Origin of the sequence: Streptomyces sp. NPDC051315 (assembly GCF_044455165.1) — a bacterium.
GTDB lineage: Bacteria > Actinomycetota > Actinomycetes > Streptomycetales > Streptomycetaceae > Streptomyces.
Genome location: NZ_JBITEN010000006.1, coordinates 283,619 through 341,289, shown reverse-complemented (window position 1 = coordinate 341,289; position 57,671 = coordinate 283,619). Strand labels below are relative to the sequence as shown.

The window sequence follows — 57,671 nt, the reverse complement described above, 5'->3', positions numbered from 1 at the left end:
GCCTCGATCTGCACCTTCAGGAACGCGGCCGTGATCTCCGCGAGCCGGTCCAGCAGGTCGGCCCACAGCTGCGGGTCGCCGTGCATCATCGCCTTGGCGTTCTCGTACGTGCGCGACGGTCCGCCCTCGACGAGGTAGCTCGCGAGGGTGAAAGGAGCGCCGGCGAAGCCGATGAGGGGGGTGGAGCCGAGCTCGCGGGTCAGCAGGCCGATCGCCTCGGTGACGTAGGAGACGTCCTCGGGGGTGAGGTCACGCAGCCGGGCCAGGTCGGCGCGGGTGCGGACGGGCTGCTCCACGACCGGGCCGACGCCGGGCTTGATGTCGAGGTCGATGCCGATGGCCTTGAGCGGGACGACGATGTCGCTGAAGAAGATCGCCGCGTCCACGCCGTGCCGGCGCACCGGCTGGAGGGTGATCTCGGTGACCAGTTCGGGCCGCATGCAGGACTCGAGCATCGGGATGCCCTCGCGGACCTTGCGGTACTCCGGCAGGGAACGCCCGGCCTGCCGCATGAACCACACGGGTGTGTGCGGCACGGGCTCGCGCCTGCACGCCTTCAGGAAGGCGCTGTCGTACGTCGCTGTCGGCTGCCGGCCCGCGGGGCTCTCGTTCGCGCTCACGACGGCAAGTCTCGCACGCCGCCCCCACCGGTGGAGCCGCCCCCTGCCGGGCCCCCGCCGGGCTCGCGACCCGTGCGCGTGTTCGCCCAGCGCGCAGCCGCCCGGCGTCCGCGCACGGGTGTCTTGCCCTGCGCGAAGCCCCCGTTCCCCTTAATCTTCCCCGCATGGCTGCGGCTCAGGGACGACTGTCGGACGGCACGGACGGAATGGACGACGCGAACGAGGAGGACCGGGATGGGAGCAGGTCGGCTCCGCTGCCCTTCCGGGCCGCCGTCGACGCGCTGAGGGCCGCCCGGCTGCGGCCACAGATCGAGGTGGAGCCCACGCCCGCCCCGAAGCGGCTCGCCCCGTTCGCGTACGCCCTGGAGGCGACGGTCGTGGACGGCGACCAGGACCTGGCCGACGGCCGGCTGGTGCTGCTGCACGACCCGGCCGGGCACGACGCCTGGCGCGGCACCTTCCGGCTGGTGACCCTGATCCGGGCCGATCTGGAGTCCGAGATGGCCGTCGACCCGCTGTTGCCGGAGGTGTGCTGGTCCTGGCTGACCGGTGCGCTCCAGGCGCGCGGCCTGACGTACGGCGAGCCGAGCGGGACCGTGACGCGCGCGAGCTCGCACTACTTCGGCGGGCTGTCGGAGCGGCCGGCGGCCTCGCAGATCGAGATCCGGGCCTCCTGGACGCCCCGGGAGGGCCTGGGCGGGGCGCCGGACACGGCGGCGCATCTGGCGGCCTGGTGCGATCTGCTGGCCCAGGTCGCCGGGCTGCCGCCGGCCGGCCCGGGGGACGCGTCGGTGGTGTCGCTGCCACAGCGGCGGGGGCCGCAGTCACGCTGACCCCGGGCGCACCGGAAGCGGGCGCGCTGTTCGCAGAAGCCCCGTCCGCAGCCGCGCTGACCGCCGTACCGACCGCCGACGACCGAACTCAGTCGCACCGAACACCGTCACACCGGCCGCAGTCGCACTGACCGCAGGCGCACCAGCCGCAGGTGCACCAGCCGCGGCAGCGCCGCTGCCGCCGCCCCTTGCGCGCGGCCGTCGCCCTGCTGGTGGCCCGTGCGCGTCGCCGCGGCCGGTCCCCCGCTCGCCGACTCCTCCCGGCCGACTCCTGCCCGTGGCGCCGCCGCGTGCCTCTGCCCGTCACCCGCGCGCCACCGCCCTGCCGGGTACCTGCCCGCACCCGTGCGTTCCTGCCCTGCGGCTGCCCCTACCGTCGCCCGAGCCCGTCGCCGGGGCCGGTCGCCAGGGCCGGCTCCCTGCCCGCTCACCCTGCCCGCCCCGCGCGCCCGCCGCCCAGCCCGCGCCCTCGTCACGCCCCTTCGTGACGCCCCTCGTCAGGCCCCGCCGGGTCTCCTTGTCCGTGGCTGATCCCGTCCGCTCACCCATTCGGCCGCCTTCATGACCGTCTCTTTGTCGATACGGCCACTTTCGGTCTCATAAGACACCCACTCAAACCGACTCGATCTTCGGATGATCGATCGCGTGTCCGAATTGCACAGATTGTTACTCACTAGATCGTGATCATTCTCTAAAGGACCCCGGGGTCGCTGCCGAAGACGTCTGTGACCTTGAAAGCACGGTTCGTCCCGGCTTCATCCCCACCAGCCCCGCGAACCGGCCCCCCCGTCCCACACCCCAGGAGGCCTGGTGTCCGTTCTCCTCGAGCAGCCCGCAAGCCTGGTCGCCTACCGCCCGAACAAGCCCACCGCCATGGTGGTCGTGGCCGATCCCCGCGTCCGCTCCACCGTCACCCGCCATCTGTGGGCGCTCGGTGTGCGCGATGTCATCGAGGCCTCGTCCATCGCGGAGGCTCGTCCCCGCATCGGCAACCCCCGAGATATCTGCGTCGCCGACGTCCACCTGCCCGACGGCTCCGGTCTCACCCTGCTGTCGGAGACCCGTGCCGCCGGCTGGCCCAACGGTCTCGCCCTCTCCGCCGCCGACGACATCGGCGCCGTGCGCAACGCCCTCGCGGGCGGCGTCAAGGGCTATGTCGTCACCGGCACCCGCACCAACGTCGGGCTCCCCACCCGGCCCGGTGCCGCCCCCATCGGCGCGGCCGCCGCCCGCCTCCACCGCCGCCCCCCGGGTGCCCCGAGCCACCCGGGCGGCTACCGCGAGCTGTCCGGCCGCGAGGTGGAGGTGCTGCGGCTGGTCGCCGAAGGCCAGTCGAACAAGGCCATCGGTGTCTCGATGGGCCTGTCCGCGCTGACCGTCAAGAGCCACCTCGCCCGCATCGCCCGCAAGCTGGGCACGGGAGACCGCGCCGGCATGGTCGCGGTCGCCCTGCGCACGGGCATCATCCACTGACCCCCCGTTCGAGCCGCCTCGCCCCTTCCCCACGAGCCGTCTCGCCGATCCCCACCCGTACCCCCACGCCCATATCCCGCACACCCCCGTCCGAGCCCCCGCACGTGCCCACGGAGCGCCCGCCGGGACCGTCCGTCCCGGCCCTCCACCGGCCTGACTGGTTTACGACCCTGCCGCGCCCGCCGACGGAACGTTCCGTCGGCGGGCGCCGTCCACACACGGATACCCTTGACAGGTGACCGACGCCCAAGAAACCGCAGCAGCCAGCTCACTGCGAACCACCGGAGGCGCCCCTCCGGACGACGGCGGATCTACTGCTTCCGGGGCGCCGACACCTCTGCTCGAACCGCGCGAGGGCATTCCCGACGTGATCGCCGACGAGGAATCGCTCGCCGAGGTGATCGCGGCCTTCGCCGCCGGTTCCGGCCCCGTCGCCGTCGACGCCGAGCGCGCCTCCGGCTACCGCTACGGCCAGCGCGCCTACCTGGTGCAGATGCGCCGCCAGGGCGCCGGCACCGCGCTGATCGACCCGGTGGCCTGCCCCGACCTCTCCGCCCTGGGCGACGCCCTGTCCGGCGTCGAGTGGGTGCTGCACGCCGCCACCCAGGACCTGCCCTGTCTGCGCGAGATAGGCATGACGCCGACGCGGTTGTTCGACACCGAGCTGGCCGGACGGCTCGCCGGATTCCCGCGGGTCGGTCTCGGCGCGATGGTCGAGGGCGTCCTCGGCTTCGTCCTCGAGAAGGGGCACTCCGCCGTCGACTGGTCGACCCGGCCGCTGCCCGAGCCATGGCTGCGTTACGCCGCTCTCGACGTCGAGCTGCTCGTCGACCTGCGGGACGCGCTGGAGAAGGAGCTGGACCGCCAGGGCAAGCTGGAGTGGGCCTGGCAGGAGTTCGACGCGATCGCCTCGGCGCCGCCGCCGGAGCCCCGCAAGGACCCCTGGCGTCGCACGTCCGGCATGCACAAGGTGCGCCGGCGGCGGCAGCTCGGCGTCGTGCGGGAGCTGTGGCAGACGCGGGACCGGATCGCGCAGCGACGGGACGTGTCACCGGGCAAGGTGCTGTCGGACGCGGCCATCGTGGAGGCCGCGCTCTCGCTTCCGGCCAACGTGCACGCGCTCGCCGCGCTGAACGGCTTCGGACACCGCATGGGTCGGCGCCAGCTGGAGCAGTGGCAGGCGGCGGTCGACCGGGCGAAGGCGCTGAGCGAGTCGCAGCTGCCGCAGCCGGGCCAGCCGGTGGCCGGACCTCCGCCGCCGCGGGCCTGGGCGGACAAGGATCCGGTGGCGGCCGCCCGGCTGAGCGCGGCGAGGTCGGCCGTCTCGGCACTGGCCGAGGAGCTGAACATGCCGCAGGAGAACCTCATCGCGCCGGACAGTGTGCGGCGGGTCTGCTGGGAACCACCCAACCCCCTCGACGAGGAGTCCGTCGCGGGCCTCCTCGCGGGGTACGGCGCCCGCCCCTGGCAGGTCGAGCACGTGACGCCCGTGCTGGTCGCGGCGCTGTCCGCGAAGGAGGCCTAGCCGCCGGAGAACGGCGCTGTCCGCGAAGGGGGCCGGGCCGCCGTAGACGCTCGTGTCGTACGGCGGCCGCGGGGTGCGTGGCTGCTGGCACGCCTAGGCGCCTCTCACCTGGTCGCCCCTCTCATGAACCCGTTGTAGATGTACCTCTGCAGCGCCAGGAAGACGATCAAGGTCGGCAGGATGACCAGGACGGCTCCTGCCGAGATCGTCTCCCAGTGGGCGGCGTAGGGGCCCTTGAAGCGGAACAGGGACGTCGAGATCACGCCAAGATCCTGGGAGGGCATGTAGAGGAAGGGGATGTAGAAGTCGTTGTAGACGGCGATCCCCTTCACGATCACGACCGTCGCGATCGCCGGTTTCAGCAGCGGGAAGATGATCTTGCGGTAGATGGTGAAGGCGTTGGCGCCGTCCAGGCGGGCCGCCTCGTCCAGGGAGATCGGGATCGAGCGGACGAACTGCAGGAAGACGTAGATCGACACGATGTCCGTGCCCATGTAGAGGGCGATCGGGGCCCAGCGGGTGTCGAACAGGCCGAAGCTGTGGACGATCTGGAAGGTGGCCACCTGAGTGGTCACCCCGGGGACCAGGGCGGCGACCAGGAACAGGGCGACCACCAGTTTCCGGAGACGGAAGGTGAAGCGGTCGATCGCGTACGCGGTCATCGAGCCGATCAGGACCGTTCCGCCGACGGAGACCAGCAGGATGAAGGCGGTGTTGCCGAACGCCGTGAGCATTCCGCCGTCCTGGAACGCCGTCACGTAGTTGTCGAAGTGGAGCGGGTCGCGCGGGAGGGTGAGGGCGCCGCCGTCGTTCGCCGTCTCGTTCTCGGTCTTGAGGGACGTCAGGAAGACGACGCCGAGCGGGAGCAGGACGACCACCGCCGCGAGGACCAGCGACAGGTACACGAGGGTGCGGGCAACGGCTCGGCGTGTCATACGAGGTCCACCCTGTCGTCGGGGACGAGGCGTCGCTGCACCCAGGTCACCAGCAGGATGATCAGCAGCAGCACGACGGCCGCCGCCGAGGCGAGCCCCGTCTTGTTGAACTGGAAGGCCAGCTTCACGGTCTGGATCACGAAGGTCTCGGTGCCGGTCGCCCCGCCGGTCATGATGTACGGGATCTCGAAGGCGGAGAGGGAGCCGGAGATCGACAGGATCACCGTCAGCGTCAGCACCGGCTTGATGCCGGGCAGGATGATGTACCGGAACTGGTGCCAGCGGTTCGCGCCGTCCAGCTCGGACGCCTCGTACAGGTCCCCCGGGATGGACTGGATCGCGCCGAGGAACAGGACGAAGTTCATCCCCAGGTAGCGCCAGATCGAGACGCCGGCGAGCGAGGTGTTCGCGGAGAACGGTGTGCCCAGCCAGGCGTGGTCGGTGTGGTACCCGAACAGGCCGAGCACCGTGTCGAGGGTGCCGCCGTCCTGGAAGAAGTAGAGGAAGACGAAGCCGATCGCGACGCCGTTGACCAGGGACGGGAAGAACAGGACGCCCTTGAAGAAGTTCCGGAACCGGAGGTTGAAGCTCAGGACCGTCGCGAAGTACAGCGCGGCGACGATCTGGATCACCGAGGCGGCCAGGTAGTAGCCGCTGACGAAGAACACCTGGAAGAGGTCCTCCCGGGTGAAGATCTCCGAGTAGTTCTCGGCGCCCGTGTAGTGCAGCTCGGGGCTCACCCCGTCCCAGTCGGTGACGCTGTACGCGGCCATGTTGGCGATCGGCACGTAGGTGAACGTGATCAGCAGGGCGAGCGGGGCGAGCAGGAACAGCCACGGGGTGACGGTCCGCCAGGCGCGGGCCCGGCGCGGGGCCGGCCGGGGGGCGGCGGACTCCGGGGCCGGCGCCACGGCCCGGAGGTCCGCCTTCTCGGTGGTGTCCGTCATCAGGAGCCCACGTTCTTCTGGGTGTCGGTCCACTTCTTGCCCAGGCCGGCCAGGAAGTCGTCCAGGCTGCCCTTCTTGGCACCGCGCGCGAGGTCGACGAGGTCCTGGCGGTACTCGGGCTTGTTGATGCCGACCTCGGACTCGTTGTCGATCTGCTTGACCTCGGCGCCCGCCGAGTCGTCCAGTTCGATCAGCTTCACACCCGCGTCCTCATAGGGCTTCAGCACCTCGGGCAGGGGCGCGTTTTTGAGCGGGGAGATGGCCAGGTTGTCCCGGTCGTAGCCGGACTTGTCGGTGAACCAGTCGATCCAGGCGCGGGCGGCCTCCTTGTGCTTCGAGTGGATGTTGACGGCCTGGTTGTAGTCGGGGCCGACGGTCGCGCAGAACGTCCCGTCCACCTGGGCCGGGAAGGGCATGAAACCGATGTCGTCGGGGTTGACCCCGGCCTTCTTCGCGGCGTCCTGGAACTGGACGATCGCCCAGGTGCCGAGCCACTGGGTGGCGATCTCGCCCTTCGCCAACTGGGGCTTGGACAACTCCCAGTTGGTGGTCGTCGGGTCCTTCTCGGCCAGGCCCTGCCGGACGATGTCGTAGAGCAGCGTGTCACCGACGCTCAGGTCGGAGCCCTTCGCCCACGGGTCGCCCTCGGCGAGCTTCGTGGTCGCCTGGGGGTCGCAGTGGACGGAGCCGTTGACGAAGGTCCAGGAGGTGAGCGGCCACTGTGCGGCGAAGTTGGTGTAGTAGGGGACGGCGTCCGTCCGGTCCTTGATGGCCTTCAGGCCGGCGAGGAACTCGGCCGAGGTCGTGGGCCATTCGGTGACGCCGGCCTCGCGCCAGACCCTCTTGTTGTAGACGAAGCCGGGCATCACACCGACCGGGCTCTGGCCGTAGACCTTGCCGTCGACGGTGGTGAAGTCGGTGAAGCGGTACTTCTCGCTGCGTTCGGCCTCGGTGCCGAGGGAGGCGAAGAACTTCGGGTAGTCGTCCTTCTCGATCACTCCCGGGATGAGGAGGACGTCGCCGTAGTCCTCCGTGTTCATCCGGATCTTTATCTCCGCCTCGTAGTTGGTGAGTGCCTGGAACTCGACCTTCACCTTGGGGTAGGTCTTGTTGAACTCGGCGGCGTACTTCTTCATCGTGCCGTTCTGCACGAGGTCGGTGCGCACGGTCAGGACCGTGATGTCTCCGCTCACCCGGGACGGGTCGTCGGGCGCCTCGGCCTCCGCGCCCTTGGAGGTGCCTGCCGTGCCGGTGCAGCCCGGGAGCAGCAGGGCGGCTCCCGCGACCAGGGCGAGGACTGTACGGCGGTTCATGTGCATCAGCTCCGTTCACGGGACGGACGAGCACTGCGGGATGGTGGGGCACGTACGGGTTGGCTGGTTCGGCACTCTGACAGCGCTTTCTCAACCGGTAAAGTCCCGTTTCCGCCAAGGATGAAGGATGGCGCTCAGTACTGGCGTTGACCGGTTTAGGGAGTGCGCATGCTGGAGGCGACACCGCTCACCGACGGATGGATCCTGCGGCACGAGCAGGAGGCGCTCCCGGCCGTGGTGCCGGGCTGCGTGCACACCGACCTGCTCGCGGCGGGGGTGATCCCGGACCCGTTCCTCGGCCGCGACGAGACCGAGGTCGCGTGGGTGGGGCGGCGGGAGTGGACGTACGAGACCCGGCTGCCGGACGTGGCCTCGGGGCACGAGCAGACGGACCTGGTCTTCGACGGGCTCGACACGGCCGCCGAGATCCTCGTGGGCGGCCGGCTCCTCGGCCGGGTACGGAACATGCACCGCTCCTACCGCTTCGACGTGACCGGGATGAGCGGGCCCCTGGCCGTCCGGTTCCGCTCCGCCTACGCCGAGGCGGAGGCCGTGCGCGGACGCCTCGGCGAGCGGCCGGCCGCTTACGCCGAGCCGTACCAGTACCTGCGCAAGATGGCCTGCTCCTTCGGCTGGGACTGGGGGCCCACCCTGGTGACGGCCGGCATCTGGCGTCCGGTGCGGCTGGAGCGCTGGTCGACCGCGCGCATCGCCCGGGTGCGCCCGCTCGTCACCGTCGAACAGGGCCTCGGCGTCGTGGAGCTGCACGTCGAGGTGGAGCGGACCCGGGTGGAGGCCGAGCTCACCCTGGAGGCCCGGGTGGACGGCCGGCGGGTGCGGGCGGAGGTCACGGGGACGAGCGGGGTCGTCCGGGTGGAGGTGCCGACGGCGCGGCTGTGGTGGCCCCGGGGCTACGGCGACCAGCCGCTGTACGACGTCGAGCTGACGCTGCACCACGGCAACGCCCCGCTGGACGTCTGGCGGCGGCGCGTCGGCTTCCGCACCGTCGAGCTGGACACCTCCCCCGACGCGCACGGCACCGGGTTCACCCTCGTCGTCAACGGCGAGCGGCTCTTCGCGCGGGGCGTGAACTGGATTCCCGACGACGTGTTCCCCTCCCGCGTGACCCGGGAGCGCTACCGGAAGCGGCTGCGGCAGGCGGCCGACGCCGGCGTGGACCTCGTGCGGGTGTGGGGCGGCGGGATCTACGAGAGCGAGGACTTCTACGACGCCTGCGACGAGCTGGGCCTGCTGGTCTGGCAGGACTTCCCGTTCGCGTGCGCGGCCTACCCCGAGGAACAGCCCCTGCGCGGCGAGGTGGAGGCGGAGGCCCGGGAGAACGTCGTACGGCTGATGCCGCACCCGTCGCTGGTGCTGTGGAACGGCAACAACGAGAACCTGTGGGGGTTCGCGGACTGGGGGTGGGAGGAGCGGCTCGGCGGGGACTCCTGGGGGGAGGGGTACTACCTGGGGCTGCTGCCCAGGGTGGTGGCCCAGCTGGATCCCACGCGGCCGTACACGGCGGGCAGCCCCTGGTCGGGGTCGTGGCGGCACCATCCCAACGATCCGGCGCACGGGACGCACCACTCGTGGGAGGTGTGGAACCGGCGGGACTACGCCGACTACCGGCTGGACGTGCCGCGGTTCGTGGCCGAGTTCGGCTGGCAGGCACCGCCCGCGTACGCCACGCTGCGGCGGGCGCTGCCCGGGGAGGAGCTCGCGGCCGACTCCCCCGGCGTACTGCACCACCAGAAGGCCGAGGACGGCAACGGCAAGCTCCGGCGGGGGCTCGAGCGGCATTTCGCCCTCCCCGAGGGGGACTTCGACCGCTGGCACTACCTCACGCAGGTCAACCAGGCCCGTGCGGTGGCCGCCGGGATCGAGCACTGGCGGTCACTGTGGCCGGTGTGCGCGGGGACGGTCGTCTGGCAGCTCAACGACTGCTGGCCGGTAACGTCCTGGGCGGCGATCGACGGCGACGGACGGGAGAAGCCGCTGTACCACGAGCTGCGGCGGCTGTACGCCGACCGGCTGCTCACGCTGCGCCGACGGGGCGGGGAGCTGGTGCTGGCGGCCGTGAACCAGTCCGGTGAGCGGTGGACGGGCACCCTGTCGCTGCGGCGGATGTCCGTCGAGGGCGAGGTGATCGGCACGGCCGACGTCGCCCTCGCGGTTCAGGCGCGGGCGGTGGCCGAGGTGCGGGTGCCGGCGGAGGCGGAGCCGGCCGGGGCGAAGGAGTTCCTGGTGGCCGACGCGGGAGGGTCCCCCCGCCCGGGGGAAGCGGGGAGCGGGGAGGGGCTGCGGGCCCTGTACTTCCCGGTGCCCGACCGTGACATCCCGTACCCCCGGCCGGAGTTCGACGTGACCGTCGTCCCGGGGGGCGTCGAGGTGAGCGCCCGCACGCTCGTACGGGACCTGCTCCTGCAGGCCGACCGGCTGGATCCGGGGGCGCGGGCCGACCGGGGGCTCGTCACGCTGCTTCCCGGCGAACGGGTCACCATCGGGGTCGAGGGCTGGGAGACTCCGGACGCCGGCGCCGCCCGCGCCGCGCTCTACTGCCAGGAGCCCGCTCGATGACAGCCTCCCCGTCGCCCCGCGTCACCATCAAGGACGTCGCCGCGCGCGCCGGCGTGTCCAAGGGTGCCGTCTCGCTCGCCTTCAACCGCAAGCCGGGGCTGTCGGAGGCGACCCGGGACCGTATCTTCGCGGCGGCGCGGGAGCTGGGCTGGGAGCCGAACCTGACCGCGCGGTCGCTGTCGAGCTCGCGCGTGGACGTGGTGGGGCTCGCGATCTGCCGGCCGGCCCGGATGCTGGGCCTGGAGCCGTTCTACATGGAGTTCGTCTCCGGGGTGGAGAGCGTGCTGACCGAGCACTCCTGCTCGCTGCTGCTGCGCCTGGTGCGCACCCTCGACGAGGAGGTCGGGCTCCAGGAGTCGTGGTGGCGGGGGCGGCAGATCGGCGGGTCGATCCTGGTGGACTTCCGGGCCGACGATCCCCGGGTGGCGGCGGCCGAGCGGCTCGCGATGCCGGTGGTGGCCGTGGGGCACCCCTCGCTGACCGGGAGCCTGACGTCCGTGTGGACGGACGACGCCACCGCCGTGACGGAGGCCGTGCGGTATCTCGCCGCGCTGGGGCACCGCCGTGTCGCCCGGGTCGGCGGCGCCGCCGCGCTCGGGCACACGGCGATCCGGACGGCCGCGTTCGACCAGGCGGCACGGAGTCTGGGGCTGGCCGGGGCGTGGCAGGTCGCCACGGACTACTCCGGGGAGGCGGGGGCGCGGGCGACCCGGTCGATGCTGACCGCCGCCCCGCCGGACCGGCCGACGGCGATCGTGTACGACAACGACATCATGGCCGTGGCCGGGCTGTCGGTGGCGGCCGAGATGGGACTGCAGGTGCCGCGGGACGTGTCGCTGCTGGCCTGGGACGACTCCCAGCTGTGCCGGCTGACCCATCCCACGCTGTCCGCGATGAGCCACGACGTGCACGGGTTCGGCGCGGAGGCGGCGCGGACGCTGTTCGGGGTGATCATGGGAGAGGGGCCGGGGTCGCATCCGGTGCCGACGCCGGTCCTCACTCCGCGGGGTTCGACCGCTCCCCCGAAGGTGTGACCTTCACCGCTTGGCCCTCCGGGACTGGGCAGCTACGTTACCCACAAGTAGCATGGGTTCTGAGCGCGCGCTCAGCGCATCGCAGCAGTGCCATCCCGCACCCTGGAGGAGAGCCATCGTGCCTCGTACCGTCAGGGACGTCGTCTTCGTAGACGGCGTCCGTACCCCGTTCGGCAAGGCGGGCCCGAAGGGCATCTACCACGAGACCCGCGCCGACGACCTCGTCGTGAAGGCGATCCGGGAGCTGCTGCGCCGCAACCCCGGCCTCGACCCGAAGAAGATCGACGAGGTCGCCATCGCCGCGACCACGCAGATCGGTGACCAGGGCCTGACCATCGGCCGCACCGCCGGCATCCTGGCCGGCCTGCCCCAGTCGGTCCCGGGTTACTCCATCGACCGGATGTGCGCCGGTGCCTTGACCGCCGTCACCACGGTCGCCGGTTCCGTCGCCTTCGGCGCCTACGACATCGCCATCGCGGGCGGTGTCGAGCACATGGGCCGCCACCCGATGGGCGAGGGCGTCGACCCGAATCCTCGGTTCGTCAGCGAGAAGCTGGTCGACGAGTCCGCCCTGTTCATGGGCATGACCGCGGAGAACCTGCACGACCGCTACCCGCAGATCACCAAGCTGCGCGCCGACGAGTACGCGGTGCGCTCGCAGGAGAAGGCCGCCAAGGCGTACGCCAACGGCAAGATCCAGGCCGACCTGGTGCCGATCTCGGTGCGCCGGACGAACCCTGAGGCCGGCGAGACGGGCTGGGGCCTGGTCACCGCCGACGAGCCGATGCGCCCGGGCACCACGCTGGAGAACCTCTCCGGTCTCAAGACCCCGTTCCGCGTCCACGGCCGGGTCACCGCCGGTAACGCGGCCGGTCTGAACGACGGCGCCACCGCCTCCCTCATCGCGTCGGAGGACTTCGCCCGCGAGCACGACCTGCCGGTGAAGATGCGCCTGGTCTCCTACGCCTTCGCGGGCGTGGAGCCGGAGGTCATGGGCTACGGCCCGATCCCGGCCACGGAGAAGGCGCTCGCGCAGGCGGGTCTGTCCATCTCCGACATCGGCCTGTTCGAGATCAACGAGGCCTTCGCCGTCCAGGTCCTGGCCTTCCTCGACCACTACGGCATCGCGGACGACGACGAGCGCGTCAACCAGTACGGCGGCGCCATCGCCTTCGGTCACCCGCTGGCCTCCTCCGGCGTCCGTCTGATGACGCAGCTGGCCCGCCAGTTCGAGGAGCAGCCGCACGTCCGCTACGGCCTGACCACCATGTGCGTCGGCTTCGGCATGGGCGCGACGGTCATCTGGGAGAACCCGCACTTCGAGGGGGACAAGTGAGCACCACCGCTGAGCTGCTGAAGGGTGCGGCCGAGCTGTTCCCGGACGAGGTCGTCACCCAGGCGCACGTACGCCACCTGGACCTGCCCTCGGGCGCCGGGCGCTTCGCCCTGATCACGCTGGACAACGGCTTCGACCACACCAAGCCGACCACCTTCGGGCCGCAGTCCCTCGCGAACCTCAACACCGCGATCGACCAGGTCGAGAAGGAGGCCGCGGACGGCGACATCGTCGGCGTCGGCATCACCGGCAAGCCGTTCATCTTCGCCGTCGGCGCCGACCTCAAGGGCGTCGAACTGCTCAAGGAGCACGAGCACGCGCTCGCCATCGGCAAGGGCGGCCACGAGGTCTTCAAGCGCCTCGCGGGCCTCGGTGTGCCCACCTTCGCGTACTACAACGGCGCGGCCATGGGCGGTGGCGTCGAGGTCGGCCTGCACTGCACCTACCGCACGGTGTCCGCGGCCCTCCCGGCGTTCTCCCTCCCCGAGGTCTTCCTCGGCCTGGTCCCCGGCTGGGGCGGCTGCACGCTGCTGCCGAACCTGATCGGCGCGGAGAAGGCCGTCTCGGTGATCATCGAGAACAGCCTCAACCAGAACAAGCAGCTCAAGGGCGCGCAGGTCTACGAGCTCGGGATCGCCGACGCCCTGTTCGAGGGCGCGGACTTCCTGGAGCAGTCGCTGATCTGGACGGCGTCCGTCCTCAAGGGCGAGATCGTCGTCGACCGCCCGGCGATCGACCGCGGCGAGGCCTGGGACCAGGCCGTCGCCAAGGGCCGCTTCGTCGCGGACAGCAAGGTGCACGGCGCGGCCCCGGCCGCCTACCGCGCCCTCGACATCATCGCCGCCGCCAAGAACGGCGACCTCCAGCAGGGCTACGACGCCGAGGACCAGGCGCTCGCCGACCTGATCATGGGCGGTGAACTGCGCGCCGGCATCTACGCCTTCAACCTGGTGCAGAAGCGCGGCAAGCGCCCGGCGGGCGCCCCGGACAAGAACCTGGCGCGTCCGGTCACCAAGGTCGGTGTCGTCGGCGCCGGTCTGATGGCCTCCCAGCTCGCGCTGCTGTTCCTGCGCCGCCTCGAGGTGCCGGTCGTGCTGACCGACATCGACCAGGAGCGCGTCGACAAGGGTGTGGGCTACGTCCACGCCGAGATCGACAAGCTGCTCGGCAAGGGCCGGATCAACCAGGACAAGGCCAACCGCCTCAAGGCCCTGGTCTCCGGTGTCCTGGACAAGGCCGAGGGCTTCGCGGACGCGGACTTCATCATCGAGGCCGTGTTCGAGGAGATCGGTGTCAAGCAGAAGGTGTTCGCGGAGGTCGAGGCGGTCGCCCCGGCGCACGCGGTCCTCGCCACCAACACCTCGTCCCTCTCGGTCACCGAGATGGCGTCGAAGCTGAAGCACCCCGAGCGGGTCGTCGGCTTCCACTTCTTCAACCCGGTCGCCGTCCTGCCGCTCCTCGAGATCGTGCGCGGCGAGAAGACCGACGACGCCTCCCTCGCCACGGCGTTCGCCGTCGCCAAGAAGCTGAAGAAGACCGCGGTCCTGGTGAAGGACGCCCCGGCGTTCGTCGTGAACCGCATCCTCACCCGCTTCATGGGCGAGGTCCAGAACGTCATCGACGAGGGCACGCCGGTCGAGGTCGCGGAGAAGGCGGTGGAGCCCCTGGGCCTGCCGATGTCCCCGCTGGTCCTGCTGGAGCTGGTCGGCCCGGCCATCGGCCTGCACGTCTCCGAGACGCTCAACAGGGCGTTCCCGGACCGCTTCAAGGTCTCCCCGAACCTCAAGGCGGTCGTCGAGGCGGGCAAGCGCGGCTTCTACGTCTACGACAGCGGCAAGCCCGAGCTGGACCCGGAGGTCGCCGCGCTGCTGAAGCAGGGCGACACCGTCCTCACCGAGGAGCAGGTGCGGGCGCGCGTCCTGGAGGCGGTGGCGCAGGAGATCGGGCTCATGCTCGACGAGGGCGTCGTCGCCGAGGCCCAGGACATCGACCTCTGCCTGATCACCGGCGCCGGCTGGCCCTTCCACCTGGGCGGCATCACGCCGTACCTGGACCGCGAGGGCGTGTCGGAGCGGGTGAACGGCAAGAGGTTCCTGGCTCCGGGGGTGGCGTCGGTTCCGGCGTAACACCCTCGCAGAGCGGGTGAGGAGGGCCTCCGCGGTGTGCGGAGGCCCTCTTCGTCATGCGGCCGTCTCGGTGCCCGTGCGCTGCTCGGCCGCTTCGAGGCGGGCCCTCAGCTCGGCGTTCTCCGCCTCCAGGACGGCGATCCGCTTGCGGGCGAAGTACAGCTCCATCACGGCGTCGTGGAACTCTGAGATGAGTTCCTCCGGGGTCAGTTGCACCCTGGTCCCCCTACGCCGATGCCAGTTGGGTGACCGTGCCGTTGCCGCCCTTCCAGAACAGCTTGCCGTCCTGGGCGTAGAGGGAGCCTCCGCCGGCCGCGGCGGGCGCGTTGTTCGGTACGGCGTCGACGTCCGCGAGGCGCACCGCGCCCTCGGCGAGGAGGGCGGACGGGGCGTCACCCGTCGCCACCACGTGCAGCTGCGACTGGGGCGTGGCACCGCGGGCGATACCGATGCCGGTGCGGCCCGAGCCCTTGACGACGAGGTCCTCCACGCCCGGGTTGTTCCGCAGGACTATCAAAGCGCCCTTGGTGGGGCCGTCGGTCGCGGTGACGAAGATGCCCTGCGCGGCGGTCCCCGAGGTCCTCAGGTCGATCGAGAGGCCGGAGGAACCGGGGTCCGAGCCGTCGGCGTACCCCATGTGCGAGATCTTCAGCGTGCCGCGCGAGGTCTCCTTGCCGGTCAGGTACATGGCCGAGGTGGCCGGGTTGTCCGACGTGACGTTCAGTGCCGCGGTGTCGCCGGACGGGGCCTTGTGGTTGATGGTCACCGTGTGGGCCGTGGTCGACGCCCCGTAGAACTGGGCCGGCGAGGTGTACAGCGTGTACTCGCCGTCGGCGGCCGCGGCCTCCGAGCCCGCGGCGACGGTGACCGCGCCGGCGGTGAAGGCGCCGAGGAACACTCTTCGTCCCACTGCCATGGATGAACCCGCTTTCCGTGTCGTCGCTTCGTTCCGCCGAAGCGGTGTGGGGATCATGTGACCATCCCTCACGAGACGAGCACAACGGGGTTCCTTCCGCCGGGAGCCGACGGCCCAGGCGAGCGGCGGACAGTGGGGCGTGCCGGCCGCCGCGGGCGTACGCGGTACGGCCGCCGAAGGCGCCCCCGACCGGCCTCGGCGGAGCCGCAGCCAGGCCCCTTCGGTGTCGCGGCGACCAGCGCGGCCCGTGCGGCCGGCGCCGGTGACCGGAGCGGCCGTGCGGGCCTGGTGCCCGGCGACACCGACGGCGACGCGCTGCCCGGGTCCGCGGGTCCGCCACCGCGCCGGCGGATCCGTTGGCCCTGCCCGCCCGCGGGCGACGACGCGCGCGGACACCGCGAGCGCGCCCCGGCCGCGCCGCCTCACACTTCCTGCCACGCCCTGAGCGCGAGACCCGGCTCGTCCTTGCGGCGGGTGACCAGGAGGCGGCCGGTCGACGGGGACAGGCTCGCCGCGACCACGCGGTCCTCGTGGTCCTTCGCCAGGGCCACCACGGCGTCGTCCGGCAGTGGGGGGCCGGACTCGGTCCACCAGGCTCCCGCCGTCTCCTCCTCGGTGGGGTACGCGGCGAAGGCGACGCGGCCGCTCGCGGAGCGCTGGGCGAGCACCGTGCAGTCGTGGCCGTCCAGTTCGCAGCGCACGGCGGCCACCGGGCCGGGACCGGCGGCGGGCAGCAGCGGGGCGGGCTTGGTGCCGGGGCGCCAGGCGCACACGTCGCCGGAGTCGTCGTCGGTGAAGAAGAGGGTGGTGTGCTCGGGGGAGGTGGCCAGGGCCCGCAGGGTGCCGGGACGGACCGCCGCCTCCAGGGGCTCCTCCCGCACCGGGATGGTGCCGGGCTCCGCCTGCCGCCAGTACAGGATCGCCCCCGAGACGGCGGCGTACGCCTCGACGCGGCCGGACTCCCCCGTCACCGCGACCGGCGGCCCCTGCACGCCCTGCCCCTTCAGGTCGCGCCAGGGGTCCCAGCCGCCCTTCTCCTTCTGGGCGACCATGCTGATCCCGGTGCCGATGTTGCGTACGAAGACGTGCGCCCGCCCCTGTGCGTCCACGGCCACGGCGGGCGTGCCCGTGCGGTCGCCCTTCTTGTTGGGGTGGCCGATCGGGGCCCAGTCCAGGGCGGCGAGCAGGGGCCGGTAGTGGGTGGAGTGCACCAGACCCGCCTCCCCCGCCACGGTCGGCCGCCAGGAGGCCAGATGGGCGTAGCCGTCGGGGCCCTGCCCCACGGCGCCGCCCGGCTGCACCTTCTGGTCACCGCCCATCGTGCGGGGCGGGTCCCAGGGGCCGCCCCGGGTACGCTCCGCCCGGCACAGGACGGTGTCGTCCGACGTCAGGTAGACACTGAGCCGCCCATCGCGGCCTCGTATGAGCCATTCGCCGTTCACCCGCTCACTGTATGTCGGCCGCCTCCCCGCCCCCGCGCCCGGGGAGGCCCGGTTGGCGGTCCGTGCGACCCTGGGCCGCATGGACCACACCTCCCCCTTGTTGGTGATCGTCGACGCCGCGAACGTCGTCGGGTCGGTGCCCGACGGCTGGTGGCGGGACCGGCGGGGCGCCGCCGAACGGCTGCGCGACCGGCTGGCCGCGGACGGGCTCCCCGGGCACCCCGGTGCGGCGGAGATCGTCCTCGTCGTCGAGGGCGCCGCCCGCGGGGTGGAGCCGGTGCCCGGCGTACGGGTGGAGTCGGCCCCCGGCAGCGGCGACGACCACATCGTCGACCTGGTCGCCCGCACCGCCGACCGCCCCCGCCTGGTCGTCACGGCCGACCGCGAGCTGCGCCGCCGCGTGACGGACCTGGGCGCGGAGGTCGCGGGACCGCGGACGGTACGGGGTGAGGGCGGGCCGGGCCGAGGAGGGGCGGGGGCTTAGAGCTCCGGACAAAAGAGGAGTCCGATCAGCTCGCGGCGTCCGGTGCGTGCGATCGCAAGGCGCCGGAAGGTTTTTGCAGCGGAGCTACCAGCGGCTTTCGGTAACGCGGCGAGCGTGCGTGCCGGGCGTCGCGAGCCGGGCGCCCCTTCTGTGCGGAGCTCCTGAGGACGCGGTCCGGCCCCGCCGCCCCACCGAGGCAGGACGCGCGGGGCGGAGGCCGGACGCGAGGTCGTCAGCGGTCGCCGCCGGGATCCGGGCGGGCCACCTCGTCGACGTTGGTCTCCTCGCCCCGCCCCAGACGGCTGTGGGAGCGGCCGTAGAGGAAGTAGACGACGAAGCCGATCGCCATCCAGATGCCGAACCGGGTCCAGGTCTCGGCGGGCAGATTGAGCATCAGCCACAGCGAGGCGGCCACCGACAGGATCGGGACGACCGGCACCCAGGGGGTGCGGAAGGCCCGGTGCAGGTCGGGGCGGCTGCGGCGGAGGATGATCACACCGAGCGCGACGACCACGAAGGCGAAGAGCGTGCCGATGTTCACCAGTTCGGCGAGTTCGCTGAGGCTGGTGAAACCGGCCAGGACCGCGATGAGCACGCCGAGCAGGATGGTCGGACGGTGCGGGGTCTTGAACCGCGGGTGGACCTGGGAGAAGAAGCGGGGCAGCAGTCCGTCGCGGCTCATCGCGAAGAAGACGCGGGTCTGGCCGAGGAGCAGGATCATGCAGACCGTGGTCAGGCCGACGGCGGCACCGAAGCTGATGAAGCCCGCGTACCAGGGGTGGCCGGTGGCCTTGAAGGCGTCGGCGAGGGGCGCGTCCACGGACAGCCGGCTGTAGTGCTGCATGCCGGTCACGACGATCGACACCAGGACGTAGAGCGTGGTGCAGATCAGGAGGGAGCCGAGGATGCCGCGGGGCATGTCGCGCTGCGGGTTCCTGGTCTCCTCGGCGGCCGTGGCCACCACGTCGAAGCCGATGAACGCGAAGAAGACGACCGAGGCGGCGGTGAAGATGCCCATGACGCCGAAGTTGGAGGGCGCCCAGCCGAACATCAGCTGGATGAGGGGTGAGTCGAGACTGCGGCCCGCCTCCACCTCCTGCGCCTTCGGGATGAACGGGTCGTAGTTGTCGCCCTTGATGAAGAAGGCGCCGGCGATGATCACGACGAGCACGACGGTCACCTTGATGGCCACCACGAGGGCGGTGATCCGCGCCGAGAGCTTCATGCCCACGACGAGGATGGCGGTGAGCGCCAGGACCAGGAGGGCGGCGAGGATGTCGAAGCCGAACCCCTCGGCGCCCTCCCGCCCGCTGAGCGCCTCGGGCAGGGACCAGCCCGCGTTGTCCATCAGCGAGCGGACGTAGCCGGACCAGCCGACGGCCACCACCGCCGTTCCCAGCGCGAACTCCAGGACGAGGTCCCAGCCGATGATCCAGGCGGGGAGCTCCCCGAGGGAGGCGTACGAGAAGGTGTACGCGGACCCCGCCACCGGGACGGTGGAGGCGAACTCCGCGTAGCAGAGCGCGGCGAGCGCGCAGGCGACACCGGCCGCGACGAAGGCCAGGGCGACGGCGGGGCCGGCGTTGTTCTTGGCCACCGTGCCGGTGAGGACGAAGATGCCGGTGCCGATGATGACACCGACGCCGAAGACGGTCAGGTCCAGCGCGGACAAGGATTTCTTGAGCGCGTGCTCTGGCTCCTCGGTGTCGAGGATGGACTGCTCGACCTTCTTCGTCCGGAAGAGGGTACTGCTCACGGGCTTACCTCCCACGCTGTGTCGTCCCCGACATGATCGAGAGGGGGCGTACTGCGTATGCCCCGGCGTGGGTGCAGTCACGCGGATGGGCCGACCGCACCACCCTTCACAGTGGTGCCGTCGGCCCATTCGCGCGAGTCAGTCGCGGGCGGATTCCACCGGGTCGGCCTCGGCCGCCGAGCTGCCGTACCGTCCGTCGAGCTTGGAGACCAGGCCGGTGACCTGGCGGGCGATGTCGGGGGCGGTCAGGCCGATCTCGGCCATCACCTCGGCGCGGGAGGCGTGGTCGAGGAAGCGCGGCGGGATGCCGAAGTCGCGCAGCGGCACGTCCACGCCCGCGTCACGCAGGGCCTGCGCGATCGTGGAGCCGACCCCGCCGACGCGGGAGTTGTCCTCGACGGTGACCACCACGCGGTGCCGCTCGGCGAGCGGGGCCATGGCCTCGTCGACGGGCTTGACCCAGCGCGGGTCGACGACGGTCGTGGAGATGCCCTGCTGGTCGAGGAGGGTGGCGATCTCCAGGCACATGGGCGCCAGCGCGCCCACGGAGACGAGCAGCACGTCGGGCCGGTCCGTGCCGGGCTCGCGCAGCACGTCCATGCCGCCGACCCGTCCCACGGCGGGTACGGCGGGGCCGACGGCGCCCTTGGAGAAGCGGACGACGGTCGGCGCGTCGTCGACCTCGACGGCCTCGCGCAGCTGGGCGCGCACCTGGTCGGCGTCGCGCGGCGCGGCCAGCCTGAGCCCCGGCACGACCTGGAGGATCGACATGTCCCACATGCCGTTGTGGGAGGCGCCGTCGGTGCCGGTGACGCCGGCCCGGTCGAGCACGAAGGTGACCCCGCACTTGTGCAGGGCGACGTCCATCAGGACCTGGTCGAAGGCACGGTTGAGGAAGGTGGCGTAGACGGCGAAGACGGGGTGCACCCCCGCGTGCGCGAGGCCCGCCGCGGAGACGGCGCCGTGCTGCTCGGCGATGCCGACGTCGTAGACGCGGTCGGGGAAGGCCTTGGCGAACCTGTCCAGGCCCACCGGCTGGAGCATGGCGGCGGTGATGGCGACGATGTCCTCGCGCTCCTCGCCCAGCTTGACCATCTCGTCGCCGAAGACGGACGTCCAGTCGGCGCCGGAGGTGGAGATCGGCAGACCGGTGTCGGGGTGGATCTTGCCGACGGCGTGGAAGCGGTCCGCCTCGTCCTGGAGGGCGGGCTGGTAGCCGCGGCCCTTCTCGGTCAGGCAGTGCACGATGACCGGCCCGCCGAACCGCTTGGCGCGGGCCAGCGCCGACTCCAGGGCCTCGATGTCGTGCCCGTCGATGGGGCCGACGTACTTCAGGCCGAGGTCCTCGAACATGCCCTGCGGGGCGATGAAGTCCTTCAGGCCCTTCTTGGCGCCGTGCAGGGTGTCGAAGAGCGGCTTGCCGACGACCGGGGTGCGGTCGAGGATCTCCTTCGTCCGGGCGAGGAAGCGCTCGTAGCCGTCGGTCGTGCGGAGCGTGGCGAGGTGGTTGGCGAGGCCGCCGATGGTCGGGGCGTAGGAGCGCTCGTTGTCGTTGACGACGATGACGAGCGGGCGGTCCTTGGCCTCGGCGATGTTGTTCAGCGCCTCCCAGGCCATGCCGCCGGTCAGGGCGCCGTCACCGATCACGGCGACCACGTGGCTGTCGCGTTCGAGGAGCTGGTTGGCCTTCGCGATGCCGTCGGCCCAGCCGAGCACCGTGGAGGCGTGGCTGTTCTCGATGACGTCGTGCTCGGACTCGGCCTGCGAGGGGTAGCCGGACAGGCCGCCCTTCATCTTCAGCCGGGAGAAGTCCTGCCGGCCGGTGAGCAGTTTGTGCACGTAGGACTGGTGGCCGGTGTCCCACAGCACCTTGTCCCTGGGCGACTCGAAGACCCGGTGGAGGGCGATGGTGAGCTCGACCACGCCGAGGTTGGGTCCGAGGTGGCCGCCGGTCTTGGAGACGGCGTCGACGAGGAAGGTCCGGATCTCCTCTGCCAGCTGGGCCAGCTCCTCCGGGCTGAGCCGGTCCAGATCGCGCGGTCCCCTGATGCGGGTCAGCAGCGGCACCCGTGCCTCCTTGCAGTAGAGCTGATCGAGCTGTTGCCGGGCCCGTCGAGTCTAATGTTCCGTCCCGGCCCGCGGACTCCGGCCCGTGCGTCATAGGTCACGGGTCGGCCGTACCCAGCATGGGGCGTTCCTATGGCACGCCTGTGCCCGGCACTTGGAGTGCCGGGCACAGGGGGCACCCCGGGGGGGTGCGGTGCGTGCGCGTTAGCCGCGGCCCGCCGCCTTCTGGCTCTTGCGGGAGACGGAGTCGATGACGACCGCGCCGAGCAGGACACCACCGGTGATCATGTACTGGATGGAGGTGTTCATGTTGAGCAGGTCCAGACCGGTCTGGATGGACTGGATGACCAGCATGCCGAGCAGCGCGGACCAGACCGAGCCGCGGCCGCCGAAGAGGCTGGTGCCGCCGATGACCGCCGCGGCGATCGCCAGCATCAGCGTGTTGCCGCCACCGGCGTTCAGCGTGGCGCTGGCCGTCTGACCGGCGAAGAACATACCGCCGACCGCGGCGAAGCCACCGGCGATGGCGAACACGGTGATCCGGACCATCGGCACGTTGATACCGGCGCGGCGCGCCGCCTCGATGCCGCCGCCGACCGCGAAGACCTTGCGGCCGAAGGTGGTGCGGCGCAGCACGAAGTCGACGATGACCAGGGCCGCCAGGAAGATCACCAGCGCGTTGGAGACACCGGCGGAGTTGTTCAGCACCGCCGCGGCCACGAAGGAGGCGGCACCGAGCAGACCCACCCGGATCAGGATCTCGCTGGTCGGCCGGAACGGCACGCCCGCGGCCCGGCGACGGCGCTGCTCACCGAAGTTGCCGACGAGCATCAGCACGACCCCGAGGCCGGCCAGCAGGTAGGCGCCGATGATGGCCTGGTCCATGAAGAAGGAGTTCTGGCCGAGCAGGTGCACCGGGCCGGAGTCCGACGGGATGTTGATGGTGCCGCTGGAGCCCAGCAGCCACAGCATCAGGCCGTTCCAGCCGAGGAAGCCGGCCAGGGTGACCACGAAGGCGGGTACGCCGATCTTGGCGAAGAACCAGCCGTGCAGCGCGCCGATGCCGATACCGGTCAGGATGGTCAGAGCCAGCGACAGCCAGGGGTTCATGGTGTTGTCGACCACGAACACGGCGAACAGGGTGGACGCCAGGCCGCTGACGGAACCGACGGACAGGTCGATCTCACCGAGCAGCAGGACGAACACCAGGCCGATGGCGAGCATGCCGGTGGCCGACATGAAGTAGCTGATGTTCGACAGGTTGTCGGCGCTCAGGAAGCGGTCGTTCTGCAGCTGGAAGATCGTCCAGATGACGATCAGGCCGACGACGACCGGCAGCGAGCCCAGCTCGCCGCCCTTCACCTTGCGCTTGAACTCGGTCCAGTAGCCCTTGAAACCCTCTTCGCGGACCAGCAGACGCGGGTCGACGACGGCGACCGGGGCGGCCGTGGGGTCGTCGGCGGGGGCCACGGTCCCCTGCTCCTCCACGACGCCTTCGGTCTTCTCGACCTTCGTGGCCTCGGTCTTGTCGCTCTTCACGGTCTTGGACGTGTCGCTCACTTGGCCGCCTCCGCGGTGCGACGCCCCGCACGACGGGTGACGGCGTTGTCCGTGGCACCCGTGATCGCGGCGATGATCTCTTCGTGGCTGGTGTCCTTCACGGGGAAGGAGCCGTTGTTCTTGCCCAGGCGCAGCACGGCCACGGTGTCCGCGACCGCCTTGACGTCGGCCATGTTGTGGCTGATGAGGATGACGCCGAGGTTGCGCTCGCGCAGCCGCTCGACGAGGTCGAGGACCTGCGCGGTCTGCTCGACGCCGAGGGCGGCGGTGGGCTCGTCGAGGATGACGACCTTCGGGTCGCCGATCAGCGCGCGGGCGATGGCGACGACCTGGCGCTGGCCGCCGGAGAGGCTCGCGATCGGGATGCGCACGCTCGGGATGCGGATGGAGAGCGTGGACAGCAGTTCGCGGGCGTTCTTCTCCATCGTCACCTCGTCGATGACGCCTCGGTGCAGCAACTCGCGCCCGAGGTAGAGGTTGCCGACCACGTCGAGGTTGTCGCAGAGCGCGAGGTCCTGGTAGACCGTCGCGACACCGAGTCCCTGGGCGTCGTGCGGCTTGTTGATGCTGACCGGCTTGCCCTCCCACTCGATGACGCCGTCATCGATGGGGTGGACACCCGCGATCGTCTTGACCAGAGTGGACTTACCTGCGCCGTTGTCGCCCACCAGGGCGACGACTTCTCCGGCGTGGACCTCCAGTTCGACGTCGGTGAGTGCCTGGACCGCACCGAATCGCTTGGAGACTCCGCGCAACGCCAGCACGGGCGTAGCGGACACGTGAACCATCTCCTTCGCCGCCTGACCGGCGGGGATGCCGCGCTGTGGGAAAGGCGCGGAAGGGTGTGCGTCATGCGCGCGGTCGCGGCGTGGACGCACGAGGTTTACAAGATGAACATGCGCGAGTCCGCGGCGCTTGGCAACGGTTCCGTCCGACGCCCGCCCCGCAGCGGGGTGTGAAGGCGGGGCAGGCGTCGGCGGGGTCTCGCGGGACCGCTCGGCGGTCGTCGGGCCCGGGTCCCTGGGCGGGACCCGAGCCGGTGGCGCGATGTGCGCGTGACTACTGCAGGCCGGCGGCCTTGCAGGCGGCGGCGTACTCGGCGGTGCAGATCTCCTGGACCGTGTACAGCTTGTCCTTGATCACCGTGTCCTTGATGTTGGCCTTGGTGACGGAGACCGGAGTCAGCAGCTGGGAGGGCACCTTGTCGCCGGAGCCGCTGGTCAGCGTCTGCGTGGCCAGGGACTTGATGTCCTTGCCCTCGAGCAGGTTGACCGCGAGCTGGGCGGCGGCGTCGGCCTCCGGCTTGAAGGCCTTGTAGACGGTGGAGGACTGGGTGCCGGCGACGATGCGCTGGATGCCCGCGAGCTCCGCGTCCTGGCCCGTCAGCGGGATGCCGCTGATCTTCGCGCCCTTGAGGGTGTTGGCGATACCACCGGCCATGCCGTCGTTGGCGGAGTAGACGCCCGCGATGTTCTTCGCGCCCAGCTGGGTGATGGCGGCGGACATCTTCTGCGCGGCGACGGTGTCCTTCCACAGGCCCGACTGCTCGTAGGCGATGGTGACCTTGCCGTCGAGGGCCTTGTGGGCGCCTTCCTTGAACTGGCCGGCGTTCGGGTCGGCGTCGTCACCGTTGATCATGACGATCTTCGACTTGGTGGTCGCCTTGGCGCCGAGGGCGTCGAGCAGGGCCTGGCCCTGGAGCTCGCCGACCTTGACGTTGTCGAAGGACACGTAGGCGGAGACCGGGCCCTGCGCGAGGCGGTCGTACGCGATGACCTTGACACCCTTGTCCACCGCGGACTGGATGGAGGACTTGATGGCGGCGGAGTCCTGGGCGGAGACCACGATGACCTTGACGCCCTTGGTGACCATGCTGCTCATCTGCTGAGCCTGCTTGGCCGGGTCGGCGGCGGCGTTCGCGTACTGGACGTCGCAGTCGGAGCAGAGCTCCTTGACCTTGGCCTCGAAGAGCGGCTTGTCGAACTTCTCGTAGCGAGCGGTGACGCTGTCGGGGAGCAGCAGGCCGATCGACTTGCTGTCCGAGCTGCTGCTGCCGGAGTCGTCGCCGCCCGCCTTGCCGCACGCGGCAATCGACAGGGCCATGGAGACGGCGGTGGCGCCGATCACGACTCTACGCATCGTTGCGTTCATTGGGGTGTGCCTCCCTGACAGGGCCGCAGCGCTGCGGCCGAGGTGGCAGGAAGTCAACTCGGCCACACGTGCGACGTCAAGAAGTAAATACTTAACGAGATGGCAACGGGGTCATTCGTTCTCTAAGTGAAGGCGGGTGCCGCAGTCGACAGGGTGCCGTCCAAAAGGGTCGAATCACCCATCTCGCTGAGCGCGAGAGCGAGGGCTCCGAGCACCTCCGCGCGGCCCCCGAGTGCCCCGGGAAGCACGGAGAGTTGGCGTGCCGCGCTGGGGATCGCGTAGCGGCCGACGGACTCCCTGATCGGCCCGAGCACCAGCTCACCGGCCTCGGCGAGATCACCGCCGAGCACCACCCGGCTCGGGTTCAACAGGTTGCACAGGTTGGCGACTCCACTGCCGATGTGGCGGCCGACGTCGGCGATCACCCGACGGCAGCCCGGGTCACCGTCCCTGGCCAGCCGTACGACGCCTTCCATGGTGAGATCCGTGCCGTGGCTGGGCTGGAGCAGTGGCAGCACGTAGCGGGCGGCCGTGAAGGTCTCCAGGCAGCCCCGGTTTCCGCAGCGGCAGACCGGGCCGGACTCATCAAGGGTAATATGTCCGATTTCTCCCGCAGTCCCGCCGGGACCCCGGTAGATCTTCCCGTCGATCACCAGACCGGCGCCGACACCGCTCGCGACCTTGATGTAAGCAAGATCACGTACGCCTCTGCCGCTGCCCCAGACCATCTCGCCGAGGGCGCCGAGGTTGGCGTCGTTGTCCACGTGGACGGCCACACCGAGGCGGCCGCGCAGTTCCTCGGCGGGGCGGGTGCCGATCCAGCCGGGCAGGATGGCGGAGGAGCCGAGCGTGCCGGACTCCACATCGATGGGGCCGGGCACGCCGAGCCCCACCCCGGCGATCTTCGCACGGTCGACTCCGGTGGCTTCGAGGAGCCGGTTGACCAGCTGTTCCGCCCGGTCGAAGCCCTGGGTCGAGGAGGCGTCCACGTCCAGCGGCTCTGACTCCTCCGCCAGGACCTGGTGGGCGAGGTTGCCGACGGCCACGCGGAGATGGGTGTGGCCGAAGTCGACCCCGATGACGATGCCGGCGTCACCGCTGAGGCTGACGCTGCGGGCCCTGCGTCCGCCGGCCGAGGTGGGCGTGACCTCGACGGTTCCGCCGTCCTTCAGCTCGCGCACGATGTTGGAGACGGTTGCCGCGGACAGACCGGTGGTCCGGGCGATCTCCGCCTGCGTGAGGGACCCGGCCAGACGCACCGCGCGTACGACCCGCTCCAGGTTGGCTCGGTGCAGCGACGACTGCGACCCCGGAGTCTCCACGACGACCTCCTGCGCGCGGGACCGCAGCGATGGGGCCCCGTCCATGTCCAACTAGTGAACTCTAAGCTGAGCTGTTCGGGTCGCCTCCCGTCAAGAGGTTGAACAGCATCCGCTCAGTCGAACACAGGGGCGCGCAGGGGTGCACCCGGTGGTCGCCGGGGGTGCAGGAGCGGTTGCGCAGCGTTGAGCTCGGGCTTCACGGGTTGTGGGGCTCCGCGGGATCCCCGCGGCCGGCGCGGTCCCGTCAGGGGTGGAGGCCGCGTTACTTCAGCGCCCCCGCCGTGAGCCCCTGCACCACCTGCCGCTGGAAGACGACGTACGCGGCGAGGACCGGCAGCATCGCCATCACCAGACCCGCGAAGAGGCCGGACCAGTCCCCCTTGTAGCCCTGGCTGACGGCCAGTTGGACCAGACCCTGGGTGAGGACGCGCCGGTCGGGGTCGGTGTTGAGGACCGTGGGCAGCATGTACTGGTTCCACTGGCCCAGGAAGTTGAAGATCCCGACGCTGATCAGGCCGGGCCGGGCCATCGGCAGCATGATCTGGAAGAACGTCCGGCTGTGCGAGGCGCCGTCGACGAAGGCCGCCTCCGCGACGGACGTGGGCAGCGTGCGGAAGAACGCCGTCAGGAAGAACACCGTGAACGGCAGCGAGTAGGCGATGTAGACCAGGATCAGGCCGTGGATGGTGTTCAGCAGTCCCATGTTGTTCACCACGTAGAACAACGGCACCAGCGCCAGCATGACCGGGAAGCTCATGCCGCCGATGAAGAGGTAGTAGACGAAGCGGTTGCCCGGGAAGTCGAACCGGGCGAGGACGTACGCCGCCATCGAGCCGAGGACCAGCGTGCCGACGAGCGAACCGCCCACCACCAGGACGGTGTTCAGGAAGTAGTCGCTCATGTGGGCCTCGGTCCACGCCCGGGCCCAGTTGTCGACGTGCAGCCTGTCCGGCAGCGACCACGGCGAGCCGAAGATGGAGCTGTCGTCCTTGAAGGAGGTCATCACCGCCCACAGCAGCGGCAGCACGACCATGACCGCCCAGACGACGAGGATGCCGTGCGAGAAGGCGTTGAGGACCTGGCCCTCCGGCCGGCGCGCGGGCGGCTTCCCGGCCTCGGGCGGGCCGGCCTTGGTGACGGGCGCGCCGGACTCGGCCGGCACGGGCGCGGGAGGTTCCGTCGTCTTCATGATCAGTACTCCAGCCGCTCGCGCCGCCCCAGCCGCAGCACGACCGCGGCGAAGGCCAGCGTGACGACGAGCAGGGCGACCCCGATGGTGGTGGCGTAGGCGGCCTGACCGTCACGGAAGGCCTTCTGGTACACGTACAGGACCATGACGGTGGTCGAGTAGTCGGGGCCGCCGGGCCCGGTCGTCATGATCTGGACGACCGCGAAGGACTCCGCGCCGAGGGCGAGGATGCCCAGGTACACCCAGCCGGACTGCACGGTGTCCCACAGCAGCGGCAGGGTGACGCGGAAGAACGTGGTGGACCGGTTGGCGCCGTCGAGCAGCGCGGCCTCGTACAGGTCCGCCGGGATGGAGGCCATGCCGGCGGAGAAGAGGACCACGAAGAAGCCGACCGTGGACCAGACGAGTACCGCCATCACGCACCACAGCGCGAGGTCGGGGTCGCCGAGCCAGAGCGGCTGGACGCCGTCCAGACCGACGCCGCGCAGGACCGAGTTGATCGCGCCGCTGTCAGGGTTGTAGGCGAAGGCGAACAGCAGCGCGACGATGGCGATCGACAGCACCTGCGGAAAGAAATAGACGATCTTGTAGAAGGAGGAGCCCCGGACGCCGGAGATCGCCGGGCCGCCCTTTCTCCTGCGTCCGCCGACATTGATCATGAAGGCGAAGAACAGCGCCAGCCCGATCGTCACCAGCGGCAGTACCACCGCGAACAGCAGGCTGTGCCGCAAGGACTTCCAGAAGATGTCGTCGTCCAGCATCCTGCGGTAATTGTCGAGGCCGACCATCTCGAATGCGGGGCTCAGACCGGTCCAGTCCGTGAACGAGTAGTAGATGGACTGGAGGAACGGCCAGACCACGAAGAGCGCGTACAGTCCCAGGGGCAGCGCCAGAAACCCCACGATGAACCGGTACTTGCCGTGCTGCATCACCACTCCGGTGTCGTGAGAATGCCGGTTACTGGTGCTTGTAGTGCTTGATCGAGCCGTCCTTCGCGGTCTCGTCGGCGAAGCCCTGGATCTTCTTGACGGCCTCGGCCGGGGTGAGACGGCCGGCCATCATCTCGCCGAGCCCGGACACCCCGATCTTCTCCTTCTGCAACTGGACGTACCAGTCCTGCAGTCGCGGATTCACCACGTTCTCGCCGGCCTTCTCCAGCGCGGCGACACCCGACCTGAGTCCGGGGGTGAGGGTGATGCCGTCGGTGCCGCCGTCGTAGGCGGTCAGCGACTTCACCTTGGCGGTGAAGTTCTTCGACGACGCCTCGCTGAGCATGATGCGCAGTTGCTCCATGCCTCCCGCCGCGTTCTTCGCCTTGGCCGGCACGATGAACGGCTCGCCGCCGGAGGCCCAGATGGTGCCGAAGGGCATCTTGTCCGAGGAGTCGAGGCCGGTGGGCGCGGAGACCGCGAGGTCGAAGTCGGCGGGGATGACGTTGGCCGACTCGTTCTCCACCCAGGAGCCGTTCGGGAGGAACAGCGCCTTGCCCTTGGCCCAGGCGGTCTGCGACTGGATGTGGTCCAGGCCCGGGGTGCCCCTGAGGACGTAACCCTTCCGGTAGAGCTCGTAGTAGGCCTCGAAACACGCCTTGACCGCCGGATGTTCCCAGGCCTTGGGCTCCAGGTTGTCGATGGCGTCGAGGACGTCGCGGCCGCCGACCTTGCCGATCATCGGATACAGCGAGAAGGGGAGGTAATAGGGGTACTTGCCCGCGTAGGTCCAGCCCGCGATGCCCTTCTTCTTGGCCTTCTCGCAGACGGCGAGCATCTCGTCCCAGGTCTCGGGGTACGTGGCGTCGAGCGAGTCCAGGGCCTTCTGGGAGTACCAGACGCCGTAGACCGTGTAGGCGTAGTACAGGATCCAGACGGGGTCGCCGTCGAACTGGCCCATCTCCACGATGCCGGGGCGCAGGGTGTCGCGGACCTTCTTGTCCGGGTCGTCGTAGGAGGGCGCGTCGAGCAGCGGGGTGAGGTCGGCGAGCTGGTTCTTGCCGACCAGGACGCCCATGTCCATCTGCTCGGCGCCGGAGTTGTCGATGAGGTCGGGCGGGGTGCCCTGGTTGAAGCGGGGCTGGAGCGTGGACTGGATCTTCTGGGTGGCCGAGAACTTCACCTCGACCCCGGGGAAGTCCTTTTCGTAGACCTTCACCGCGTCCTCGGCGTACTCCTTGCCGAAGCCGCCGTCGAACAGGACGAATTCCATCGGTGCGGTGTCGTTGACGCCGAGCGGGTTCCGCTCGGTCTTCTCGCCGGCTTTCGCCTTGTCGTCGCCGCCGCCCCCGCTGCTGGCACAGGCCGAGAGGAAACTCATCGTGGGGACGGAGATCAGGCCGAGTGCCGCGGATCGCCTGATCAGATCGCGGCGGCCCACACCCGCGGATTCGTTGTTCTCGGAAGCCGATGCCGAAGTGGATCCCATGCTCAAGTCCTCGCCTTCTCCAGGACTCAGGCGGTGGACGGGATCCTTCCCGGCACCGCGGTCGGGTCAAGCAGGGTCGTGCGGATCGCTCGCGTGAATCGCCGACAGGTATAGTCCACTTCTCGCCAGTGGGGCAAGATCGAACGCAAGGTCGGCCCTGGGTCTTTTCCGAGTTGAGACCTCCCGGACACCGGAACCGACCGTGCTTCCGTGCCGGAAAAACCCACGCCGTCTGTCTCGCCTGGCGCAATCAACGTTCTTGACACCACTCACCACTTGGCCACCTACTGATTTCTGCGCGACGACGGGGACAACGTTGTCCGATCCGGGGAGGGTGCTCACGCATGCGGCGAGTCGGATGGGGTCGGGCGGTCGTTCTCACGGCCGCCTTCGTCATGGCGGCCGGCACTCCGGGGGCGGCGAGCGCCCTGCCGGCCCCCGTTCCGGTACCGGAGCGGCAGTTCGCGTCGTCGTTCGAGGCCGGTCAGCCCGCCCCCGACTGGCAGAGCGCCGTCGAGACGACACCGGGCGGCGGCAAACGGGCGTCGGGGGTCGACGGCGGCTACGGCGGCGGGCTGCCCGGTGACGTGACCGACCGGGTGACGGACGTACGGGCCAGCGCGGAGAACACGGCCGGCGGCGAGGTGAAGGAGAACCTGGTCGACGGCGAGGCGGGCACCAAGTGGCTGGCCTTCTCCGCCACCGGCTGGGCCGAGTTCGAGCTGGCCGAGCCGGCCGCCGTCACCACGTACGCGCTCACCTCGGCCAACGACGTCGCCGAACGCGACCCCGCCGACTGGACCCTCGCAGGTTCGGCGGACGGCACGACCTGGACGACCCTCGACACCCGCACCGGGGAGACCTTCACCGAGCGGTTCCAGACGAGGACGTACGCCCTCGCCGCTCCGACGGCCGCCCACCGGCACTTCCGGCTGACGGTCACGAGGAACCACGGCGCCGGCATCCTCCAGCTCGCCGACGTGCGCCTCGGCACGGGCGGGAGCGACGGGCCCGTGCCGCCGGACATGCTCACCGTGGTCGACCGCGGCCCGAGCGGCTCCCCGACCGCGAAGGCACGGGCCGGCTTCACCGGGCTGCGCGCCCTGCGCTACGCCGGGCGCCACACCGCCTCCGGGCGCGGTTACTCGTACAACAAGGTCTTCGACGTGAACGTGCGGGTCGGTGCGCGGACGCAGCTGGCGTACCGCGTCTACCCGGCGATGGCCGACGGGGACCGCGACTACGCGGCGACGCACGTGTCGGTGGACCTGGCCTTCACGGACGGGACGTACCTGAGCGGGCTCGGGGCGAGGGACCAGTACGGCTTCCCGCTGTCGCCGCGCGGGCAGGGAGCCGCGAAGTCGCTCTACGTCAACCAGTGGAACGACGTGGTGGCGGGCGTCGGGCCGGTGGCGGCCGGGAAGACCGTCGACCGGATCCTGCTGGCGTACGACTCCCCGGGCGGGCCCGCGCGGTTCCGGGGCTGGGTGGACGACATCGCGCTGCGGACGGCCGCGCCCGAGGTGCCGAAGGCGCATCTGTCGGACTACGCGGTGACCACCCGCGGCACGAACTCCAGCGGCAGCTTCTCGCGCGGCAACACCTTCCCTGCGACCGCCGTACCGCACGGTTTCAACTTCTGGACGCCGGTGACCAACGCGTCCACGCTCGGCTGGCTCTACGACTACGCGCGCGCCAACAACGCCGACAACCTGCCCACCCTCCAGGCGTTCAGCGCGAGCCACGAGCCGAGTCCGTGGATGGGCGACCGGCAGACCTTCCAGGTGATGCCGTCCGCGGCGGCCGGCGTCCCGGACACCGGGCGGACGGCGCGCGCGCTGCCGTTCCGGCACGCGAACGAGACCGCGCGGCCGTACTACTACGGGGTGCGGTTCGAGAACGGGCTGAGGGCGGAGATGGCGCCGACCGACCACGCGGCGGCCCTTCGCTTCACCTACCCGGGCGAGGACGCGAGTGTCGTCCTCGACAACGTCACCGACCAGGCGGGCCTCACCCTCGACACCGGGAAAGGCGTGGTGACCGGCTACTCGGACGTGAAGTCGGGACTGTCCACGGGCGCGACCCGGCTCTTCGTGTACGGCGAGTTCGACGCGCCCGTGACCGACGGGGCCGCGAGCGGGGTCAGGGGCTGGCTGCGGTTCGACGCGGGCGCCGACCGCACGGTCACCCTGCGGCTGGCGACCTCCCTGATCAGTGTGGACCAGGCCCGCGACAACCTCCGCCAGGAGATCCCGTCGGGTACGGACTTCGAGACCGTGAAGTCCGAGGCGCGGCGGCAGTGGGACGAGCTGCTGGGGAAGGTGGAGGTCGAGGGCGCGACACCGGACCAGCTGACCACGCTGTACTCCAGCCTGTACCGGCTGTACCTGTACCCCAACTCCGGTTTCGAGAAGGTCGGTTCGACGTACAAGTACGCCTCCCCCTTCTCCCCGGCGCCGGGCCCGGACACCCCCACGCACACCGGCGCGAAGATCGTCGACGGCAGGGTGTACGTCAACAACGGCTTCTGGGACACCTACCGGACGACCTGGCCGGCGTACACGCTGCTGACGCCCACTCGGGCGGGTGAGCTCGCCGACGGGTTCGTGCAGCAGTACAGGGACGGCGGCTGGACCTCGCGCTGGTCTTCACCCGGGTACGCCGACCTGATGACCGGCACGTCGTCGGACGTGGCCTTCGCGGACGCGTACGTCAAGGGCGTCGGACTCGACGCGAGGGCGGCGTACGAGGCGGCGGTGAAGAACGCGACCGTCGTCCCCCCGTCGTCGGGCGTCGGCCGCAAGGGCATGGCGACCTCCCCCTTCCTCGGCTACACGAGCACGGCCACCCATGAGGGCCTCTCCTGGGCCCTGGAGGGCTACCTCAACGACTACGGCATCGCCCGGATGGGCCAGGCGCTGTACCGGGAGACGGGCGAACGGCGCTACAGGGAGGAGGCGGAGTACTTCCTCAACCGGGCGCGGGGCTACGTCCACCTCTTCGACGCGAAGGCCGGCTTCTTCCAGGGCCGGGACGAGGACGGCGACTGGCGGGTGCCGTCGGCGGAGTACGACCCGCGCGTCTGGGGTCACGACTACACCGAGACCAACGGCTGGGGCTACGCCTTCACCGCCCCGCAGGACGGCCGGGGCCTGGCCAACCTGTACGGCGGCCGCGACGGCCTGGCGAAGAAGCTCGACGCCTACTTCACGACCCCGGAGACCGCCTCCCCGCAGTTCGCGGGCTCCTACGGCGGGGTCATCCACGAGATGACGGAGGCGCGGGACGTGCGGATGGGCATGTACGGGCACTCCAACCAGGTCGCCCACCACGCGCTCTACATGTACGACGCGGCCGGGCAGCCGTGGAAGGCGCAGGCCGGGGTGCGCGAGGTGCTGGCGCGCCTGTACACCGGCAGCGCGATCGGGCAGGGCTACCACGGCGACGAGGACAACGGCGAGCAGTCGGCCTGGTACCTGTTCTCGGCGCTCGGCTTCTACCCGCTGGTGATGGGCAGCGGCGAGTACGCCGTCGGCTCCCCCCTGTTCACCAAGGCGACCGTCCACCTGGAGAACGGCGAGGACCTGGTGGTCCGCGCCCCGAGGAACAGCGCGCGGAACGTGTACGTCCAGGGCCTGAAGGTGGACGGCCGCGCCTGGACGTCGACCGCGCTCCCCCACTCGGTGCTCGCCAAGGGCGCGGTGCTGGACTTCGACATGGGGCCCGCGCCGTCGGCGTGGGGCAGCGGGAAGGACGCGGCGCCGGTGTCGATCACCCGGGACGACAAGGTGCCCACGCCCCGCAGGGACGTGCTGGAGGGCGAGGGCGCCCTGTTCGACGACACGTCCGCGACCGGGGCGGAGGTGTCGGGCGCGGTGGAGCTGCCGGTCGCCGCGGGCGCCAGGGCGGTGCAGTACACCCTGACCTCCGCCGGTCACGCCCGGGCGCCCGCCGGCTGGACCCTTCAGGGCTCCCCCGACGGCCGGACCTGGACCGATCTCGACAAGCGCACCGGTGAGACCTTCCGGTGGGACCGGCAGACGCGGGCCTTCACCGTCGCGCGGCCGGGCACGTACGGGCACTACCGGCTGGTGGTCGACGGCCGAGCAGGCCTCACGGAGGTCGAGTTGTTGTCATGATCGGGTGACCGACCACGACCGCCCGGTGACCCGGCCCGCACCCGTGTTCCGCACTCGTCCGGTTCCCGTCGCCCAACCGGAGGGCCCATGCCCCGTTCCGTGCCCGCCCTGCCCGAGGGGATCGATCCCGCCTGGCTGCCCCCGGAGGCCTTCCGGGCCCTGGGGGCCCGGCGGACGCTGATCCGGGGCTCGGGGCCGCTCGTCGAGACCGTGCACGGTGAGGTGGCGGACGCCTGCGGGCGGTTCGGCGGGGAGGTGGTGCGAGGCGGCGGCACGGTCGCCCCGTACGACCTGGTGATGGAGGTGACGGACGCGGACCACCTCGGTGACGAGGGGTTCACCTGCGGGCGGGCGGGGAGTACGACGACCGTCACGGCGTCCGGGCAACGGGGCCTGCTGTACGGGCTGTTCCACGTGGTCCGGCTCGGCGAGGAGGCCTTCCGGGGTGAGCGCCCGCGCGCGGTGCACCGGCCGGCGGTGGCGCCGCGAATGCTCGACCACTGGGACAACGTGGACGTGCACCCGGTCATGGGGCAGGTGGAGCGCGGGTACGCCGGCGGGTCGCTGTTCTGGCGGGACGGACGGGCACGCGGCGAGGTGGAGCGGGTGCGGGCGTACGGCAGGCTGCTCGCGGCCTGCGGGATCAACGCCGTCGCCGTCAACAACGTGAACGTGCACGCGACGGAGGCGCGTCTGCTGACCGACCGGCTCGGTGACGTCGCCGTCCTCGCCGACGCGTTGCGTCCGTACGGGATCCGCGTCCATCTGTCGGTGACCTTCGCCGCGCCGGTGGTGCTGGGCGGGCTGCCGACCGCCGACCCGCTGGACACGGCGGTGCGTCAGTGGTGGGCGCGGGCCGTGCGGGGGGTGTACGCGGCGATACCGGACTTCGGCGGGTTCGTGGTGAAGGCCGACTCGGAGGGCCAGCCGGGGCCGTTCACCTACGGCCGCTCGCACGCGGACGGCGCGAACATGCTCGCCGCCGCGCTCGCCCCGCACGGCGGCACGGTCCACTGGCGGGCGTTCGTCTACGACCACCGGCAGGACTGGCGGGACCGTACGACGGACCGGGCACGGGCCGCCTACGACCACTTCGCGCCGCTGGACGGGGAGTTCGCCGACAACGCGGTGCTCCAGGTGAAGCACGGGCCGATGGACTTCCAGGTGCGCGAGCCGGTCTCCCCCGTGCTCGGGGCGATGCCGCGCACCCGGCTCGCGGTGGAGGTGCAGGCCACGCAGGAGTACACCGGGCAGCAGCGGCACGTGTGCTGGCTCGGGCCGATGTGGAGCGAGGTGCTGCGGTTCCGCCCGGAGGGCGAGGACGGGCCGTCGGTCGGGGAGCTGGCGCGGGGTGGGCTCGTCGCGGTGTCCAACGCGGGCGACGACCCGTTCTGGACCGGGCACCCCCTCGCCCAGGCCAACCTGTACACCGTCGGGCGGCTCGCCTGGGAGCCGGACGCGGACCCGCACCGCCTCCTCGACGAGTGGATCGCGCTGACCTTCCCGGCCGCCCCGGAGCGGCTGGTGACCGGGGTGCGAACGCTGCTGCGCGGTTCCCGGCGGACGTACGAGAAGTACACCGCGCCGCTCGGCGTCGGGTTCATGGTGCAGCCGGGACACCACTACGGGCCGAGCGTGGACGGCTACGAGTACAGCCCGTGGGGGACGTACCACTTCGCCGACCGGGACGGCATCGGGGTCGACCGGAGCGCGGCGACCGGCACGGGGTACGCGGCGCAGTACGCCGAGCCGTGGGCCGCGCGGTACGAGTCGCCCGGCACCTGCCCCGACGAGCTGCTGCTGTTCTTCCACCACGTGCCGTACGGGCATGTGCTGCACAGCGGCACCACCGTGATCCAGCACATCTACGACACGCACTTCGAGGGCGTGGCGGAGGTGGAGGAGGCCCGCCGGGTGTGGGCCTCGCTCGCGGACTGCGTCGACCCGGCGCGCCACGCGCGGGTCGCGGAGCGGTACGAGGAGCAGCTCCGCGGCGCCCGCGAGTGGCGCGACCAGGTCAACAGCTACTTCCTGCGCAAGTCGGGGGTGCCCGACGAGCACGGGCGGACCGTCTACTGAAGGCGCAGCACGGCCACGCCCAGCGGGTCGAGGACGAGGGGCTCGCCCCGGTCGACGCGCTTGCCGGTGAGGAGGTCGGTGCCGTCGGCGTGAGCGGTCAGGGCGGCCGGTTCGGGCGCGTGGTTGAGGAGGAACAGCAGCCGGGTGCCGTCGGGGGTGACGCGGGTGGCCGTCTCGACGGCGGGGTGCCCGGCGTAGGGGCCGGTCAGGTCGTGGCGGGCGAGGACGCGGCGCACGACGTGGTCGACGCCGGGCTGGTCGAGGGCGGTGGCCACGTACCAGGCCTCCCCCGCGCCGACGGTGTGCCGGGTGACGGCCGGGGTGCCGGCGTAGAAGTCGGCGCCGTACGTGCCGACGGTGTCGGCGCCGCGCGGCTGGACGAGCTCGAAGACCAGGCGGGCCGTGGTGCGGAACTCCCCGAGGTCGACCGGCTGGGCGACGTCCTGCGGGCGGGCGTCCCACTCGTCGACGCGGATGCCGAGCAGCGGGGCGAGCGGGCCGGGCACGTCGGTGAGGAAGGCGCGGTCGTGGACGTCGGAGCGGGCGGTGAGGAAGGTGGCGAGGACGGTGCCGCCGCGGCCGGCGAGGGCCTCCAGGCGGTCGGCGAGGTCGTCCTTGACGAGGTGGAGGACGGGGGCGAGGACCACGTCGTAGGGGGTGAGGTCGGTGGTGACCGGGAGGACGTCCACGTCGGCGCCCGCCGCTCGGGCGGCCCGGTAGTAGGCGTGGACGACGTCCGGGTAGCGGACCAGGCGGGAGGGGCCGTCGGAGATCTCCAGGGCCCACCAGCTGTCCCAGTCGAAGAGGAGCGCGGTGCGGGCGGGGGTGCGGGCGCCGAGGGAGACCGGCCCGAACGCGGACAGTTCGGCCCCGACCGCGGCCACCTCGCGGAAGACGCGGGTGTCGTCGCGGCCCGCGTGGCCGATGACGGCCCCGTGGTACTTCTCGCAGGCGCCGCGTGAGGCGCGCATCTGGAAGTAGAGGGCGGCGTCGGCGCCGTGGGCGATCGCCTGCCAGGTGGCGAGCCGGAGTTCACCCGGCCGTCTCAGGGGGTTGACGTCGCGGCAGGCGGTGGTGGACGGGGTCTGCTCCGTCAGCCAGAAGGGGGCGCCGTCCTTCAGGCCGCGCATCAGGTCGTGGCCGAGGGCGGCGCGGGTCGGCGGGGCGTCGAGGGGCGGGTAGCTGTCCCAGGAGACGAAGTCGAGGTGGGGCGCCCAGCGGTGGTAGTCGAGCGGGCGGTACAGGCCCATGAGGTTGGTGGTGACCGGGGTGTCCGGGTCGTGGACGCGGATGGTTTGCTTCTCGGCGGTGAAGCAGCCGAGCAGCGCGTCCGTCATGAAGCGCCGGTAGTCGAGGGTGATGCCCTGGAAGGCGGTGTGGTCGGGGCCGCGCCAGTGTTCGGTGAGGGCGCTCGGCGGCTCGATCTCGTCCCAGTCGGTGTAGCGGTGCGACCAGAAGGTCGTCCACCAGGCGTCGTTGAGGGCGTCGAGGGTGCCGTGCCGCTCGCGCAGCCAGCCCCGGAAGGCCTCGGCGCACAGCTCGCAGTAGCAGGCGCCGCCGTACTCGTTGTTGACGTGCCAGGCGAGCAGCGCCGGGTGCTCGGCGTAGCGTTCGGCGAGCCGGCCGGCCATCGCGGTGGCGAGGCGGCGGTACGCCGGTGAGCTGGGGCAGAAGTTGTGGCGCTGGCCGTAGCGGTGGCGGCGGCCCTCGAAGTCGGTGCGATTGACCTCGGGGTGCCGTTTCGCCAGCCAGGGCGGGAGGGCGGCGGTGCCGGTGGCCAGGCAGACCCGGCGGCCCTCGGCCCGGGCCCGGTCCAGGACGCGGTCCAGGACGGTGAAGTCGTACGTGTCCGGGGCGGGTTGGGTCAGGGACCAGGAGAAGACACCGACGGTGAGGGTGTCGATGCCGGCCCGGGTGAACAGGCGGTGGTCCTCGTCCCACACCTGCCGCGGCCACTGCTCGGGGTTGTAGTCGCCGCCGTACGGGATCTTCGGGGTGCGCGGCGCGGTCATGCGGTGAAGTCCTCCTGGGTCTCGGCGATCACCGGGCGGGCGGCGCGCAGCAGGGACAGCAGCAGCGGAGCGGCGAGCAGGGCGGGCAGGGCCTCGGTCATGAGGGCGGTCAGGGTGCCGGACAGGACGAGCAGGGAGGCGGCGCCGAGGGTGGCGCGGCCGTGCCGCAGCAGGAAGTACCCGGCGAGCCGGGCGGTGTCACGGGCGCGGAAGGCGAAGAGGGAGGTGAGGACGAGGGCGTGGGCGCCCCACAGCAGGCAGGCCGCGCCGACCGCCCCGAGGAGCACCGCCCACCAGCCGGGCAGTCCGGTGGCGGAGAAGTGGGTGAGGGTGAAGGCGATCACGGTCAGCCACGCCAGCAGGGGCGTCCACAGCTTCAGCGCGGGGAGCGCGTTGAGGCGCAGGCCGCGCCGGTAGACGCGGGCCGGGTGCAGGTCGGTGAGGTCGTGGCTGCGGTGGTGCAGGGCGTAGACGGCGGCGGAGGCGGCCGGGCCGAGCGGGAGCAGGCAGACGGCGGCGAGGGGCAGGTTGGCGGGGTCGGGGCCGAGCAGGAGCAGGCCCAGGAGGCCGGGGGCGGCGGTGGCCAGGAGCAGGGCCTCGACGGTGAGGAGGGTGTGCAGGAGGGCGGCGGCCCGGGAGAGGGTGCCGGTGCCGAAGTCCGCGGTGCGGACGGTGCTCATGCGGCCTCCCTGCCGAGCAGTCGCCGTTCGTCCCACCAGGGCGGGGTCTCGTCGGTCAGCGGGGTCAGCTCGACGAGGGTGATCTCGTGGCGGGCGAGGGTGAGGCACAGGTCGGCCCGGCCGTCGGCCAGGGGTGTCCGGCGGTGACTGCGGGCGGGCTCGGCGGACTCGTGCAGGATGTCCAGCTGCGCCGGTCTGGGCGAGCGCGGGCTGCCCATGTGCCGCCAGGCGGTGTACGCGTTGCCGTGTTCCTCGTCGACGGTGGACCGGCGGACGAAGGCCTCGCCGCGGGCGGCGAGGGGGACGGACAGGTGCAGCGCGTGCCGGTCCGGGCCGGGGGTCTCGCCGGTGGGGTCGACGGGCGCCCAGGCCAGGACGGTGACCCGGCCGTCGGGGTGGCGGGTGACCAGGTGGTCGTCGCCCCGGGCGAGCAGTTCGGGGCCGGTCCGGGCCATGAAGGCGTACAGGTGGAACGCCGGTTTCCTGACCTGCCGGTGGGTGAGGAGGCCGAAGCCGCCGTGGAAGAGGGCGGTGGGGACGCCGGTCTCCTCGAACATGTCGCTGAAGGTCCAGTAGGAGAAGGAGTCGGCGAGGTCGCCTCCGGCAGCGAGCACCGGGGCGAGGTAGGCGGCGTGGAAGGCCGTGTCGTGCACGGGGTTGTCGGGGCGGTAGGAGGAGTTGAACTCCGTGATGTGCACGGGCAGGCCGGCGTACCGGGTGCCGCGGAGCTGCCGTCGCGGGGTGGCGAACTGGTCGAGGAGGCGGTCGGCGGGGGCCAGGGTCTGGTGGACGCCGAAGGGCACGTGCTGGGCCGGCCCGGAGGTGTAGGCGTGCCGGGAGACGAAGTCCACGGGCACGTCGTGCTCGTCGGTGAACTCGGCGAACCGCACCAGCCAGTCGTCGGCGCCCGGGGAGATCGCGGGGCCGCCCACCTGGAGGGAGGCGTCCACCTCCTTCACGGCGTGCGCGGTCACCTCGTACAGCCGGTGGTACGCCTTCTCGTCCGCGTCCTGCCAGAAGTCGGGCAGGTTGGGCTCGTTCCACACCTCGACGGGCCAGGTGCGCACCTCGTCGAGGCCGTAGCGGTCGACGAGGTGTCCCAGCGTGGCACGGACCAGGTCGGCCCAGGCGCGGTGGGAGCGGGGCGGGGTGACGTTGCCGCGCCACCAGAACACCGTCTGCTCGCCCGAGGCCAGCTCGTCGGGCATGAAGCCCAGTTCGAGGAAGGGCCGGACGCCGTGGGCGAGGCAGGCGTCGACGACCTGGTCGACGTAGGTGAAGGAGTGGTGGACCCGGCGGGTGCCCTGGTGGTCGTACGGCCGGTACACGCCCATGCCGTCGCTGAGCAGACCGTGGCCGCGCAGGTGGCGGAAGCCGATCTCGCGCTGGAGGAGGGCGAGGGAGTCCTGGTGGTCGCGGCGCAGGGCCAGTTCGATCCGGCCGGTGCCGACGCAGTACCGCCAGGCGTCGGAGAGCCGGCCGGTCGCCTCCGCGGGGACGCGGATCACCCGTTCTCCTTCTTGAAGCGCTCGTACGCCTTGTTGTGCAGGTCGACGAACTGCTGCATGTTCTTCGCCCTCAGCTCGGAGACGTAGGCGTCCCATTCCGACAGCGGGCGCTTGCCGAGGGCGAACTTGAGCGTGTTCTGGGTGACCTGGTCCCTGAGCGGCGTCTCCCAGAGCGCGGCCTGCTCCTGTTCGACGGACTGCAGGGGGTGGGCCGGTCCGATGGGCAGCTCTTCGCGCCGGGCCATGGCGTCCTGGAACGCCTTCTCGTCCGGGCTGAACGAGGAGGAGACCAGCTCCCAGCTGCCGCCGTAGGTGAAGACGCCGTTGAAGAAGCCGTAGTCCTTCTGGAGGTCCTTCGGGGCGTCCGGGTCGGAGCCCATGAGGCTGATGCCGTCCTTCAGCCGGTACCGGCCGCCGGAACGGGTGTACGTGACGCCCTCGACGCCCCATTTGGCGAACCGCTGGCCCTCGTCGGAGTACCAGAGCCAGTCCACGAACTGCATCATCGCGACGAAGCTGTCGCTCTTCAGCGCCTTGCTGGAGACCATGACGCCGTTCTCCAGCCGGGCGCCGCCCGTCACCACCGGACCGGCGGGTCCGATCGGCACCGGAACCATCTCGATCCTGGCGCCCTCGACCTGCTTCTCCAGGTTGTAGCGGTAGTTCTGCACGAGTTCCTGCGGGTTGGCGCTGATCGCGAAGGACTTCTCACCCAGCAGCTTCTGCACCGCCTCCTCGTCGGTCTGGGTGAAGCTCTCGGGGTCGACCAGTTTCTCGGCGACCAGTTTCCGCACGTACTCGATCATCCGGCGGAAGGCGTCCGTCGCGCCGGTGAAGACGAACTCCTGCGCGCTCGCGTCCCAGCTGATGTTGTCGTACGTCCAGCCGGCCCTGACCCCGTACGCCTGGCCGAGGTAGCTGAACAGCGCGGCGGCCGGATAGGGCGTGTTCTTGCTCCAGCGGTCGGAGAACGGGTAGCGGTCCGGATACTCCTCCTTGACCGCCCTGAGCACCGTGTACACCTCGTCCCAGGTGGTGGGCAGGCTCAGCCCGAGCCGGTCGAGGACGTCGGTGCGCAGCGACAGCGAGTAGCCGGACCTGGCCTTCTCGTGCAGGCCGGGCAGCAGGTAGAACTTGCCGTCGGCCTGACGGATGGAGTCGATCTCCGGCTCCAGCTTCCATCTCCGGACCTTGTCGCGGAAGTGGGGCATGAGGTGCACGTAGTCGCTGACCGGGAGGATCGCGCCGGACGAGACGAAGGCGACCTCCGACGGGTGGTACGTCTTGGGGATGAGGAACGGGGCGTCGCCCGAGCCGATGAGGACGCTGCGCTTCTTCTCGTAGTCGACCAGGGGGACGGAGACGGGCTTCAGGGTGATGCCGGTGCGCCGGGTGAGCTCCTTCCAGAACAGCCAGCCGTTCTTCATCGGATAGACGGGGTTGTCGTTGTGCAGGACCGAGAAGGACAGCGGCTCGGACGCCTTGAACTGCTGGCCGACGCGGTACTCCTTCATCGCGCCGTTCTGCTTCTTCGACAGGTCCTTGGAGTCGCCGCCGTCGTCGCCGCTGCCGCAGCCGGTGAGGGCGGTGAGGCCGGCGAGGCCCGCAGCGGCCAGGATCTGACGCCGTGACAGTTGTCCTGCGTTCTTCACGGGAACTCCCTTGTTCCGTAAGCGGGTCGAGGAGAGGTACGGCGGTCAGCCCTTGACCGCGCCGAGCATCACGCCGGAGACGAAGTAGCGCTGCACGAACGGGTACACACAGAGGATGGGCAGCGAGGTCAGCACGATCGTGACGGCCTGGATGTTCGCCCCGACCTGGCTGAGCTGCGCGTCGGCCGCGCCGGCGTTGCCGCCGGTGGTGGCGCCGGAGATGAGGTTGCGCAGATAGACGGTGGCCGGCATCAGCTCCGACCTGTCCATGTAGAGGAAGGCGCTGAACCAGGAGTTCCAGAAGGCCACCGAGTAGAAGAGCACCATCGTCGCGACGACCGCCTTGGACAGCGGCAGCACGATGCGCAGCAGGACGCCGTAGGTGTTCAGGCCGTCGATCTGCGCGGCCTCCTCCAGGTCGGCCGGCAGGCTCTCGAAGAACGCCTTCATCACCAGGAGGTTGAAGACGCTGACGGCGTTCGGGAGCGCGATCGCCCAGACGCTGTTCTTCAGGCCGAGGCTGGTGATCAGGACGTAGTTCGGGATGAGACCGCCGGTGAAGAACATGGTGAAGACGGCGACGCCGACCAGGAAGCCGCGGCCCCGGAGGTGCTTCTTCGACAGGACGTAGGCGTAACACGTCGTCAGGACCATCGCGACGACGGTGGCCACGACCGTGTAGAGCACGGTGTTGCCGTAGTTCCGCCAGAACATCGAGTCCTGGACCACGATCTCGTACGTGGTGAGGTTGAACCCCTTGGGCCACAACGTGACGTCACCGGCGCGGATCTGCCGCTCCCCGCTGAACGAGCGGGCGATGATGTTGACGAAGGGGTACAGGGTCACGACCACGACCAGGGTGAGGATCACCCCGTTGATCCCCTGGAAGACGCGGTAGCCGCGCGTGGGCCGGTCGACGCTCACCACAGGCTGGTCCCCACCGTGCGACGGGAGAGCTGGTTGGCGGACGTGATCAGGACCAGCCCGATGATCGCCTCGAACAGGCCGATGGCGGCGGCGTAGCTGAAGCTGTTGGACTCGACGCCCGTGCGGTACAGGTAGGTGGAGATCACATCGGCGGTCGGATACGTCAGCGGGTTGTACAGCAGCAGGACCTTCTCGAAGCCGACCGCCATGAAGGTGCCGATGTTGAGGATCAGCAACGTGATCATGGTGGGACGGATGCCGGGCAGCGTCACGTGCCGGATCTGCTGCCAGCGGTTGGCGCCGTCGATGCGCGCGGCCTCGTAGAGCTCCTCGTCGATGGTGGTGAGCGCGGCGAGGTAGAGGATGGTGCCCCAGCCCGCGGTCTGCCAGATCTCCGAGCCGACGTAGATCGTGCGGAACCACTCGGGTTCCTGGACGAAACGGATCGGATCGTGGCCGACCCAGCCCAGGATGTGGTTGACCGGCCCGTCGGTGGCGAGCATCTGCATCGTGATCCCCGCGACGATCACGATCGACAGGAAGTGCGGCAGGTACGACACCGACTGCACGAACCGTTTGAGCGAGCGCCTGCGCACCTCGTTGAGCAGCAGCGCCAGGACGATCGGGATGGGGAAGCAGAAGACCAGCGTGAGTCCCCCGAGCCACAGGGTGTTGCGGAAGACCTGCCAGAAGGTGGGGTCGGTGAGGAACATGCGCACATAGCGCAGCCCCACCCACTGCTCGCCGAAGATCGAACCGCCCGGCTCGAAGCGCCGGAAGGCGATCACGTTGCCGATCATCGGCAGATAGCGGAAGACCACGAAGAACAGCAACGGCAGCACGGCCAGCGAGTAGAGCTGCCAGTCGCGGCGCAGCGCCCGCCGCCAGCCGGGGCGCGCGGGCGGGCGCGCGGGGCCGTGCCGGGTCTTCGGCGGTGGTTCCTGGGTGCCTGGTGGCGGGGCCGACGTGGTGGAGGTGCTCATGCTCGGGCCTCCCGGGGCGTCTGTGAAACGCTCGATCTCAAGACGCTCCCGTGTGGCGCGCCTCGAAACTTTCGTGCCCTTACCGGTAACTCTGCGGCAACGTAAGGGCACACGGAAAGCGCTGTCAATGGGTGCTGCACGGCGGACTGATGGGACAGGACAGGCGTTGAAACCGACGAAGAGCGGGGTAGGACCGAAGCGTTGAGTGCTACCGTCCTCCGCAAGTTTCCGAAGTGCGTGCGCAACGATCGATCGCCCCCCGACCTGCGAGGTGACGTCCGTGCCCGCGTTCGACCTGCCGCTGCCGGAGCTGGAACGCCACCGCCCCGACCCCGACGAGCCCGCCGACTTCGACGTGTTCTGGCGGGACACCCTGGAGGCGGCCGGACAGCAGGAGCCCCTGGTGTCGGTCCGCCCCGTCGAGAGCGGTCTGCGCCTGACGAAGACCTGGGACGTCACCTTCCGGGGCTTCGCGGGCGACCCGGTCCGGGCCTGGTTCAGCCTCCCCGCGGGAGCGCGCGAGCCCCTCCCGGCGGTCGTCGAGTACATCGGCTACGGCCGCGGCCGAGGGTTCCCGCACGAACGGCTGACCTGGGTGAACGCCGGCTACGCACACCTGCTGATGGACAACCGGGGCCAGGGCGACCAGTACGGCGACGGCGGCGCCACCCCCGACCCGCACGCCACCGTCCCCGGCGGCCCCGGCCCGGCCGTCCGCGGTCTGCTCGCCCCGCACGCCTACCACTACCGCCGGCTGATCACGGACGCGGTGCGCGCCGTGACCGCGGTCCGCGCGCTACCGGGCGTGGACGCGGCGCGCACCGCCGTCGTGGGCAACAGCCAGGGCGGCGGACTCGCGCTCGCCGTCGCGGGCCTGGTGCCCGACCTGGCCGCGGCCCTGATCACGGCCCCGCTGCTGTGCGGCATCCGCCGCGCCCTGGAACTCACCGACGCGGGCCCCTACGGCGAGATCGCCACGTACCTCTCGGTCCACCGCGGCACCGAACAGGCCGCCTACCGCACCCTCTCCTACGTCGAGGGCGTCTCCTTCGCCCGCCGCGCCCACGCCCCGGCCCACTTCGGCACCGGGTTGCGGGACACGGTCTGCCCGCCGAGCGGGGCGTACGCGGCGTTCAACCGGTACGGGGAGTCCAGGGGCGGGGGCGTGCGGAAGGAGATGCACGCGTATCCGTACAACGGGCACGAGGGGGGCGAGGGGGAGCAGGTGAGGAGGCAACTCGGCTGGTTGCGGACGGTGTGGGAGGGCCTGGGGGACGGATGAGGGTTCGGGTGCGGGGAAGGAGGGGGGCGGCTCACGTCCGTCGAGCCCCTCGACGCCCGCGACGGTGAGCCGCCGGCGCCGGACGCCCTCCGCGCGGCTCCGGGACGCGCCCTGCGCGGGACGGGGGCTCAGGGATCCGGGACGGCGGACTCGGGGCCCCGGTACAGCGGACCCGGGACCCCGGGACGGGCGACTCAGGTCCCGCGACAGCGAACCCCGGCTTCCGGAGCCGCCGCCGGGCCCGGGACGCCGCGCCGGCCGGCTCGCGGACCCGGCGGGCGTGTGGCGCTCCGCCCGCCGGGTCCGCCCGGGACGGCCGTCGGTCAGCCGACCCGGCAGGGAAGGCTCGTGGTGCTGTCGCCGCCGGAACCGGAGACGACGTATCCGAACGTCGCGCTCCGGCCCGGACTCAGCGAGCCGTTCCAGTTGGCGTTGTGGACCATCACCGCCTGTCCGTTGTAGGTGGCGTTGCCGCTCCACAGGCTGTCGACCTTCTGGCCGGCGGGCAGGGTCCAGTCGACCATCCAGCCGAGCATCGGCACGTCACCGGAGTTGGTGACGGTCACCTCGGACTGGTAGCCGCCGTTCCAGCTGCCGGTCGTCTTCCGGGTGGCCGTGCAGGTGCCGGGGACGGGCTCGGTCGGGTTGCCCGGCTCGTGGATGCCGGTCACCTCGCCGTTGCCGCCGTCGAAGACGACGTCGGAGCAGGAGTAGAAGGTCTCCTGGCTGTCGGAGCGCTGCCAGACCATGTAGATGATGTGGCGCCCCGACTTGCCGGCGGGGAGCTTGCCGGCCCAGGAGTAGTCGGCCTCGACCGTGCCCGGGCTGCCGTTGAGCGGCGGGTGGTCGACGGAGAGGAAGGGCTGGTCCTCGATGTCGTTCCAGGTGAGGGTCCGGGTGGGGTCGAAGCCGTCCTTCGTGATGTAGACGTAGAACCAACCCGGGTGCGCGGCCCAGGCGTTGTAGGAGAAGTCGACCGTCGCGCCCGAGGTGAGGTGGGTGAGCGGCCAGTCGTTGCGGGGGGCGTCGAAGCCGGTGAAGTTGGTGTTGCCGCCGCTGCACAGCTGCCCGTCGGGCACGAAGCCGCGGGTGCGGCCGGCGCCGTCGGAGCGCAGCACCGAGAACCAGTTGTAGAACGGCGTGGTCCCGCTGACCTGCTGGGCGTTCTTGCAGGCCGGGTTGACGGGCTTGATCTCGCCGGTGTCGGTCAGACCGTCCTGCCAGCACAGGAAGGTGCGGCTGCCGGGCTTCATGGGTGTGCCGTGGGCCTCGGCCCTGCCGCCGGTCGTGACGATCAGGCCGAGGGCGGGGACGGCTGCGAGGAGGGAGACGAGGACGAGGAGGAGGGCCTTGGTGCGTAACCCTGTTCCTGTTTTTGCCATGATCATGACAGATCGCATGGCGGGATCCGTCCTTCCGTGTACGGACCGTGCGGGTAAGGGGTGCGGGCGGTGCGAGAAGGAGTGCGGGTGGCGCGGAAGGCGGGGTGGGGCGGGCGATGAGTCCGCGTGAAGCGGGAGCGTTCCCGGGGCGGGTTCCGGTCCACCGGTATGGGAGCGCTCCCACCCCACCTGTGGCGGAAGATAGCGCCGCGCGGAGCACTTGTAAACGGGCTCGGTACGGTCTGCTGGGGAAGCACGGGCGAGTCGCTGGGGGGCACGGGCGAGTCGCTCGAAGACTCACGGCGGGCTCCCGGGGGCAGCCCGGGCCCGGAGCTCACCCCACCGATGCCCGGGAGACCCGCCTTCCCGCGTCCGCTCCCGTCTCCGTCAGGAGCGGCAGCTCGACCGTGAACTCCGTGCGGCCCGGTTCGCTGCGTACCTCGACACGGCCGCCGTGGGCCGTGGTGACCGCGGCGGCGACGGCCAGGCCGAGGCCCGAGCCCGAGTCCGACGAGGTGCGGGCGCGGGAGGTGTCGGCGCGGGTGAAGCGTTCGAAGACCGTCGGGAGGAGGGCGGGTGGGATGCCGGGGCCGTCGTCCCGGACGCGGAGGGCGCACAGGCCGGCCCGTGTCTCCACCACCGCGGTCACCCTCGTGCCCGCGGGCGTGTGCACCCGCGCGTTGGTCAGCAGGTGGGCCACCACCTGGCGCAGGCGGGCGGCGTCGCCGAGTACCAGCGGCGGGGCGTCCGGGCGCAGGTCCAGCCGCCAGTCGTGACCGTCGTCGGCGGTGCGCGCGTCCCGGACGGCCTGCGCGACCAGGGCCGCCAGGTCGACCGCGGCGGAGTGCGGCGGGCGGCCCTCGTCCAGGCGGGCCAGCAGGAGCAGGTCCTCGACCAGGCGCGTCATCCGGGCCGATTCGGCGCAGACCCGCCGCCAGGCGAGCCGTGGCTCGATCACGTCCGTGCCGCGGTTCATCAGTTCCGCGTATCCGGCGATGGAGGCGAGCGGGGTGCGCAGTTCGTGGCTGGCGTCGGCGAGGAAGCGGCGCATGCGTTCCTCGCCGTGCCGGCGGGCGGTGAGCGAGGACTCGACGTGGTCGATCACGCGGTTGAGGGCGGCGCCGACCTGGCCGGTCTCGCTGTCCGGGTCGGTGTCGCGCTCGGGGACGCGCGGGAGAACGGTGACCTCGCCGTGGCCCAGGGGTGCCCGGGAGACCTCCGCCGCGGTGGCGGCGACCCGGGCGAGGGGGCGCAGCTGTCGTCGTACCACCAGGGCGCAGGCGCCGCCGGCGACCGTCAGGCCGGCCGCCGCGACCGCCGTCTCGGCCGCCATCATCGTGCCGATCATGTCCTGGACGTCGTCCATCGGCAGGCCGGTCAGGACGCGGACGCCGTCGCCGTCGAGCACGGTGACGCGGTACGTGCCCAGGCCGGGGACCGTACGGGTGTGCAGGGCGCCGTCGGTTCCGAGGCCGGAGAGGGCCGCGGTCTGGGCGTCCGTCAGGTTCCGCGGCGGGGCGTCCGGGCCGGCCGTCGCCGCCGCCGCGAGGATCGTGCCGTCCGTACCGAGTCGGGCGGCGAGCAGGCCGGCGGGATGGACACCGTCGTCGAGGAAGGTCAGGCCCGGGTGGAGCGAGGCGCCGCCCAGGCTGCGGTGGGCGGCGTCGGTGACGCGCTCGTCGAGGTCGCCCAGCAGGTAGGCGCGCTGGACGAGGACGGTGGTGAGGGCCATCGCCGCGCAGACGGCGACGAGGGCGGCGCCGACGAAGAGCAGCAGGCGGGTGCGCAGGGAGCCGCCGCGCGGACGGGCCCGTCCATCCGGCACGCCTGACCGCTTCGGCACGCGCGGGCTCATCTCCCGCCCTCCCCCGGGCGGATCGCGGCCCCCCGCCCCACCTCGCGGGGCACGTCGGTGAGCGTGGTCCGGTCGTCGGCGACGAACACGCGGACACGACCGGTTCGGGACCTGGGGGCAGTCATGTCCCGATTCTGTCCCGGTCGGCTGGGGGGACTCTGTGATCCACCTGAGGGTGGGTCATGACCTGGGACGAACACGGCGAAGGGACGTGAACGAGCGCGGCCACGGGGGCGCGGACCGAGCACGGCCATGGGCACCCGGACCGGGCACCCCCCGGGGCCCGGGCCGGGCACGGCGGAGGGCCGCACCCCCGTCACCGGGGATGCGGCCCTCGACTGCCCTGCCGGGCCGCCCGCCTGACCGCTTACTTGCGGATCAGGTTGCGCAGCACGTACTGCATGATGCCGCCGTTGCGGTAGTAGTCGGCCTCACCGGGGGTGTCGATGCGGACGACCGCGTCGAACTCGACACCCGTGTCGGTGGTCACCTTGACCGTGCGGGGCGTGGTGCCCTCGTTCAGCTCGGTGACGCCGGAGATGGAGAACGTCTCCTCGCCGGTCAGGCCGAGGGACGCGGCGGACTGGCCCTCCGGGAACTGGAGCGGCAGCACGCCCATGCCGATGAGGTTCGAGCGGTGGATGCGCTCGTACGACTCGGCGATGACGGCCTTGACGCCGAGGAGGGCCGTGCCCTTGGCCGCCCAGTCACGGGACGAGCCGGAGCCGTACTCCTTGCCCGCGAGCACGACGAGCGGGATGCCCTGCTCGATGTAGTTGCGGGAGGCGTCGTAGATGAAGGAGACGGGGCCGCCGTCCTGCGTGAAGTCGCGGGTGTAGCCGCCCTCGGTGCCCGGCGCGATCTGGTTGCGCAGGCGGATGTTGGCGAACGTACCGCGGATCATGACCTCGTGGTTGCCTCGGCGGGAGCCGTAGGAGTTGAAGTCACGACGCTCCACACCGTGCTCGGTGAGGTACTTGCCGGCCGGGGTGTCGGCCTTGATGGCGCCGGCCGGGGAGATGTGGTCGGTGGTGACCGAGTCGCCCAGCTTGGCGAGGACGCGGGCGCCCGTGATGTCGGAGACCGGGGTGGTCTCCATCGTCATGCCCTCGAAGTACGGGGGCTTGCGGACGTACGTCGACTGCGGGTCCCACTCGAAGGTGTTGCCGGTCGGGATCGGCAGCGCCTGCCACTGGGCGTCGCCCGCGAAGACGTCGGAGTAGGACTTGTTGAACATGTCCTCGCCGATGGCGTTCGCCACGACGTCGTTGACCTCGGCCTCGGAGGGCCAGATGTCCTTCAGGTAGACCGGGTTGCCGTCCTGGTCGGCACCCAGGGCGTCCTTGGTGATGTCCACCTTCATGGAGCCGGCGAGGGCGTACGCGACGACCAGCGGCGGGGAGGCCAGGTAGTTCATCTTGACGTCGGGGTTGATCCGGCCCTCGAAGTTCCGGTTGCCGGAGAGGACCGAGGTGACCGCGAGGTCGTGGTCGTTGACGGCCTTGGAGACCTCCTCCGGCAGCGGGCCGGAGTTGCCGATGCAGGTGGTGCAGCCGTAGCCGACGAGGTTGAAGCCGACCTTGTCGAGGTACGGGGTGAGGCCCGCCTTGTCGAAGTAGTCGGTGACGACCTTCGAACCCGGGGCGAGGGTGGTCTTGACCCACGGCTTGCGGGTCAGGCCCTTCTCCACGGCCTTCTTCGCGACGAGCGCGGCGGCGACCATGACGTACGGGTTGGAGGTGTTGGTGCAGGAGGTGATGGCGGCGACCGTCACGGCACCGTGGTCGATCTCGTACGTCGAGCCGTCGGGGGCGGTGACGGTGACCGGGTTGGACGGGACGGCGGCACCGGTGCCCTCGGCGTGCTGCGGGGCGCCCGCGCCGTTCTCCTGGTGGCCGTAGGCCGGGGCGTCGGAGGCCGGGAAGGACTCGTCGCTCGCCTCGTCCACCGGGGAGGCGGCGGTGCCGGCCTGCACGGTCGGGACCTCGACGTAGTTGAGGACGTCCTTGGCGAACTGCTGGGCGGCCTCGGCCAGGACGATGCGGTCCTGCGGGCGCTTCGGGCCGGCGATGGACGGGACGACCGTCGACAGGTCCAGCTCGAGCTTCTCGGAGAAGTCCGGCTCGGCCTTCGGGTCCAGCCAGAGACCCTGCTCCTTGGCGTACGCCTCGACGAGCGCGAGCTGCTGCTCGGAGCGGCCGGTGAGCTTCAGGTACTTGATGGTCTCGTCGTCGATCGGGAAGATCGCGGCGGTGGAGCCGAACTCCGGCGACATGTTGCCGATGGTGGCGCGGTTGGCGAGGGAGGTGGCGGCCACGCCCTCGCCGTAGAACTCGACGAACTTGCCGACGACACCGTGCTTGCGCAGCATCTCGGTGATGGTCAGCACCAGGTCGGTGGCGGTGGTGCCGGGCTTCAGCTCACCGGTCAGCTTGAAGCCGACGACGCGCGGGATGAGCATCGAGACCGGCTGGCCGAGCATCGCGGCCTCGGCCTCGATGCCGCCGACGCCCCAGCCGAGGACGCCGAGACCGTTGACCATGGTGGTGTGCGAGTCGGTGCCGACGAGGGTGTCGGGGTACGCCTGGCCGTTGCGGACCATCACGGTCCGGGCCAGGTGCTCGATGTTCACCTGGTGGACGATGCCGGTGCCGGGGGGTACGACCTTGAACTCGTCGAACGCGGTCTGGCCCCAGCGCAGGAACTGGTAGCGCTCCTTGTTGCGGCCGTACTCCAGCTCGACGTTCTGGGCGAAGGCGTCGTTGGTGCCGAACTTGTCGGCGATGACGGAGTGGTCGATGACCAGCTCGGCCGGGGCCAGCGGGTTGATCTTCGCCGGGTCTCCGCCGAGCTCCTTGACGGCCTCACGCATGGTGGCGAGGTCGACGACACAGGGAACGCCGGTGAAGTCCTGCATGATCACGCGGGCCGGCGTGAACTGGATCTCCTGGCTGGGCTGGGCCTGCGAGTCCCAGTTGCCGAGGGCGCGGATGTGGTCGGCGGTGATGTTCGCGCCGTCCTCCGTGCGGAGCAGGTTCTCCAGCAGGACCTTGAGGCTGTACGGCAGCCGGGCCGAGCCCTCCACCTTGTCCAGCCGGAAGATCTCGTACGACTCGTCGCCCACCTGCAGCGTGCTGCGGGCGTCGAAGCTGTTCGCCGACACGACAGTCTCCTTCATTGATGTGCGCGTACCACCGCATCCTGCCGCCACGCGAGCTTGGCCGATCCGCTAAGGTAAGGCTAAGTTAGGTCACCCTTACTGGAGTGGTGGCTGCGGTGCGCCTCGGCAGATATCTCGATGTCGAGATAACTCTAGTACATGGGGGCTGGTTGGTCATGCCCGGGCCGCCCGCGGCACCCCTGGAACCGCGGCGGGAGGGCCTCCGGCGGCAGTCGGCGGGACGCCGCGTCGCCGCGCCGCAGGGGCGGCCACACACCGACACCAAGGAGGCGAGGCCCGCACGCCGGGAAGCCGGCCGCCGCGCCACCGGGACCGCCGCACGGGACGCCGGACGGGTCAAGGCCCTCACACCGGGGAGCGGTTGAGGCCGCGCCGGACCGGGACACGGCCATGGGGCGGCCGAGCCGGGGTAGACGAGTGCGGACGGGACATTCCCCGAGCACCAGCCGACCGACGAAGGAGGCCCGATGCCCCTCACCTTCCGCAAGAGCTTCCGGATCCTGCCCGGCGTGCGCCTGAACATCAACCGGCGCTCCTGGTCCATCACCACCGGAGGCGGCAGCCACGGCCCGCGCCACACGCACAGCAGCACCGGACGCCGTACGACATCGGTTGATTTGCCCGGACCTTTCGGGTGGCGTCGTACCCGTACCGCCAAACGTCGTTGACGGAACGTCACCCGAACGGCCCCCCCGAGAGGTGCCATCTCATATCTGAGATAACCTCAACCCCATGGCAGACGACTACCTCGTACGCATCGGCAGGCTCATCCGTGACGCCCGGCAGCACCGGGGCTGGACACAGGCGCAGCTGGCCGAGGCGCTCGGAACCAGCCAGAGTGCCGTCAACCGCATCGAGCGCGGCAACCAGAACATCAGCCTTGAGATGATCGCTCGGATCGGTGAGGCGCTGGACAGTGAGATCGTCTCGCTGGGTTACGCGGGGCCGATGCATCTGCGGGTCGTGGGCGGTCGGCGGCTGTCCGGCTCCATCGACGTCAAGACGAGCAAGAACGCGTGCGTGGCCCTGCTGTGCGCCTCGCTGCTCAACCAGGGGCGCACGGTGCTGCGCCGGGTCGCCCGCATCGAGGAGGTCTACCGCCTCCTGGAGGTGCTGAACTCGATCGGCGTCCGGACGCGGTGGGTCAACGGCGGTGTCGACCTGGAGCTCGTGCCGCCGGCCGAGCTGGACATGGGCTCGATCGACGCCGAGGCCGCCGTCCGCACGCGGTCCATCATCATGTTCTTCGGCCCGCTGCTGCACCGCATGGACCACTTCAAGCTGCCGTACGCCGGCGGCTGCGACCTCGGGACGCGGACCATCGAGCCGCACATGATCGCGCTGCGCCGGTTCGGGCTGGACATCGCCGCGACGGAGGGGCAGTACCACGCCGTCGTCGACCGCTCCGTCCGCCCGGACCGCCCGATCGTCCTGACCGAGCGCGGCGACACGGTCACCGAGAACGCGCTGCTGGCCGCCGCCCGCCACGACGGCGTCACGGTCATCCGCAACGCCTCCTCCAACTACATGGTCCAGGACCTGTGCTTCTTCCTGGAGGCGCTCGGCGTCAAGGTCGAGGGCATCGGCACCACCACGCTCACCGTGCACGGTGTGCCGCACATCGACGTCGACGTCGACTACTCCCCCTCCGAGGACCCGGTCGAGGCGATGAGCCTGCTCGCCGCCGCCGTCGTCACGGAGTCGGAGCTGACGGTGCGCCGGGTGCCGATCGAGTTCCTGGAGATCGAGCTGGCCGTGCTGGAGGAGATGGGCCTCGACCACGACCGCACACCCGAGTACGTCGCCGACAACGGCCGTACGCGGCTGGTGGACCTGACCGTGCGGCCCTCCAAGCTGGAGGCGCCGATCGACAAGATCCACCCGATGCCTTTCCCCGGCCTGAACATCGACAACGTGCCCTTCTTCGCGGCCATCGCGGCGGTCGCCCAGGGCAAGACCCTGATCCACGACTGGGTCTACGACAACCGCGCGATCTACCTCACGGACCTCAACCGTCTCGGCGGACGACTCCAACTCCTGGACCCGCACCGGGTGTTGGTGGAGGGCCCGACGCGCTGGCGCGCCGCCGAGATGATGTGCCCGCCGGCCCTGCGCCCCGCGGTCGTCGTCCTGCTGGCGATGATGGCGGCGGAGGGCACGTCCGTGCTGCGCAACGTGTACGTCATCAACCGGGGCTACGAGGACCTGGCGGAGCGGCTGAACTCGATCGGGGCGCAGATCGAGATCTTCCGGGACATCTGACCGGCGGGTGCCGCCGCCCCCGTGTCCGGCCCGCATGAATGCGCGTCGGACAGGGGCGGCGGCGCCTCTCGCACTTCTCCGGGACGTGGGGCCCGACCAGGCTTCGGCCCGCCGTCCGGGCTGTGCGAGGACCGCGTCGGCGGCGCTGCCGCGTGCGCGCCGCTGAGTCGCTCGCCACGGGCCGTGGCTCGTCCCGGGGCCGGTTCAATGGACGCCCGGCACTTCTCCGCCCGTAGGGCGGCCGCAGGTCGGCGACCTGCCTCCGGCAGCGTGAGCGCGTGCCGGCCGACGGCGCGCGTTCACAGGGTTAGGCCTGGGCAGGCCGGGAACGCGGGGCACGGCACGACCCCGAGGCGAGGCCGGTACCGCGATGACCGAGTACGAACGTTCACGCACGATGTCCGCACAGCCCGAGCACGTCTTCGACCAGGCCGCGGACGTCGGCCAACTGGACACCTGGCTGCCGGAAGCCCTGCACGTGGAGGCCGGAGACCTGCCTGCCGTCACCGTGCACGAGGACCGCACCGACGAGGACACCTCCGCTCTGCTGCGTGCCCGGCGCGAGCAGATGCGGCTCGAATGGGGCACCCGAGACCAGGGCGGCTACACGGGATGGCTCCAGGTCGCCGGCCTCGGTGGCGACGTCAGTGAGGTGACGGTGCACCTGTCGTTCTTCGACGACAGCCACGATCCCGGCGAGAAGGCCGTCCGCGACGCCTTGGACACCAGTCTCCAGCGCCTGGAGGAGCGGGTGCGGCTGCGCGTCGGCCACGAGGGCGGCTGACCGCGGGCCGGGCACGCCATGGCACGCGTCAAGCGGTACGCCGTCGCGGCGTCCGGGCAGTGGACCGACGAGGAGGAGGGCCGGCGTCGCCTTCCGGCCGGTGAGGTGCACGCCTGGACGCCGGGCCGGAACGAGACCGTCTGCGGACTGTCCCTCAGCCGCTCCGAACTGGTCCGCTTCCCGCACGTCGGCTGGCCGGACACCTTCCCGGAGTCCGGCGGCGCGGCGGACCGGGTGCGGCGTCAGTGCCCGCGCTGCGCCGCGGTCGCCGGACGCCGTGATCGTGACATGCGCCCACGGCGGCACCGAGGGCGTCCGGGAGACAGGCGCACCGGCCCCTCCCCGAAGTGACCGGCGTTCCGGGTGGCGCGAGCGGACCCGACCACGACCGAGCGGACGCGACACGTTCACGCCGCGCGCACGTCCTCGCCGGACGGGGGAACGCGATAACGCGCCAGCGGAATGCGGAGAAGCCGCGATGCCCGCAGGAAGGCCGGAATGCATCGGCGAATATGGGCGTTTCGACCGGCATGCGGATGGGTAAATTTCGGGCCCCTCACCCCGGCCCGCCGGAGTTCGAAAAGCGGGTAAAGTTTCGAGGACAAGCCGGGCATTTTCGGCCATTCCTCGCGAACGTCCTCTCGTCGCACAAGCCAGCGATCAGGTATCACTAATTCGACATATCGCTGTCGAAAAACGTGAACTACGGGGGGTTCCATGTGCTGTCGCCGTGCGCTCAGAAACGTTCCGCCGCCCGGTTTCCCGCCATTCGCCGAGCGGGTGTGAGGCCGTGTTGCAGCGTGACATCGAAGTGAAACTGCTGCGCACCCTCCTGGCCGTCGTCAACGAGGACGGTTTCTCCCGCGCCGCGCAGTCGCTGCACGTGACACAGCCGACCGTGAGCCAGCAGATTCAGCGGCTGGAAAGCATCATTCAAGCGCCGTTGTTCCAGCGCACCAAACGTCCCTTACTGCTCACCCCGGCCGGCCGCGAACTCGTGGCGCACGCCCGCCGGGTGATCCTTCTCAACAACGAAGTGCTCAACAAAGTGTCGGCCATCCGCAGCCAGGAATCATTCAGCATGGGCTGTTCGATCCACTTCGCCGACGGATTACGCACCATGCTCACCCAGCTGGCCCTCGAACGGCCGCATGTGCGGTGTTCCACGGTCACCGGCGTCAGCGCCGCACTCGCCGACCAGGTCGCCGCCGGCGAACTGGAGGCGGCCCTGCTGCTGGGCACGGAGACGCCGCGCTGCGACATGCTCGGGCGGCTGCGCCTCGGCTGGTTCGGACACGTCCCGGTCGGTCCGGGCGAACGCGTTCCCATCGCGCTCACCGGCGACCGCTCGGCACTGAGCATCCGGATCGTCGAGACGCTCGCCGAGCACGGGATCGCCTGGCGCTCCGCGGTGTGGAGCTCGGACCCGCTGGCGGTCCGGGCGGCCGTACAGGCGGGTCTGGCCTACACCGCGCTGGACGAGACCGCCCACGACACCCATCCCGAACTGCGGCCCGCCCCGCCGGGAGCGCTGGGCCCGGCACCCGCGCCCCTGCCGGTCTACCTGGCCTTCTCGCCCACGGTGCACCCGTCCGTCGTCGACGCCGCCCGTGCCGCGGCCCGCGCCGTCCTCGAGGGCGCCCCGCTCTCCCCGCCCTGACCGGTCCCCACGCGAACCGGGCGCCCCGGCCTCCCGCACGGCCACCCACCGCGCCCGACGGCACACCGCCGTCCGCGACGGCGGGGCATCCGACAGCCGCGCCCGCCACGACGGCGGGGCCTCCGACGGCCGCGCCCGGACACCGGCCGGGGGAGGTACCGGTGGTGGGCGCCGCCGTCGGAGGCCGTCCCGGGGGAGGCGGGTCAGTAGGAACTCCGGGCGGCGCCGCGCGCCGCCAGCTTGGGGCCGTAGGGGGCGGAGTCCAGCCACGCGCCCGCCCTGAGCCCGGCGGTGGCCACGGCGGCCGCGGCCCGCTGGCGCAGCCAGAGCGAGGGCCGGTGCGCCAGCATGTGCTCCAGCGCCGCGCTGGCGCACGCCCGGTTGTAGGCCGCCGCCTCCTTGCGCTCCTCGGCGAACCGCGCGACCGCCGCGCCGGCGCCCGCGCCTTTGCGCTCCAGGGCCTCGACCACCGCGTCCACCGCCCGCACGGCGTCGGGGATGCTGGAGTTCATGCCGCGGGCCCCGAACGGCGCGAACAGGTGGGAGGCCTCGCCGGTGAGCAGCACCCGGTGGTGGGCGTCGGTGAACCGGGCGGCCACCTGCTGGGCGAACCGGTAGGTCGACACCCACGTCACCCGCTCCCCGTACGCCTCCGGCAGGACCCTGGGGATCCAGCGGCGCAGGCCCTCCGGGGAGACGTACCGCTCGGGGTCGTCGTGGAGCAGCAGGTTGAGGTCGACCCGCCAGCCGCCCGCGAAGGGCACGGTCAGCACGTTGCGGCCGCCGACCCGGGGATGCCGGTAGTGGAAGACCCGCTCGATCGGCATCGGGTGGTCGGGGTCGTCCTCGAGGTCGACCACCACGAAGGTGTTCTGCGAGCGCGGCCCCTCCAGCGGGCTGCCGATCGCGGACCGCAGGACCGAGCGCGACCCGTCGGCCGCGATCACGTAGTCCGCGAGCCACTCACCGCCCGCGGCGTCCGTGAGCCGCACCCCGTCGGGCGTGGACTCGGCGGACGCCACCTCCACGCCGAAGCGGAACTCCACCCCGGCCTTGCGGCAGGCGGTGGCCATCAGGTCCTCGGTGATCACCTGCGGCAGGCTGGTGAAGGGCGGCAGTCCGTCGCGCGCCGACGGCGGGTAGGTGCGGGTGTAGACCTCCTTGCCGGCCCAGTACGACCGCTTGGTCGCCCACATCAGGCCACGGCCGGCGATCTCGTGCCCGAGGCCGGGGCTGAGCCGCTCCAGCTCGCGCAGTGAGG

General features: G+C 71.1%; 42 protein-coding genes (2 of these 42 running past the window's edge). 16 read left to right on the top strand and 26 right to left on the bottom strand.

What is annotated here, in order from left to right:
• A protein-coding gene (gene hemE, locus ACIBBD_RS14905) for a uroporphyrinogen decarboxylase (RefSeq protein WP_399419777.1) crosses the window boundary here: on the bottom strand, window positions 1-620 show its 5' portion. It extends 448 nt beyond the left edge of the window; only the first 620 of its 1,068 coding nucleotides appear in the window; the start codon lies at window positions 618-620; its stop codon lies beyond the left edge, outside the window.
• 164 nt (window positions 621-784) lie between these two features.
• On the opposite strand from hemE, the gene ACIBBD_RS14900 reads away from it, so the two are divergent.
• The 3 genes from ACIBBD_RS14900 to ACIBBD_RS14890 all read left to right on the top strand — a co-directional run bounded on the left by ACIBBD_RS14900 (window position 785) and on the right by ACIBBD_RS14890 (window position 4,451).
• Window positions 785-1,453, top strand: a complete 669-nt coding sequence (locus tag ACIBBD_RS14900; protein WP_399419776.1) for a DUF3000 domain-containing protein — start codon at window positions 785-787, stop codon at window positions 1,451-1,453.
• 810 nt (window positions 1,454-2,263) lie between these two features.
• Window positions 2,264-2,926, top strand: coding sequence for a response regulator transcription factor (locus ACIBBD_RS14895; RefSeq protein ID WP_003993737.1), 663 nt, complete (start codon window positions 2,264-2,266; stop codon window positions 2,924-2,926).
• Window positions 2,927-3,161: 235 nt separating this feature from the next.
• Window positions 3,162-4,451: a ribonuclease D gene (locus ACIBBD_RS14890; RefSeq protein ID WP_399419775.1), complete on the top strand. Its 1,290-nt coding sequence runs from the start codon at window positions 3,162-3,164 to the stop codon at window positions 4,449-4,451.
• A 104-nt stretch (window positions 4,452-4,555) separates the two neighbouring features.
• Here the strand turns inward: ACIBBD_RS14890 and ACIBBD_RS14885 are convergent, their stop codons facing one another.
• The 3 genes from ACIBBD_RS14885 to ACIBBD_RS14875 are packed head-to-tail and all read right to left on the bottom strand — an operon-like array spanning window position 4,556 to window position 7,646.
• Window positions 4,556-5,386 (bottom strand): carbohydrate ABC transporter permease, encoded by an 831-nt coding sequence (locus tag ACIBBD_RS14885; protein ID WP_399419774.1) that lies wholly within the window; start codon window positions 5,384-5,386, stop codon window positions 4,556-4,558.
• The gene (locus ACIBBD_RS14880; protein WP_399419773.1) at window positions 5,383-6,333 is read right to left on the bottom strand and encodes a carbohydrate ABC transporter permease; all 951 of its coding nucleotides are present in this window, start codon (window positions 6,331-6,333) and stop codon (window positions 5,383-5,385) included. The genes ACIBBD_RS14885 and ACIBBD_RS14880 overlap by 4 nt, the downstream gene beginning before the upstream one ends.
• A complete protein-coding gene (locus ACIBBD_RS14875; RefSeq protein ID WP_399419772.1) occupies window positions 6,333-7,646 on the bottom strand; it encodes an extracellular solute-binding protein in 1,314 nt (437 codons plus the stop codon). Before ACIBBD_RS14875 ends, ACIBBD_RS14880 begins: the two co-directional genes overlap by 1 nt.
• A gap of 168 nt (window positions 7,647-7,814) precedes the next feature.
• Between ACIBBD_RS14875 and ACIBBD_RS14870 the strand changes: the two genes are divergently transcribed.
• The 4 genes from ACIBBD_RS14870 to ACIBBD_RS14855 all read left to right on the top strand — a co-directional run bounded on the left by ACIBBD_RS14870 (window position 7,815) and on the right by ACIBBD_RS14855 (window position 14,719).
• Window positions 7,815-10,223, top strand: a complete 2,409-nt coding sequence (locus ACIBBD_RS14870) for a glycoside hydrolase family 2 protein (RefSeq protein ID WP_399419771.1) — start codon at window positions 7,815-7,817, stop codon at window positions 10,221-10,223.
• On the top strand, window positions 10,220-11,257 hold the full coding sequence (locus ACIBBD_RS14865; protein ID WP_399419770.1) for a LacI family DNA-binding transcriptional regulator: 1,038 nt from the start codon (window positions 10,220-10,222) through the stop codon (window positions 11,255-11,257). Before ACIBBD_RS14870 ends, ACIBBD_RS14865 begins: the two co-directional genes overlap by 4 nt.
• Window positions 11,258-11,375: 118 nt before the next feature.
• Window positions 11,376-12,593 (top strand): thiolase family protein, encoded by a 1,218-nt coding sequence (locus ACIBBD_RS14860; RefSeq protein ID WP_399419769.1) that lies wholly within the window; start codon window positions 11,376-11,378, stop codon window positions 12,591-12,593.
• Window positions 12,590-14,719, top strand: a complete 2,130-nt coding sequence (locus tag ACIBBD_RS14855; protein ID WP_399419768.1) for a 3-hydroxyacyl-CoA dehydrogenase NAD-binding domain-containing protein — start codon at window positions 12,590-12,592, stop codon at window positions 14,717-14,719. The genes ACIBBD_RS14860 and ACIBBD_RS14855 overlap by 4 nt, the downstream gene beginning before the upstream one ends.
• A 54-nt stretch (window positions 14,720-14,773) precedes the next feature.
• Here ACIBBD_RS14855 and ACIBBD_RS14850 read toward each other — a convergent pair whose 3' ends face one another.
• The 3 genes from ACIBBD_RS14850 to ACIBBD_RS14840 form a co-directional block, all read right to left on the bottom strand.
• Window positions 14,774-14,935, bottom strand: a complete 162-nt coding sequence (locus ACIBBD_RS14850) for a hypothetical protein (RefSeq protein ID WP_399419767.1) — start codon at window positions 14,933-14,935, stop codon at window positions 14,774-14,776.
• Window positions 14,936-14,945: 10 nt separating this feature from the next.
• Entirely contained in the window at window positions 14,946-15,635 is a 690-nt protein-coding gene (locus tag ACIBBD_RS14845) for a hyaluronoglucosaminidase (RefSeq protein ID WP_399419766.1), read from the bottom strand.
• A 422-nt stretch (window positions 15,636-16,057) separates the two neighbouring features.
• Window positions 16,058-17,077 carry a hypothetical protein gene (locus ACIBBD_RS14840; protein ID WP_399419765.1) on the bottom strand — a complete coding sequence of 340 codons (1,020 nt, stop codon included), beginning with the start codon at window positions 17,075-17,077 and terminating at the stop codon, window positions 16,058-16,060.
• A gap of 79 nt (window positions 17,078-17,156) precedes the next feature.
• Here ACIBBD_RS14840 and ACIBBD_RS14835 point away from each other — a divergent pair, with 79 nt between their 5' ends.
• The gene (locus tag ACIBBD_RS14835; protein WP_399419764.1) at window positions 17,157-17,561 is read left to right on the top strand and encodes an NTP pyrophosphohydrolase; all 405 of its coding nucleotides are present in this window, start codon (window positions 17,157-17,159) and stop codon (window positions 17,559-17,561) included.
• Window positions 17,562-17,793: 232 nt separating this feature from the next.
• On the opposite strand, the gene ACIBBD_RS14830 is transcribed toward ACIBBD_RS14835, so the two are convergent.
• From ACIBBD_RS14830 to ngcE, 9 genes are all read right to left on the bottom strand, one after another.
• On the bottom strand, window positions 17,794-19,317 hold the full coding sequence (locus ACIBBD_RS14830) for an amino acid permease (protein WP_399419763.1): 1,524 nt from the start codon (window positions 19,315-19,317) through the stop codon (window positions 17,794-17,796).
• A gap of 138 nt (window positions 19,318-19,455) precedes the next feature.
• Window positions 19,456-21,384, bottom strand: a complete 1,929-nt coding sequence (dxs, locus tag ACIBBD_RS14825) for a 1-deoxy-D-xylulose-5-phosphate synthase (RefSeq protein WP_399419762.1) — start codon at window positions 21,382-21,384, stop codon at window positions 19,456-19,458.
• 204 nt (window positions 21,385-21,588) lie between these two features.
• The gene (locus ACIBBD_RS14820) at window positions 21,589-22,944 is read right to left on the bottom strand and encodes a sugar ABC transporter permease (protein WP_399419761.1); all 1,356 of its coding nucleotides are present in this window, start codon (window positions 22,942-22,944) and stop codon (window positions 21,589-21,591) included.
• Window positions 22,941-23,732 (bottom strand): ATP-binding cassette domain-containing protein, encoded by a 792-nt coding sequence (locus ACIBBD_RS14815; protein ID WP_399419760.1) that lies wholly within the window; start codon window positions 23,730-23,732, stop codon window positions 22,941-22,943. The genes ACIBBD_RS14820 and ACIBBD_RS14815 overlap by 4 nt, the downstream gene beginning before the upstream one ends.
• Window positions 23,733-24,003: 271 nt before the next feature.
• Window positions 24,004-25,083 carry a sugar ABC transporter substrate-binding protein gene (locus ACIBBD_RS14810; protein ID WP_399419759.1) on the bottom strand — a complete coding sequence of 360 codons (1,080 nt, stop codon included), beginning with the start codon at window positions 25,081-25,083 and terminating at the stop codon, window positions 24,004-24,006.
• Between the two features lie 134 nt (window positions 25,084-25,217).
• Window positions 25,218-26,417, bottom strand: coding sequence for an ROK family protein (locus tag ACIBBD_RS14805; protein ID WP_399419821.1), 1,200 nt, complete (start codon window positions 26,415-26,417; stop codon window positions 25,218-25,220).
• Window positions 26,418-26,679: 262 nt separating this feature from the next.
• Window positions 26,680-27,606, bottom strand: a complete 927-nt coding sequence (locus ACIBBD_RS14800) for a carbohydrate ABC transporter permease (protein WP_399419758.1) — start codon at window positions 27,604-27,606, stop codon at window positions 26,680-26,682.
• Between the two features lie 2 nt (window positions 27,607-27,608).
• On the bottom strand, window positions 27,609-28,535 hold the full coding sequence (locus ACIBBD_RS14795; protein ID WP_399419757.1) for a carbohydrate ABC transporter permease: 927 nt from the start codon (window positions 28,533-28,535) through the stop codon (window positions 27,609-27,611).
• A 28-nt stretch (window positions 28,536-28,563) separates the two neighbouring features.
• On the bottom strand, window positions 28,564-30,024 hold the full coding sequence (gene ngcE, locus ACIBBD_RS14790) for an N-acetylglucosamine/diacetylchitobiose ABC transporter substrate-binding protein (protein WP_399419756.1): 1,461 nt from the start codon (window positions 30,022-30,024) through the stop codon (window positions 28,564-28,566).
• A gap of 344 nt (window positions 30,025-30,368) precedes the next feature.
• On the opposite strand from ngcE, the gene ACIBBD_RS14785 reads away from it, so the two are divergent.
• Window positions 30,369-34,163 (top strand): GH92 family glycosyl hydrolase, encoded by a 3,795-nt coding sequence (locus tag ACIBBD_RS14785; RefSeq protein WP_399419755.1) that lies wholly within the window; start codon window positions 30,369-30,371, stop codon window positions 34,161-34,163.
• An 87-nt stretch (window positions 34,164-34,250) separates the two neighbouring features.
• Window positions 34,251-36,242 carry an alpha-glucuronidase gene (locus ACIBBD_RS14780; RefSeq protein WP_399419754.1) on the top strand — a complete coding sequence of 664 codons (1,992 nt, stop codon included), beginning with the start codon at window positions 34,251-34,253 and terminating at the stop codon, window positions 36,240-36,242.
• Here the strand turns inward: ACIBBD_RS14780 and ACIBBD_RS14775 are convergent.
• From ACIBBD_RS14775 to ACIBBD_RS14750, 6 genes are read right to left on the bottom strand one after another with little or no spacing between them, the layout of a single operon-like run.
• Window positions 36,236-38,254 carry a beta-galactosidase gene (locus ACIBBD_RS14775; RefSeq protein ID WP_399419753.1) on the bottom strand — a complete coding sequence of 673 codons (2,019 nt, stop codon included), beginning with the start codon at window positions 38,252-38,254 and terminating at the stop codon, window positions 36,236-36,238. The two genes, ACIBBD_RS14780 and ACIBBD_RS14775, sit on opposite strands and share 7 nt — an antisense overlap.
• Window positions 38,251-38,934 (bottom strand): hypothetical protein, encoded by a 684-nt coding sequence (locus tag ACIBBD_RS14770; RefSeq protein ID WP_399419752.1) that lies wholly within the window; start codon window positions 38,932-38,934, stop codon window positions 38,251-38,253. Before ACIBBD_RS14770 ends, ACIBBD_RS14775 begins: the two co-directional genes overlap by 4 nt.
• Window positions 38,931-40,442: a xylan 1,4-beta-xylosidase gene (locus ACIBBD_RS14765; RefSeq protein WP_399419751.1), complete on the bottom strand. Its 1,512-nt coding sequence runs from the start codon at window positions 40,440-40,442 to the stop codon at window positions 38,931-38,933. Before ACIBBD_RS14765 ends, ACIBBD_RS14770 begins: the two co-directional genes overlap by 4 nt.
• Entirely contained in the window at window positions 40,439-42,094 is a 1,656-nt protein-coding gene (locus ACIBBD_RS14760) for an extracellular solute-binding protein (RefSeq protein ID WP_399419750.1), read from the bottom strand. Before ACIBBD_RS14760 ends, ACIBBD_RS14765 begins: the two co-directional genes overlap by 4 nt.
• 45 nt (window positions 42,095-42,139) lie before the next feature.
• On the bottom strand, window positions 42,140-43,021 hold the full coding sequence (locus ACIBBD_RS14755) for a carbohydrate ABC transporter permease (protein WP_399419749.1): 882 nt from the start codon (window positions 43,019-43,021) through the stop codon (window positions 42,140-42,142).
• On the bottom strand, window positions 43,015-44,004 hold the full coding sequence (locus ACIBBD_RS14750; protein WP_399419748.1) for an ABC transporter permease: 990 nt from the start codon (window positions 44,002-44,004) through the stop codon (window positions 43,015-43,017). The genes ACIBBD_RS14755 and ACIBBD_RS14750 overlap by 7 nt, the downstream gene beginning before the upstream one ends.
• Before the next feature lie 280 nt (window positions 44,005-44,284).
• On the opposite strand from ACIBBD_RS14750, the gene ACIBBD_RS14745 reads away from it, so the two are divergent.
• Window positions 44,285-45,286, top strand: a complete 1,002-nt coding sequence (locus ACIBBD_RS14745) for an acetylxylan esterase (RefSeq protein WP_399419747.1) — start codon at window positions 44,285-44,287, stop codon at window positions 45,284-45,286.
• 323 nt (window positions 45,287-45,609) lie between these two features.
• Here the strand turns inward: ACIBBD_RS14745 and ACIBBD_RS14740 are convergent, their stop codons facing one another.
• From ACIBBD_RS14740 to ACIBBD_RS14730, 3 genes are all read right to left on the bottom strand, one after another.
• Window positions 45,610-46,686, bottom strand: coding sequence for a lytic polysaccharide monooxygenase (locus tag ACIBBD_RS14740; protein WP_399419746.1), 1,077 nt, complete (start codon window positions 46,684-46,686; stop codon window positions 45,610-45,612).
• A gap of 316 nt (window positions 46,687-47,002) precedes the next feature.
• Entirely contained in the window at window positions 47,003-48,400 is a 1,398-nt protein-coding gene (locus tag ACIBBD_RS14735) for a sensor histidine kinase (RefSeq protein ID WP_399419820.1), read from the bottom strand.
• A 490-nt stretch (window positions 48,401-48,890) separates the two neighbouring features.
• The gene (locus ACIBBD_RS14730; protein WP_399419745.1) at window positions 48,891-51,686 is read right to left on the bottom strand and encodes an aconitate hydratase; all 2,796 of its coding nucleotides are present in this window, start codon (window positions 51,684-51,686) and stop codon (window positions 48,891-48,893) included.
• A 485-nt stretch (window positions 51,687-52,171) separates the two neighbouring features.
• Between ACIBBD_RS14730 and ACIBBD_RS14725 the strand changes: the two genes are divergently transcribed.
• The 5 genes from ACIBBD_RS14725 to ACIBBD_RS14705 all read left to right on the top strand — a co-directional run bounded on the left by ACIBBD_RS14725 (window position 52,172) and on the right by ACIBBD_RS14705 (window position 56,410).
• Window positions 52,172-52,372, top strand: a complete 201-nt coding sequence (locus tag ACIBBD_RS14725) for a DUF4236 domain-containing protein (RefSeq protein WP_399419744.1) — start codon at window positions 52,172-52,174, stop codon at window positions 52,370-52,372.
• Between the two features lie 64 nt (window positions 52,373-52,436).
• Window positions 52,437-53,966 carry a helix-turn-helix domain-containing protein gene (locus ACIBBD_RS14720; RefSeq protein WP_399419743.1) on the top strand — a complete coding sequence of 510 codons (1,530 nt, stop codon included), beginning with the start codon at window positions 52,437-52,439 and terminating at the stop codon, window positions 53,964-53,966.
• 370 nt (window positions 53,967-54,336) lie between these two features.
• Window positions 54,337-54,750 (top strand): SRPBCC family protein, encoded by a 414-nt coding sequence (locus tag ACIBBD_RS14715; RefSeq protein ID WP_399419742.1) that lies wholly within the window; start codon window positions 54,337-54,339, stop codon window positions 54,748-54,750.
• Window positions 54,751-54,768: 18 nt separating this feature from the next.
• A complete protein-coding gene (locus tag ACIBBD_RS14710) occupies window positions 54,769-55,101 on the top strand; it encodes a hypothetical protein (protein WP_399419741.1) in 333 nt (110 codons plus the stop codon).
• A gap of 439 nt (window positions 55,102-55,540) precedes the next feature.
• A complete protein-coding gene (locus ACIBBD_RS14705) occupies window positions 55,541-56,410 on the top strand; it encodes a LysR family transcriptional regulator (RefSeq protein ID WP_399419740.1) in 870 nt (289 codons plus the stop codon).
• A 203-nt stretch (window positions 56,411-56,613) separates the two neighbouring features.
• On the opposite strand, the gene ACIBBD_RS14700 is transcribed toward ACIBBD_RS14705, so the two are convergent.
• Window positions 56,614-57,671, bottom strand: the 3' portion of a protein-coding gene (locus ACIBBD_RS14700) for an FAD-dependent monooxygenase (protein ID WP_399419739.1). It continues 181 nt past the right edge of the window; the window shows 1,058 of its 1,239 coding nt (coding positions 182-1,239); its start codon lies off the right edge, out of view; its stop codon occupies window positions 56,614-56,616.

Coding starts and splice junctions, on each gene's coding strand:
- ACIBBD_RS14715 (WP_399419742.1), top strand. CDS start 54,337: ATGACCGAGTACGAACGTTCACGCACGATGTCCGCACAGCCCGAGCAC.
- ACIBBD_RS14725 (WP_399419744.1), top strand. CDS start 52,172: ATGCCCCTCACCTTCCGCAAGAGCTTCCGGATCCTGCCCGGCGTGCGC.
- ACIBBD_RS14780 (WP_399419754.1), top strand. CDS start 34,251: ATGCCCCGTTCCGTGCCCGCCCTGCCCGAGGGGATCGATCCCGCCTGG.
- ACIBBD_RS14875 (WP_399419772.1), bottom strand. CDS start 7,646: ATGAACCGCCGTACAGTCCTCGCCCTGGTCGCGGGAGCCGCCCTGCTG.
- ACIBBD_RS14795 (WP_399419757.1), bottom strand. CDS start 28,535: ATGCAGCACGGCAAGTACCGGTTCATCGTGGGGTTTCTGGCGCTGCCC.
- ngcE (WP_399419756.1), bottom strand. CDS start 30,024: ATGGGATCCACTTCGGCATCGGCTTCCGAGAACAACGAATCCGCGGGT.
- ACIBBD_RS14885 (WP_399419774.1), bottom strand. CDS start 5,386: ATGACACGCCGAGCCGTTGCCCGCACCCTCGTGTACCTGTCGCTGGTC.
- ACIBBD_RS14880 (WP_399419773.1), bottom strand. CDS start 6,333: ATGACGGACACCACCGAGAAGGCGGACCTCCGGGCCGTGGCGCCGGCC.
- ACIBBD_RS14845 (WP_399419766.1), bottom strand. CDS start 15,635: ATGGCAGTGGGACGAAGAGTGTTCCTCGGCGCCTTCACCGCCGGCGCG.
- ACIBBD_RS14900 (WP_399419776.1), top strand. CDS start 785: ATGGCTGCGGCTCAGGGACGACTGTCGGACGGCACGGACGGAATGGAC.
- ACIBBD_RS14785 (WP_399419755.1), top strand. CDS start 30,369: ATGCGGCGAGTCGGATGGGGTCGGGCGGTCGTTCTCACGGCCGCCTTC.
- ACIBBD_RS14710 (WP_399419741.1), top strand. CDS start 54,769: ATGGCACGCGTCAAGCGGTACGCCGTCGCGGCGTCCGGGCAGTGGACC.
- ACIBBD_RS14740 (WP_399419746.1), bottom strand. CDS start 46,686: ATGCGATCTGTCATGATCATGGCAAAAACAGGAACAGGGTTACGCACC.
- ACIBBD_RS14720 (WP_399419743.1), top strand. CDS start 52,437: ATGGCAGACGACTACCTCGTACGCATCGGCAGGCTCATCCGTGACGCC.
- ACIBBD_RS14750 (WP_399419748.1), bottom strand. CDS start 44,004: ATGAGCACCTCCACCACGTCGGCCCCGCCACCAGGCACCCAGGAACCA.
- ACIBBD_RS14800 (WP_399419758.1), bottom strand. CDS start 27,606: ATGAAGACGACGGAACCTCCCGCGCCCGTGCCGGCCGAGTCCGGCGCG.
- ACIBBD_RS14835 (WP_399419764.1), top strand. CDS start 17,157: ATGGACCACACCTCCCCCTTGTTGGTGATCGTCGACGCCGCGAACGTC.
- ACIBBD_RS14735 (WP_399419820.1), bottom strand. CDS start 48,400: ATGGCCCTCACCACCGTCCTCGTCCAGCGCGCCTACCTGCTGGGCGAC.
- ACIBBD_RS14865 (WP_399419770.1), top strand. CDS start 10,220: ATGACAGCCTCCCCGTCGCCCCGCGTCACCATCAAGGACGTCGCCGCG.
- ACIBBD_RS14770 (WP_399419752.1), bottom strand. CDS start 38,934: ATGAGCACCGTCCGCACCGCGGACTTCGGCACCGGCACCCTCTCCCGG.
- ACIBBD_RS14815 (WP_399419760.1), bottom strand. CDS start 23,732: ATGGTTCACGTGTCCGCTACGCCCGTGCTGGCGTTGCGCGGAGTCTCC.
- ACIBBD_RS14810 (WP_399419759.1), bottom strand. CDS start 25,083: ATGCGTAGAGTCGTGATCGGCGCCACCGCCGTCTCCATGGCCCTGTCG.
- ACIBBD_RS14870 (WP_399419771.1), top strand. CDS start 7,815: ATGCTGGAGGCGACACCGCTCACCGACGGATGGATCCTGCGGCACGAG.
- ACIBBD_RS14775 (WP_399419753.1), bottom strand. CDS start 38,254: ATGACCGCGCCGCGCACCCCGAAGATCCCGTACGGCGGCGACTACAAC.